Source organism: Sphingomonas sp. DC1600-2 (genome assembly GCF_049897605.1).
GTDB lineage: Bacteria > Pseudomonadota > Alphaproteobacteria > Sphingomonadales > Sphingomonadaceae > Sphingomonas.
Genome location: NZ_JAFCWO010000006.1, coordinates 1 through 56,839, shown reverse-complemented (window position 1 = coordinate 56,839; position 56,839 = coordinate 1). Strand labels below are relative to the sequence as shown.

Genomic DNA, 56,839 nt, shown 5'->3' with positions numbered 1-56,839 from the left:
ATCTGCGCATTGTGGGTGAACAGGAAGGCGGCAAAGGTCGCCAGCGCATCCTGATCCTTAGTATTGTACAAAGTCTGGCGCAGGCTTTCGACCGAGGCCGATGGATCGCGCCCCTGCGCCATGCCATCGCCGACGATGCCGAAGAACCAGCTCGGATCGCCGCGCACCAGCACATAGCCGACCACTGCCGCCGCCACCGTCAGCAGAAAGGCGACCAAAGTCTCGCGCCAGATCGAACGGATCGCGGCGGGCCAGGCATTGCGGAAGAAGCGCGCCAACTGGCTCAGCGCCGAACTCGGCACGCCGTAAAGCTGGAAATACGCACGGGTGCAGAGCTGTTCGAGATAGACGATCAGCGCGCGGTCGAGCGAAGTTTCGCGCGCCACCGCCAACGACGACAGCGCCGAGCGATACAGCAAGGGCAGCGCGAGCAAATCCTCATCCTGAAGCGCGCGCACCGAGCGACGCTCGATCCGCGAGATGAGAGACTCCAGCCGTTCCCAATCGGCCGCATGGGCGGCGCGGAAGCGGCTGGCATTGACCAGCACCGGTTGCGGCGGCGCGAACGCAGAAACAGCGGCGGGGGCGATGTCCGTCACAACAGGTTCCTCCGCTTCAAATCGACATAACCCGCGACGAGCCGCTCGCCGACGCGATCATGCTCGGCCTCGATCACATGCACCCCCAGATGCTGCAAGCGGGTGAGCACCAGCTTGCGGTCGCGCAACAGCGCCGCCGCCGTCACCGCGCGCGTCACATCGTCGGCAGTGACCGGAGCCGCATCGGCGATGCGCTCCAGCTCCTCGTCGCGCAGCACCACGACCAGCAGCAGATGCGTGCCGACGATCCGCGCCGCCGCGCGCACCATGAAATCGGCAGAGGTCAGATCGGTGAATTCGGTGAACAGCACGATCATCGAACGCCGCGTCAGCCGTGCCGCGAGCGTGGTCAGCGCGAAGGTGTAATTGGTTTCCTCGCCGCTATACTCGATCGCCGCCGCCAGCCGTTGCAAATTGGCAAAGGCGGGCATCCCCGACACCACCCCGCTGGCGATGCGGGGCCGCGAATCGAAGGCGTGCAGCGCGACGCGGTCGCCCAGCTTCAGCGCAACCCACGCGGTCAGCAACATCGCCGAGACCGCACGATCGATGCGCGGCAGTCCGGCGACCGGCTCGCACATTTGCCGCCCGGCATCGACCGCGAACACGATCTGGTTGTTGCGCTCGGTACGAAATTCCTTGGCGTGGAGCTTGGTCTGGCGCGCCGACTGCTTCCAGTCGATCGCGCGGCGGTCCATGCCGGCGCGAAACTCGACCAGCGCCTCGAAATCGGCCCCGTCGCCGCGCTCGACCTGGGCGATCAGGCCCTGCAGCGCGTGCCGCTGGAAAATCTGCGCGCCGCGATCATGCAGCGGGCGGATGTCGGGCAGGATCGGCAGGCTAGTGGCCGTCGCAATCACCCGCTGCTGCCACGCCAGCCCGAGCGGCCCGCGCCAGCGCAACCACAACTGCTCGAACCGCGCCGTCCCGCGCCGCACCGTTGCCAGCGGCAGGACCGCCGCGCCGCGACCGTCCCGAAGCGCGATCCACATCCGCCCGTCATTTTCAAGCGTCACCAGCGGCCCTGGCGCAAGCGCGACTTCGGCGCTGGCGGGCACGCGCGCCCCGTCGAGAGCGACGCTGACCACCGCCTCCACGGTCGCGCCGACCGAGGCGCTTGGCGGCACGCTGATCTTGGCGGTGCCCGCGCGCCGCCCGGCCAGCGCATCGACGGCGGTCATCACCAATATGGCGATCGGCCAGGCGAGCCCGACGAACCAGCGCCCGGGCATCGCCACCGCCAGCAGCAAGGCGACCGGCGCCCCCGCCGCCGCCGCCAGCACCGCCGTGCGCGTCGGGTAGATCACCGTGGCGCTTCGATTGTTTCGATGATGCTGGCGACGACATCTTCGATCGCGCGCCCGTCAATCTCGGCGGCGGGCGACAGGATCAGGCGGTGGCGCAGCAGCGCCGGGGCCAGCGCCTTCACGTCGTCGGGGATGACGAAATCACGCCCGTCGATCGCCGCGCGGGCGCGCGCCGCGCCCGCCAGCATCGCGCCCGCACGCGGGCTCGCGCCGCTTTGCAGATCGGCGACACCGCGCGTGCCGCGGATCAGCGCGGCGATATAATCGATCACCTCGTCGACCAGCCGCACCTGCCCGACTACCGCGATCGCATCGGCAATGGCGGCGGCATTGGCGACGGCCGCAACGCCCCATTCGGCAGGCTCCATCGCATGGCCGTGCGCGCCATGCGTGGCGATGATGCGGCGCTCCTCGGCGGCACTCGGATAATCGACGATCTGCTTGAACAGGAAGCGGTCGAGCTGCGCCTCCGGCAGTGGATAGACGCCCTGCTGTTCGATCGGGTTCTGGGTCGCCACCACCATGAAGCGTTCGCCAAGCGACAGGCTCTCGCCGTCGATCGTCACCGTGCGCTCCTGCATTGCCTCCAGCAACGCCGCTTGCGTCTTGGGCGGGGTGCGGTTGATTTCATCGGCCAGCAGCAGATCGGTGAAGATCGGCCCGCGCGTCAGCGTGAAGGTGCTGGTCTGGAAGTTGAACAGATTGGCACCGATAATGTCGCCCGGCATCAGATCGGGCGTGAACTGGATGCGCCCGAAATCGAGCCCGATGACGCGCGCAAAACTGCGCGCGAGTAGCGTCTTGGCGGTGCCCGGCGGTCCTTCGAGCAGGACATGCCCGCCCGCAAACAGCCCGACCAGCAGGACCTCGACGGTCTGTTCCTGCCCGACCACCGCCTTGCCGATCTCGCCGCGAATGGCCTGGGCCAGCGCCGCGACGTCCTCGACTGTCGTGATTGCACCCGTCACCGTGTCTTCTCCCATAACCATCGATGCAGCGCCTGCGCCGCCTGAAGCATATCGCGCGGGTCGCGCGCGGCACGCGCCTGCTCGGCCAGATCCGAAAAACGCGCGCGATCGGTAAGGCCATCGAGATGCGCATCGAGCGCGCCATCGCGCAGCCGCGCGGGCACCCCGAACACACCCACCGCGCGCTCGCGCACCAGATCGACATAGCGCGCGCCCAACGCACCTTGCCGCCGCGCCTTGCGGACCAAAGCGGCGGCATTGTCGATCAGCGCGGTCTTGCCGAACGCAATCGCGCGCTCGCGCCGCCGTGGCGCGCCGAACCGCGCGGTCGCCTGGATGCCGGCGAGCAGCACCGCCGCCGCGACCGCCAACGTCATCGCAAGGAAGGGCGGCTCGAACGCCAGCTTGAGCGGCGTCCGCGACCGGCCAAAGCCGTTCAGCGTCACGTCGAACAGCACCGATTTTGCGCCCGTCGCATTGAGAAAATCGAGCAACGCCAACGCCGACCGCGCCTGTTTCGGGTCCCGCATCGCAATGTTCGACAGCAAATCGGGGTCGGCCAGCACATAGAACGGATGCTCGCCAATCTGGCCGAGCACGATCCCGCCCTGATCGTCGGTAATCAACGGCTTGAGATCGGCCCCCGCCATCGTTTGTAACGGGCGTGGCGCGGCAAAGTGCACGTCGGCGGGCATCCAGGACAGCCCAACCAACGGCCGCCCACCGCTCGGATGCCGCGCAATCTTCAGGTCATTCTTGGGGGCGAGCACACCCTCGGGCTCGAACGTCGGCTGCAGCCCGCGATAGCGCACCCACCCCGAATGCTCGGTATCGGCGACGGTGCGCCATTTGGGCAGGATCACCAGCGTCGGCTTGAGCGCGCGCTGTTCGATCACCTTGCTCATGTCGGTTCGCCCGGTCTCGGGCGTCAGCACCACCAGATCCTCGGTATCGAGCGCGCGCACGTCGCGCACGATCTGCGCACCACGCCCGGTCGCCTGCGCCAGCTGCACGATCCCGCTAAACCCCGTGGCTGCATTCGACAGCGCGTGCGCCCCGCCATTGCGGCCCGAGCGCAGATCGGGCGCATAGGCCCCGAGCACCAGCATCCCAAGGAACAAGGCGATCCCCGCCGCCACGACGATGCCAACCGTGCGCACGGAGAACCCGCCCGAGGTCGCCCCTGCAGTGCCGATCGCGATGTCGCTCATCCGCGCCACGTCCGGGGCAACGCGAAATCGGCATAAGCCGCGCGCGCGCTCTGCCAGTCATCGGCGGCAACAGGGCGTCCCCCGAACAGGCTGCGCTCGACCAGGCGCGCAATCCCCGCAAACAGGCCGCGCGCCGATGGCGGAATCGCGTCGGACGCGCTGAGTTCGCGACTGGTCAGCGCCGGGCGCACCAATTGCGGGCGACGCCGGGCGATGTCGTCGATCGAGCGGAACAGCAAATGGTGCACCGCCTCGGCATAGCGCCCCGCCGCCGCCAGCGCATCGGCCTCGCGCAGCCATTCACGCACCGGTGCCGCCTCCGGCTCCCACCCGGCTTCACCTTCGGGCATGATCGCCGACGGACGGGCGCGGCGAAAGCGCGGCAAGCGCCATTCGCCGTAGCGGATGCGCTGATAGGCCGCCCACAACACCGCCGCGACGGCCACTGCCAACACCGCCCATAAGAAGATCTTGGCATAAGGCCAGTTGGGAAAGAGCCCGTCCAGCCACGCGAAAAAACGTCCAATCGGGGCAAGCACCTGCTGCAGCCATTTGCCAAACTGAATCAGCCACAAGGGCGGCGCGGGCGGCGGCGGCGCGGGGAGCAGCGTGAACTGAATCGTCGAATCGGCTTTGAGCGCCGCATGGGCCGCAGCGAAACGGTCGGTAGCGGTTGCCACCTGCTGCGATGTACCCCCGCTCACTGTCATTCCCCCGGCAGCATGGGTCGCTACCCCCCTCAAACTAAACCAACTCTTCCTTCGCGCAATCGGCAAATTGCGCTGGACGAAGCGGATCGCATCCGCCACCCTGACAACGGTCTAGGGTCGGGGGATACGCAGACATGGCGACTATCGCAGCAGCATCGGACCGTCGCATGTCGATTGGCCGGGTTTTCAACCGCGCTTTCGCAACAATCGGTGCCAATCCGCTGACAATGTTCGGCATTTCGTTCCTGTTCGGAGCGTTGCCGAGCGTTATCCTCAAGGCTCTCCTGCAAAGCCCACGGGCGACACAGACGCTGCCGTTCGACTCCACCACGCTCCTGCTGACGGCGGGCGTGGCGCTGTTGACACTGGCTTTCAACTTTCTGGCGCAAGGCGCGCTGGTCCGGGCGACGGTCGCCTATAGCGACGGGCAGCCCGTCGGCTTCGCCGAATCCGCGCTTGCCGGATTGCGCAAAATCCTGCCGCTCTTTGGGTTGGCGATCTTGCTCGGGCTGATCGTGATCTTCGGGTTGGCCTTGCTGATTGTGCCGGGCGTCATCCTTTACGTGATACTGTCGGTCGCCACCCCCGCCTTGGTCGAAGAAAATTCGGGCATTTTCGGCGCATTCGGACGCAGCGCGGCACTGACCAAGGGTGCGCGCTGGAACATCTTCGCGCTCGAGCTGGTCGTGCTGGTGATCTACTGGATCATTTCGGCGGTGGTCGGCGTGCTCTTCCTCGCGCTGATCGGCTTCCAAAACTTGGCCAATGCCGCGCAGGGCCAGGGCCTGTCGATCGGGCTTATTGCGGTCAGCGCGGTATCGTCCACGCTGGTGATCACGATCATCTCGACGATCCAGACCTCGCTCTATGTCGAACTGCGCAACTGGAAAGACGGCCCTGCCGCGGAAGCGCTGACCGATATCTTCGGCTAAGGCGCTTCAGCGCGCGTTCACCGTGAATCGGCTTAGCACGCGGCGTTGGCCGGTGGTTCCAATCCGGCCCTGATCTGGTCTAAGGGCCCCGCCATGAATCGCATCCTCTCCGCCCTGCACCCGCATCCTTTTTGGTCGCGGCTTGCGCTATTTCCGCTCGCCATGCTCGCGCTCGGCGCGGGCGCGCCCAGCGGCGTGCTGCATGTCGCGGTGGACAATGTCCGTGCCCGCACCGGGCGCGTGCATGTCGATCTGTGCACCCAGGCGCAGTTTCTGAAGGATTGCCCGACCTCGGCCGATGCCCCCGCCCGGATCGGGCAGACGACGGTGACGCTGACCGGCCTGAAGCCCGGCCGCTATGCCGCGCAGGTGTTTTACGACCAGAATGGCAATGGCAAGATCGACCGCGCGCTGTTCGGCATTCCCAAGGAAGGCGTCGGCTTTTCCAACGATGCCAAGATCCGCCTGGCCCCACCGAAATGGGAGGAAGCGGTGTTCGACTATGACGGGCAGGAACAGACGATCCGCCTGAAATTGCGCTATTTCACAGGCCCGGACGCGCCCAAGCAGTGATTGCGCACCGCATCCAGCAACTCGTCGCGCTTGGCGTCAAGCGGCCGTTCGCGGTGCTTGCGGTGTGCCTCGCGCTGGTCGCAGGCGCGGCGCTCTATGCCGCCAGCCATTTCGCGATGACGACCGACACCGCGGCGCTGATCTCCCCCAAGATCGCGTGGCGGCAGAATGAGAAAGCGGTCGAGACCGCCTTTCCGCAACTGTCCGACGTGCTGCTGGTAATCGTCGATGGCAAAACGCCCGAACTGGCCGAAGCCGCCACCGCGAAATTGTCCGCCGCGCTCGCCGAAGACACCCGCCATTTCCGCACGGTGCAGCGCCCCGATGGCGGCGCGTTCTTCGATCGCGAGGGGCTGCTGTTCGGCTCGACCGCGTCGGTAAAAGCGTCCACCAAGGCCTTGATCGACGCGCAGCCCTTGCTCGGTCCGCTCGCTGGCGATCCGTCGTTGCGCGGCATTGCCGGCGCGTTCTCGACGATGCTGACCGGCGTCACCAACGGCGATGTGCCGCTATCGCGGATCGACCGCCCGATGCGGACGATGGCGGCTGCGCTGGAAACTTCGGCGGTAGGCAAACCCGCTTATTTCTCGTGGCAGCAGCTCTTTGCCGAGCCCGGCGCGGGGGCCGCGCCGCCGCTGCGCCGCCTGATCCTCGCGCAGCCCAAGCTCGATTATGGCGCGCTCCAGCCCGGCGAGGACGCCGTTGCCGCGATCCAGGCGCAGGCGGCGAAGCTCGGTCTCGACCAGGCGCATGGGGTGACCGTGCGCACCACCGGCGAAGTGCCGCTGGCCGACGAGGAATTCGCCACGCTCGAGGAGAATATCGGCTTTGTCGGGCTGGTGATGGCCGCCGCGATGCTGGTGACTTTGTGGTTCGCCACCCGGTCGGTGAAGATCGTCGCAGGAATCGTGGTAACGATCGTCGCCGGGCTGGTGGTGACGACCGCGCTTGGCCTGCTCGCGGTCGGGGCACTCAACCTCATCTCCGTCGCCTTCATCCCGCTGTTCGTCGGATTGGGCGTCGATTTCGGCATCCAGATCGCGGTGCGCTTCAATGCCGAGCGGCTCGACGGGGCCGATACCGGCACCGCGCTGCAACGCGCAGCGGTGGCGCTCAGTGCGCCGCTTGCGCTGGCGGCGGGGGCGGTGTTCCTCGGCTTCGGCGCGTTTTTGCCGACCGACTATATCGGCATTGCCGAACTCGGCATCATTGCCGGGCTGGGCATGGTCGTCGCGCTGATCGCCAGCGTCACGCTGCTCCCGGCGATACTGATGTTGCTCAAGCCCGGCGCGCCCCGCCGCGAAGTGGGTTTTGCCGAAGCCGCCCCCATCGATCGCTGGCTGCATACCCACCGCAAGACGGTGTTGTGGGCGTTCGGACTGTCGATGGCGGGCAGCATCGCCTTGCTGCCCTTCGTCCAGTTCGATTTTAATCCGCTCCACTTGCGCGCCAAAGACGGCCCGGCGATGCGCGCGCTAAACGATCTGATGCGCGACCCGCTGCGCACCCCCAACACGATCAACCTGCTCGCGCCCAATGCCGACGCCGCCAAGGCCTTGGCCGAGAAGCTGAGCGCACTGCCCGAAGTGGCGGAGGCGGTGTCGGTCGACAGCTTCGTCCCTGCCGATCAGGAGACCAAGCTCGCTTTGGTGCAGGATGCGTCGCTCCTGCTCGACGCCACGATCAACCCGTTCGACGTGACGCCACCGCCAGACGATGCCGACTCTGCGGCGGCGCTGGCGCGCACCGCCGCCGAATTGCGCGCGGTCGCTGCCAGCCACCCTGGCCCCGCTGCGGAAAGTGCGCGTCGACTGGCCACCGCCTTTGCACGCCTGGCCGTCGGCACACCGCACGACCGCGCCCGCGCGACGACGTTGCTGGTGACTCCGCTGGATACGATGCTCAACCAGATCCGCGCCACACTGCAAGCCGAGGCGGTGACGCGCGCCACGCTGCCGCCGGAAATCGCCGGAAACTGGATCGCCAAGGATGGCCGCGCGCTGGTGCAGGTATTCCCGAAGGGCGACAGCAACAACAACGCCGTGCTGCGCCGCTTCACCAAGGCGGTGCGCACTGTCGCGCCGGATGCCAGCGGCTTGCCCGTGGCAACGCAGGAAGCGGCGGGAACCGTCGCCTGGGCATTCGTCGAGGCCGGGCTTCTCGCGCTCGCGCTCGTCAGCGGCCTGCTGTTCCTCGTGCTGCGCGACATCAAGGAGGTGGCCTTCACCCTCGCGCCCGTCGTGCTCTCGGGTTTCCTGACACTGGGCAGTTGCGTGCTGATCGGTCAGCCGATCAACTTCGCCAACATCATCGCCTTTCCCTTGCTGTTCGGGGTCGGCGTCGCCTTCCACATCTATTTCGTAATGGCGTGGCGCGGTGGCGCGACCGATTTGCTGCAATCCAGCCTCGCCCGCGCAGTGCTGTTCAGCGCGCTGGCAACGGGCAGCGCGTTCGGCAGCCTGTGGCTGTCGCACCATCCGGGCACGGCAAGCATGGGCAAGATCCTGATGATTTCGCTCGCCTGGACCCTGGTGTGCGCGTTGATCTTCGAACCGGCCCTGCTCGGGCCGCCGCGCCCGAAAAAGGGTTAGGGCGCGGGGCTTGGCTGTGCGGGAGCGCTGGGTGCCGCCGACTTTTCGTCGGAGGGCGGAGCCGGGTCGGCTGGGAGGTCGTCGGTAGCAGGCTTGGCCGACCCAGCGGATGCGGATGCAGCGGGCACCGCCTCCGTCGCGCCGGGATCGTTCAAGGGATCGTCGAGCGGGCTGCTCGTTTGCTTGGTGCCGTGGCGCAGTTCCGCGATGGTCGCCGCGCGGTCCTGCAAAAAGGCCGACCGCAAGGTCGCATAGGGGTCCACCGCCGCGCCCAACAGCGCCTTCAACTCCGCATCGGATTCTGCGCGCAAATCTATCCCGGTGAGCCCGGCTTGGGCCGCCTGATATTCGGCACGATCGAACGGCGTGCCGACGGTGAGGGGCAGCACGGATCCCTCGCCGACCCCGGCCCCGAAGTCGCGCAGCGTATTGGGGCCGACCAGCGGCAGGAAGATATAGGGCCCCGGCCCCACCCCATATCGACCCAGCGTGTTGCCGAAGCTGTTGTCATGATGCGGCAGGTTGAAATCGGACGTCTTGGCGACGTCCAGCAACCCGCCAATCCCGATGGTGGAATTGACCCCGAAACGGGCCAGCGTCCTGATCGCGCGTTTGGGCTTCAACTGCAGCAGGTCGTTGGCGAAAACGAGCGGCTCGCCGACGTTGGAAAAGACATGGCGGATGCCGGTGCGCACCACCTTGGGCACAATCTTTTTATACGCCATCGAGACCGGACGCAGGAAGATCCGGTCCAGAAACTGATGGATCGAGAACATCACACGATTGAAGCCTTCGAGCGAATCGCCCTTGGCATGGTGATGATGACGCACGGACGCCTGCCCGGCGGTGACGGGGGCAAGCGCCACGACGGGCGGCGTCGCCTGCCCCCCCGCCGCCACCGGCGCGGGTGCCGACTGCGGTGCAGCCGTGACGGGCGCGGCCAGCAGCGCGATCGCCACCGCCAGCGCGCTGGTCGTCGATCGAATCGTCACCCGGCTTAGCGCCCGCCTTTGGCGGCCAAGTCGTCGAGATGCGCGATCAGGGCCTTGGCACCGCCTTTGGCGAAAACACTCGCGAAATCGGCGCGCCGCGTCGCCAACTGGCTGATCGCATTCTTGTAATAGACATCCACGATCTTCCACTTGCCGCCGCTCTGTCGCAAGCGATAGCCGATCGGGACCGCGTCCCCCTTCGGCGCGGAAAGCGTCGTCCGTACCAGCTTGTCTGTTCCCCGCGTCTCGACGCGGGGGTCGATGCTGAAACTCTCACCGCCATAGGTGCTGAAGTTCGAGGCATATTGGGCAACCGTCATGCGGCGCATCGCCGAAACCAGCGTGGCCTGGTCGCCGGGGGCCACCTTTACCCAATCGGGCCCCACCGACAGCCGCGTGATCAGGCCGATGTCGAAGGTCTGGTCGACGACTGGGCCGATCCGCGCGATTCGGCCTTGCGTGCCGAGCGCGCTGCCGCCCTTCATGATCGTCAGCAATCCATCGTTCAGGGTCTGGACGGGGGCCCGCGCCGGATCGGTGGCTTGCGCGGCAAGCGGAACCGCGCTGCACAATGCCACCATCGGCACGACGTATCGCAGGGAGAAAATCATCGAAAGCTCCTATTGGGACATTTGGCGATGACCCAGGTAGTTGGTCTGGCCGTTATCACCGCAACGGCCCTAGCACAAACCGCTGTAGCGCCGATGAACGCTTTAGGCGCTATCGGGTGCCCGGCCGGGAAACCACCCACCCGAAGATATAGGTTTTCCTGCTTTCTTTATGCTGCGACGCCGCTAGAATAAGCGGCCGGGAGGCATACATGACGGATCCGTGTGCGTGCCCTCCGGCCCCGCGCCCGGTTTTCGGCATTTGAGCGGACGGAAGGACAGTTTTTGCAAGTAATTTTGGCCAACCCGCGCGGTTTCTGCGCAGGCGTCGTACGCGCGATCGAGATCGTCGAGCGCGCGATCGACCGCTACGGCGCGCCGGTCTACGTCCGCCACGAAATCGTCCATAACCGCCACGTCGTGGACACGCTGCGCGCAAAAGGCGCGGTGTTCGTTGAAGAACTGTCGGACGTGCCCGAGGGCGCGATGACGGTGTTCAGCGCGCACGGCGTCGCCCGTACCGTCGAGGAAGAGGCCAAGGCGCGCAAGCTGCCGGTGTTCGACGCGACGTGTCCGCTGGTGACCAAGGTGCATTTGCAGGGTCGGCGTTATGCCAAGGCCGGGCGGACGCTGGTGATGATCGGGCATGAAGGCCATGCCGAAGTGATCGGCACGCGCGGCCAAGTCGATGCGCCGGTCCATCTCGTCTCGACCGAGGCCGATGTCGCTGCGCTCGACATCCCCGAGGATGCCGAGATCGCCTATATAACCCAGACGACGCTGAGCGTGGACGACACCAAGAATGTGATCGCCGCGCTGGCGAAGCGCTTCACCAACCTGATCGGGCCCGACGTTTCCGAAATCTGCTACGCAACGCAGAACCGCCAGAGCGCGGTGCGCGATCTCTGCAAGGTGGCCGATCTGCTGCTGGTGGTGGGCTCCGAAAACAGCTCCAACTCCAGCCGTCTGCGCGATCTCGGGCAGGATGAGGGCTTGCCGAGCTATCTCGTCGCCGATGGCAGCGCGATCGATCCGGCGTGGTTCGCGGGCGTCGAGCGCGTTGGCCTCACTGCAGGCGCGTCCGCGCCGGACGAGCTGGTCGACAGCGTGATCGCGGCGCTGCGCAAACTTGGTCCGGTCGAGGTGACACAGCTGGCAGGCGTCGAGGAATCGCTCGAATTCGGTCTGCCGCGTGAGTTGCGCGACCCGCCTGCAACTTCCCAACAGCGCGTTTTGAGCGCATAGGAACCCCCATGAGCCTTCCCTTAGCCCCGCTTGCGCGCATCGGCGCCTACACCCTGAAAAACCACATCAAGGGCGGCAAATATCCGCTCGTGCTGATGCTGGAACCGCTGCTGCGCTGCAATCTGGCGTGCCCGGGCTGCGGCAAGATCGATTATCCCGATGCGATCCTCAACCAGCGCCTGTCCTATGACCAGTGCATGGACGCGATCGACGAATGCGGCGCGCCCGCCGTCTCGATCGCGGGCGGCGAGCCGTTGCTCCACCGCGACATGCCCAAGATCGTCCAGGGCTATATCGCCAAGAAGAAGTTCGTCATCCTGTGCACCAACGCGCTGCTGATGAAGAAGAAGATCGACGACTATAAGCCGTCGCCATACTTCACCTGGTCGATCCATCTCGATGGCGACAAGGGCATGCACGACCATGCGGTCGACCAGGCCGGCACCTATGAAGTCGCGATCGAAGCGATCGAAATGGCCAAGGCCAAGGGCTTCCGCGTGCAGGTCAACTGCACTGTGTTCGATGGGGCAGACCCGACCCGCCTGGCTGCGTTCTTCGACGAGATGCAGAAGCGTGGCGTCGAGATCACCATCTCGCCCGGCTATTCGTACGAGCGCGCCGCCGACCAGGAGCATTTCCTGACGCGCGAGCGCACCAAGAACTTCTTCCGTGATGTGTTCCGGAAAGGCGATGGCGGCAAGGCGTGGACCTTCACCAACTCGCCTTTGTTCCTCGATTTCCTCGCGGGCAACCAGACCTATGAATGCACGCCGTGGTCGATGCCGCTGCGCACCGTCTTCGGCTGGCAGAAGCCGTGCTATCTGGTCGGCGAAGGCTATGTCGACACCTTTGCCGAGCTGATGGAAGGCACCGACTGGGATCAATATGGCGTCGGCAAATATGAAAAGTGCTCGAACTGCATGGTGCATTGCGGGTTCGAGGGCACGGCGGCGAGCGACTCGATCCGCCATCCGCTGAAGATGTTCGCGATCGGCCGCAACGGCGTGCGCACCGAAGGTCCGATGGCCCCCGATATCGACCTGTCCAACGCCCGCAAGGCGAGCGACGTCCACTCGCTACACGTCGAGCGTGAACTCGCGAAGATCAAGGCCGCCGATCCCGAGGGCTTCAAGCGCACCCAGCGCGCGGCGTAGCGCACTGAACGCTGCCCCCGCCTCCCGCCCGGTGCGGATCAGCGCGGGGAGTTGCGCCGGGTTGCGCGCGAGCGAGGCAAGGATCGCGCCGAGCGCGACGCCGCCATCGGGCTTCATGCCGACCAGAGCGGCGGGGGGCAGCGCGTGATCGGCGCTGTCCGAGATCGTGCGCAGGATCGCGAACGGGAGGTTGTGGCGCGCGGCGACGCGGGCGGCGATGTGCGATTCCATGTCGACCGCGATCGCGCCAGTGTGCGCATGGAGCGCGGCTTTTTCGGTTGCGGAGGCGATGATCCGGTCCGCGCCGACCACGGTGCCGAGGTGAGCATTGGGGAGCGCTGCTGCCAGCCACTCGACCAATCCACCACCCCGGCGAAGGCCGGGGCCCAGTCGCGAAGGTGGCTGTGGCGACGGACAGCGCTCGATACGCTCTGACGCCGCAACTGGGCCCCGGCCTTCGCCGGGGTGGTGGGAGATATGGAGATCGCCGAGCACCACATCCCCTGCCCGCAAGGCTGGATCGAGCGCGCCCGCGACACCGCACGACAGCACCGCGGAAACGCCGCCCACCGCGGCTTCCAGTTCCCGCTCCAGCCGCGCCGCATCGCCGCCGCCCGCCACCACGACCAAGCCCGGCCGCGCGATGATCGCCGCTTCGCGCGTCAGCCCGCAGGCGACGAGGATCGTCACATCCCGAACGCCGGGCGCGGATCGTTCGAACGCTTCAAATTGCGATAGCGCGCCACCGCCCAGAGCGGGAAATAGGCCGGATAGCCGTGATAGCGCAGGTAGAAGACGCGCGGGAAACCGCCGCCGGTATATTTCTCCTGCCCCCACAGCCCGTCGGCGGCCTGGGTCGCGATCAGATGGCGGATGCCGCGTTCGACTGCGGGATGATCGACCTTGCCCGCCGCCATCAGCGCGAGCAGCGCCCAGCCGGTCTGCGAGGCGGTCGAGGGCGCGGGGGTATAGCCCTTGTAATCGAGCGCATAGCTCTCGCAATCCTCGCCCCAGCCACCATCGAGATTCTGGATGTGGATCAGCCAGTCGGCACCCTTGCGCACCATCGGATGCTTCGCATCGAGCCCGGCGGCGTTCAACGCGCACAGCACCGACCAGGTGCCGTAAATGTAATTCACCCCCCAGCGCCCGAACCAGCTGCCATCGGGCATCTGTTCCTTCTCCAGGAAGGCCAGCGCCGCCTTCATCCGGGGCGTGTCGGTCTCGCCCAATTGCGCCAGCATAGACACCACGCGCGCGGTGACGTCGCTGGTCGGCGGATCGAGCAACGCGCCATGATCGGCAAAGGGGATGTTGTTGAGGTAATGATAGCTGTTGTCGGCATCGAACGCGCCCCAGCCGCCATCCTTGCTTTGCAGCCCGACGGTCCATTCGACCCCGCGCGCGATGGCTTCTTCATACCCGTCTCCCCTCCCCTTCAGGGGAGGGGCTGGGGGTGGGACCGTGCCCACATCCCCTTGCGTCGAATGCGCGGAGCGGCCCCACCCCAACCCCTCCCCTGAAGGGGAGGGGCTAGCGACTAGGTCCTTGGCGCGGTCCATCGCCATCACCACCACGGCGGTATCGTCGAGATCGGGATAATGCGCGTTATTGTATTGGAACGCCCAGCCGCCGGGGCGGACATCGGGCTTTTCCTCGGCCCAGTCGCCCTTCACGTCGAGCACTTGCAGCGGCTTCAGCCACGCCAGCCCCGCCGCCGCGCGCGCCTCGGCCTCCTCGCCGCCAACCTCCAGCATCGCGTGCGAGGCGAGTGCCGTATCCCACACCGGCGAGACGCAGGGCTGGCAATAGGCCTCGTCGTCCTTGACCACGAGCAACTTCTCGACCGATTCGCGCGCCAGCGCCCGCGCAGGATGATCCTCCGGATAGCCCAGGCAATCGAACATCATCACGCTGTTGGCCATCGCCGGATAGATCGCGCCCAGCCCGTCCACGCCATTCAACCGCTCGGTCACGAAGGTGACGCAGGCGTCGATCGCGCGCTGGCGCGTGCCCTTGGGCCAGAGCGGCTCGACGCCCTTCAGCACGACGTCGAGGCCATTGAAGAAGGTCGTCCACGCCTGCTTGGTCCCCGCCGCCTTGCTGACCAGCTTGGCGCGCTTGGTCGTGTAAAGTTCGTCGACCAGCACGCCCGAGGGATTGCGCGCCACCGGCTTTTTGGCTGCCAGCACCAGCAGCGGCACGATCACCGTGCGCGCCCAATAGGACATTTTGGAGAGATGCACCGGGAACCAGCGCGGCAGCAGGATCAGCTCGACCGGCAGCGTCGGCACCGCGCTCCACGGCCCCGCGCCGAACAGCGCCAACTGGATGCGCGTGAAGACGTTGGCAGCCGCCGCCCCGCCCGCTTTGTGGATCGCCGTGCGCGCTTGCACCATGTGTGGCGCATCGATCGAATCGCCGATCATCTTGAGCGCGAAATAGGCCTTTACGCTGGCGCTCACATCGAAGGCACCGCCATGGAACAGGCCCCAGCCATGATGCGTCGGCGACTGTATGCGGCGCAGGTACACGCCGATCTTGCGCTCGATCTCCGCATCGCGCGGTTCGCCCAGATAGTGGCGGAGCAGCACATATTCGGCCGGAATGGTGGCATCGGCCTCCAGCTCGAACACCCAATGCCCGTCCGCATTCTGCAACCCGCCCAGCGCCGCCGCCGCCTTGCTCGCGGTAGCGTCGGCTTCGTCCAGGAGGGCGCTGCGGTCTATCGTATCGATGCTCATGCCCGCGCCTTAGCCGAGTCGGGCACCCCGCGCCAAGCGGGCAGCAGTCTCGCCCGATCGCAGTGCCCCTTCGATCGTCGCGGGCAGCCCGGTTTGCGTCCAGTCTCCCGCCAGAAACAGGTTGCGCCAGCGCGTGGCGGCGGGCGGACGCTTGGCGTCCTGTTCGGGCGTCGCGGCGAAAGTGGCGCGCTTTTCCTTGACGATCTGCCATGGTGGCAGCGTCGGCGGAAGACCGTGAATCGCGGCGATATCCGCCCAGAAGGTCGCGGCGAGGTCTGCGCGGTCGGTATCGACCAGATGGTCCGCCGCACTGACCGTTACCGAGATGCGATCCTCAAACGAGAAGATCCATTCCGCCGTGCCGCCAATGACGCCGATCATCGGCGCGACGCCCGCCGGCGGGGTGTAGGCAAAGTGCGCGTTGACGATCGCGCGGAAATCATCGGGCACGGTGAGGTCGGGCACCAGCGCCGCAGCAACCCACGGCGGCACCGCCAGGATAATGCTCTCGTCCGCTGCGACCGCCTCTTCGCCGCTCCCGAAATCGAGTGCGACGACGCGATCCTCGGCAAAGCGCAAGGCCCGCAGCCGCCGCCCGAGCGTCAGGGTGGTGCCCTGCCGCTCCAGCCACGACACCGCCGGATCGACGAACGCCGCCGCCAGCGTCGGCTCGGCGATGCGCGGCCGCATCGCGCGCCCGCCTTTGCCGAGCGTCTCGCGGATCACGGCGGCGGCGAGGCGCGCCGATCCGCTGGCGACCGCGGTGTTGAGCACGGCGAGCAGCACGGGCTCGATCAATTTGTCCCACACCGCACCACGCGGATCGATCCGGTCGCCCACCGTCTGCCCCGGCGCGCCAGTCAACAGCCCCGCCAGCCGCAGATAATCGCCCGCGCGCGTACCGGGCACCCGGCGGCCATCGCGGAAGATCCACCAGGGCAGTGGCCCATCATTGAAGCGCACCGCCCAGCGCGCACCGCTGCGCCGGTCGACGAAGGGGAAATCGGCGTGGAGCGGCCCGCTCAGCCGATCACTCGCGCCGATCGTCGCGAGATAGTCGGCCACCGCGCGATTGCCCGACAGCACCAGATGGTTGCCATTGTCGATCGTTCGCCCAAGCTGCGGATCGTGATAGCTGCGGCAACGCCCGCCGGCTTGCGCCGCGCCATCGACCAGCTCCGCGCGGTGCCCGGCGCGCGCGAGATCGACGGCGGCAGCAAGCCCCGCCATCCCGGCCCCGACGATCCGGACCCGACCGATAGAACCCTCGCGCTTCAACGGAACAGGCTGAGCCGCAACACGGTGAACAGCAATGCGGCCTTGTTGACCTTGATCCGCTCGCGCGGTGGTGCCCAGCCCATCGCCTCCATCCGCACCAGGATGGGCGCGTATACCGCCGCCATCAAGCGGGGTGCCAACAAATGCCCACGCGGCCGCTTAGCCAAAATCGCCTCGGCGGCCTTAAAATGCTCATGCGCGCGCGCTGCCAGCACGCGCGCTGCGGCATCCACGCGCACATCGCCGACGACGGAAAAAGGGTCGCCCAACGGGATACCCGCCGCCTGCAACGGCTCCAGCGGCAGATAGACGCGTCCGATCGCGGCATCTTCATCGACGTCGCGCAGGATGTTGGTGAATTGCAGCGCCAGACCCAGATGGTGCGCCAGCGCGATGCCGGTCTCCTCCTCCATGCCAAAGATCTTGACCGACAACCGCCCGACTGCCGATGCGACGCGGTCGCAATACAGGTCGAGCGTGGCCATGCTCGGCCAGCGGATATCCTCGGCGACATCCATCGCCATGCCGTCGATCACCGCCAGGAAATCGGCCTTGTCGAGCGCGAAGCGGCGCACCGCCTCCGCCACCAGCGCCGCTTGCCCCGCATCGCCACCGGCATAGAGCGATTCGATATCGGCGCGCCACGCCTCCAGCGCCGCCGCACGCACCGGGCGATCGCCAATCTCGTCATCGGCAATGTCGTCGACCGCGCGGCAAAAGGCATAGACGGCGTACATCGCCTCGCGCTGCGCCTTCGGCAGCACGCGCATCCCGGCATAGAACGAACTGCGCGAGACTTGCGCCTGAAGTTGGGCGGGTGTCGCCTTGGGATTCATGAGCGTCCCTTAACCACTTGCCGTGCCGCCGCCAACGTTGCGAGCCCAAGCGCCTCGGGCGCGCGGTGATGGACCCGCTCGGACAGCGGATCGCGGACTTTCAAACGCGCGGTCAGGCTGGCGGCGAGGCGGTGGATGATCGCCACCTCTATTCCCAACCGACGATCGCGAATCGCGGCGGCAAAGCCTGCCGACTGCGCGAGCAATACCCCAGATCGCGCGGCCAGATCGCGGATCACCGCGCGCAATGCCGGGGTCGCGGTCGTCGCACCCAAATCCTCCACCGTTGCGCCATGGGCTGCCATCACGTCCGCAGGAAGATACACCCGTCCGATCGCGCGGTAATCCTTGCCGCAATCCTGCGTGTGGTTGATGACTTGCAGCGCGGCGCACAACGCATCCGACGCCGCCCAGGTCGCGTGGTCCTCGCCATGCACGTCCAGCACATAGCGGCCGACCGGCATCGCCGAGTAGCGGCAGTAGTCGAGCAACGCCGCCCAATTGGCATAGCGATCGACCGTGCAATCGCGCTCGAACGCCACCAGCAGGTCGAGCGCGTGCTGCGGGCTCAGCCCATGCGATTCCATCGTTGCGCGCAATGCGACCGAATGCGCATCGCTATCCTCGGTGCCGAGAATCGTCGCGCGCATCGCGGCGAGGAGTGTCAGCTTCTCGTCGGCGGAGGCGGCGGCATTGTCGGCCACATCATCGGCGGCGCGCGCGAAATGATAGAAGGCCATCACCGGGGCGCGATGCTCGGGCTTCAGCAGCACCGAGGCGACCGGAAAATTCTCATCCTTATGCCCCTTGCCCGAGGCAAGCGCGGTGGCGGTGGTTGCGGTGCTCATGCCGACAGATCCGCCTGGACGCGGCCCTTCCACAGGCCCCCGCGCCCGCGCTTATGCTGCCACGCCGACAGCACGGTGCAGCCCGCATAAAAGGTTGCGATCAACGGCAAGGCAGGTCCCCAAAGTGGCGAGCGACGGTAGAATTGCAGCATCGGCTGGAACAGCAGCGCCATGATAGCCCAGGCCGCCAGCGCTGCATAATGCGCCGCGCCGCGCGCGAAAATCGCCAGCACGGGCGGCGCGAGATAGGTCAGTGCGAGGCCGAGCGTGGTGCCCGCCAGCAGCAACGGCGAATAGCGGAGCTGGGCGTAGGCAGAGCGCGAAATCATCGCAGCGACCGAGGCCCAGGTGTCGTAGCGCCGGATGCTGACCGCGCGATCGGTCAGGCCGAGCCACACCGCCCCCTGCTGCTTCATCAAGGCCCCGAACGCGCAATCGTCGATCAAGGCGGATCGCACCGCCGCAATCCCGCCTGCCGCCGCCAGCGCGCGGCGCTGCACCAGCATCACCCCGCCCGCAGCGGCACCGAGGCCACGCCCGCGCCGGTTCACCGTGGCGAAGGGGTAGAGCATCTGGAAAAACCACACGAACGCCGGGATCAGCGCACGCTCGGCCAGGCTCTCGCAGCGCAATCGCGCCATCAACGAGACCAGCACGCGGTCATCCGCCACCGCGCGCGTGACCAGGCTGCGCACGCTGTCCGGCGCGTGGGCGATGTCGGCGTCGGTCAGCAGCAGATAGTCGGGCGCGTCGCCCGCAGCGGCGATGCCTTGCGAGACGGCCCACAATTTCCCCGTCCAGCCCGCTGCGAGCGGCGCGCCGGTGACGACCTGCAACCGCTCCGACCCGACCGTGCGGGCGATCTCTGCGGTACCGTCGCTGCTCGAATCGTCGACGAGGATGATGCGGAAGTCGCCGGGATAATCCTGCGCGGCGAGACTGGCGATCGACTCGGCGATCACCTCGGCTTCGTCACGCGCGGGCACGACGGCGACGACGGAGGGCCATTCTGTTCCTCCCCTCCCTGGAAGGGAGGGGTTGGGGGTGGGTTGGCCCCTTGAGAGCGCGACGCCTGCCTTAGACGAACCCACCCCCGCCCCCTCCCTTCCAGGGAGGGGAGGAACACGATCATCCCGCTCCCGCGTCAGCCAGAAGCCGTCGCGACCGAGCGCCAGCCCGATCCAGATCAGCAGGGATAACGTGGCAATCCCGAGCGCGATCACGCGAGCATCCCCGCTTGCCGGAACCACGCGACCGCATCCTCCAGCGCCGCACGATAGGGCCGCGCGCGATAACCGAGTTCAGCCTCCGCCTTCGCACTCGAATAATACATGTCGTGTGCGGCCATGCGCAGCGCATCCAGCGTCAGGAACGGCTCCTTGCCCGTCACCCGCGCGATCTGTTCATTCACCCAGGCCAGCGGGAAAAGCGGCGCTCTCGGGATTTGCACCGTCGGGGCCTTGCGCCCGACGATCGCCGCGACGTCCGCCAGCATCTGGCGCAGCGAGACGTCCTGCCCGCCCAGCACATAACGCTCGCCGATCCGCCCGCGCGTCATCGCCGCGATATGGCCCTCGGCCACGTCATCGACATGGACGAGGTTGAGCCCGCTCTCGACGAACGCGGGCATTCGGCCCGAGGCGGCCTCGACGATAATTCGCCCGGTCGGCGTCGGCCGCGCATCGCGCGGGCCGATCGGGGTCGAGGGATTGACGATCACCGCAGGCAACCCTTGCTGCGCGACCATCGCCTCGACCAGTCGCTCGGCCACCACCTTGCTGCGCTTATAGGCACCGACCGCCTGTTCGGGCGTCGCCGGGCGCGTTTCGTCGGAAGGTTTGCCGTGGTCGGGCCGCAGCGTCGCCACGCTGCTGGTATAGACGATTCGCTCGACCCCGGCGGCCAGCGCCGCTTCCATCACCGTGCGCGTGCTGGCGAGATTGTTGCGGACAATCTCCTCGGGGTCGGGGGCCCAGATCCGGTAGTCGGCAGCGACGTGATAGAGGTGCGCCACACCCGCCATCGCCCGCGCCATCGCAGCGGCATCGCGCGCGTCGCCCTCGACCAGTTCGCCCGGAAAATCGGTGAGATTGGTGCGCGCGCTGCTCGCCCGCGCCAACCCGCGCACGTGCGCGCCGTCTGCCGCCAGCCGCCGCGCGACGGCCGAGCCGACAAATCCGGAGACGCCGGTAACAAGTATGATGGGTCGATCGGTCAAGCAGCCTCCAGTGGCGGTGGCTTTAGTGCGAAGGCGCGCAAGAGCAAATACCACGGGCCACCGCACACGCAGAAAGGGCCGATCCGGCGCAAACATGACAGCTTTTTCATATCGGTGTGCCTATACCGGTCACCCGCGCGGCGTTACGAGGGAGGCATCGTGACCCACATTCTGCAGAATATCGGTACGGCGCTAGGCTGGCTGGCGATCGTGCTGGCGATGTTCGGCATCGTCTATTCGCTGGCCGCAGCGTTCGTATTCCGGCGCTTTTTCGCCGCCGCCAGATCGGCCCCTGCCCGCACCGAAGCCGTCACCCTGCTCAAGCCGCTCTACGGGGCCGAACCCCGCCTGCTGGACAATCTCGCCACCTTCCTGACCCAGGACCATGCCGGACCGCTGCAATTGGTGTGCGGTGTGCAGCGCGCAGACGATCCGGCGATCGCTGTGGTCGAGGCGCTGAAAGCCGCCTATCCGCACGCCGATATCGATCTGGTCATTGACCCGACGATGCACGGTGCCAGCGGCAAGCTGTCCAACCTCATCAACATGGACCGCGCCGCGCGCCATCCCATCGTGATTCTGAGCGACAGCGACATCGCGGTCGCGCCCGACTATATCGCGCAACTGCTCGCCACGCTCGACGATCCTGCGGTGGGCGCGGTGACCTGCATTTATTCGGGGCGCGGCGATGCCGGTTTCTGGTCGCGCATGGTCGCCGCCGGCGTGACGTATCAATTCATGCTGGGGGTCGCCTTCGGGGTGTCGAATCGGCTGGCCGCGCCGTGCATGGGATCGACCATCGCGCTCACGCGCGAGACGCTCGACCGGATCGGCGGCTTCGAACGCTTCGCCGACGTGCTGGCCGACGATTATGCCATCGGCGAGGGCGTGCGGGCGCTGGGCCTGCGTGTGGCGGTGCCGCCGATTCTGGTCACGCACGCCTGCGACGAAACCAGCCTGACGCAACTGTGGCGACATGAACTGCGCTGGGGAGCAACGGTGCGCGACGTCGCTTTCGGTCCCTATGTCGGCATCGTCATCGGCCTGCCCTTCCCCACCGCGCTCTTGGCTGCGCTTTATGCGCCACAGTTCGGGCTTTCGCTCGCACTTGCAGCAGTAATTGCGCGGTTGGTGGTTGTGCGCAACGTCGATGCGGCAGTAGGGGGGCGGATCGCACCGCTGTGGATGGCGCTGCTGCACGATGTCCTTGCCTTTGCGGTGTATATCGCGAGCTTCTTCGTGCGGTCGGTTGATTGGCGCGGTGCAACACTTAAAATGAAGACGGACGGCCGCATTGTTTCGGCCTCCACGGAGCAACGAGCATGATGCGGACCCTTTTCCTCCAGGCACCCTCTTTCGATGGGTATGACGGCGGTGCCGGGGCGCGCTACCAGATGAAGCGCGAGGTCAAATCCTTCTGGTATCCGACGTGGATCGCCCAGCCGGCGGCGATGATCGAGGGATCGAAGCTGATCGACGCGCCCGCGCATGATCAGTCGTGGGACGATATCGCGCACGAGTTCGACGACCGCGATCTGGTCATTCTCCACACCTCGACGCCGAGCTTCAACCAGGACATCCGCACCGCGCGGCTGATCAAGGAGCGCAACCCGAAGATCATCGTCGCCTTTGTCGGTGCCAAGGTGATGATCGAGGACAAGGCCAGCCTGGAGGCGTGCGAGGCGATCGACCTCGTCTGCCGCGAGGAATATGATTTCACCTGCGTCGAACTGGCCGAGGGCCGCCCCTTTGCCGAAATCGACGGCATCACGTGGCGCGCGCCCGACGGCACGATCGTGCGCAACAAGGACCGCGCGCAGATCGAGGACATGGACGTCCTCCCGATGGTCTCGCCCATCTACAAGCGCGATCTCGACACGTCGAAATATTTTGGCGGCTATCAGCGCCACCCCTACGTCAGCTTCTACACCGGGCGCGGCTGCAAGAGCCGGTGCACCTTCTGCCTGTGGCCGCAAACGATCAGCGGGCATCGCTATCGCCACCGCAGCGTCCCCAAGGTCATCGAGGAAGTGAAATATATCCTCGCGGAAATGCCCGAGGTGAACGAGATCTTCTTCGACGACGATACGCTCGCCGATGCGCACGATTTCGTCGTCGAGCTGTCGGGCGAGCTGCGCAAGCTCGGCTTCGGCACGCCGGGTTTCCGCGTCACCTGGGGCTGCAACGCCAAGGCGAACGTGCCGCAGCCGGTGCTGAAGGCGATGAAGGAAGGCGGCTGCCGCGTGCTGCTGGTTGGCTATGAAAGCGGCAACCAGCAGATTTTGCACAACATCAAGAAGGGCCTGCGCACCGATGTCGCGCGGCAGTTCACCAAGGATGCGCACGCGCTCGGCCTGACCATCCACGGCACCTTCATCCTCGGCCTGCCCGGCGAGACGCTGGAGACGATCGAGGAAACGATCAACTACGCCAAGGAAATCAACCCGCACACGATCCAGGTGTCGCTGGCGGCACCGTATCCGGGCACCTTCCTGTACAAGCAGGCGACCGAAAATGGCTGGTTCGACAGCTCGCATGACCTGCTGACCGATGGCGGCAACCAGATCGCGCAGCTCAGCTATCCGCATCTGTCCTCGGCGGTGATCTTCGACAAGGTCGAGGAGTTCTACAAGCGCTTCTATTTCCGCCCGTCGAAGATCTGGGAAATCGTCCGCGAGATGCTGACCGACTGGGACATGATGAAGCGCCGCCTGCGCGAAGGCGTCGAGTTCTTCGACTTCCTGCGTCGCCGCAAGGAAGCTGCATAAGGCACGGCCATGACCACGCTTGCCGGAATGACCGTGAATGAGCGGATCGCCGCGACCGGTCGCGAAGAAGCCTGGGATGCGGCCGTGCGGGCCGGCGACCGCGACGCGATGATCGCGCTGCTGCGCCGAGTCGCCGTCGCCAGCCCCGGCAATGTTGCGGACGCGGTGTTGGCCGACCCCGAATTTTACGGGTTTCCCCGGCGGTGAAGACCGCGATCATCACCGCCGATGATTTCGGCGTGTCGGTCGAGGTCAATCGCGCGGTCGAACAAGCGCACCGCGAGGGCGTGCTGACCGTCACCAGCCTGATGGTGACCGGCGATGCCGCCGCCGATGCGGTGGAGCGCGCGCACGCGACGCCGACGCTTGGCGTCGGGCTGCACGTCGCGCTGGCCGAAACCCCGCCCGCGCTTCCACCGTCGCAAATCCCGGATCTGGTCGACGAGCGCGGGCAGTTCCGCATCGAATCGCTCCCGGTCGCGTTGGCGCTGCTGGCCAGGGCATCGGTGCGCCGCCAGTTGGAGGCCGAGATCGAGGCGCAGTTCGCGCTGTTCGAGGACACCGGACTGCCGCTCGACCATGTCAATTCGCACAAGCACATGCATCTGCACCCGGTGATCGGGGCGACGCTGCTGAAGGTCGGGCTGCGCCACGGGATGAAGGCGCTGCGCGCGCCGATCGAGGAGCGCGCATCGCTGGCAGCGTTCGAGCCAGTGACTGGGCTCGACATCGCCAAGCCATTCGCGCGCCATATCCAGCGCTCGGGCCGTGCTGCCGGGATGAAGGTGCCCGACCGCACCTTTGGCCTCGCCTGGTCGGGCGCGATGCACGCGGCGCGGTTGCGCGGCATATTGGAGAACCTGCCAGAGGGCGTGAACGAGATCTATCTGCATCCGGCCACCGGAACCTACCCCTTGGCCGCGCCAAGCTATCAATATGAAGCGGAATTGGCCGCGTTGCTGGATCCGCAAGCCCGTTCGATCGTTACGCGTAACGATATCAGATTGGCGCGCTTCGCCGATCTCTAGCGGGAGAAAGGCCCCATGAATTTCATCTCCAAATCGCTTGCCCCCGCATCCCCCGCGCCCGGTACGCCCGTCCCGCTTGGCAGCACCGCCCACAAAATCCTGTTCTGCCGCACGATGCTCGACACGCACGATCCCTATCGCCCTGCGTTGATCGACTGGCCGGTGCTGGACGACGAGACCCGCAACCGGATCGTGTCGCTGCCGATCTGGGACATCGCCGTCGCGACCGAAGGCCGCGCGGGCATGAACGTCAAAACCTATGGCGAGCAGATCAGCGATCCGCTGCTGCGCGACGCGATCGACATGAACGCTTTCGAGGAAAGCCGCCACAAGATCGTGCTGGCCGACATGGTCACCTTTTACGGCATCGAGCTCCAGCCCGAGGAAGAGTATAAACGCCCGCGCGACCCAGAATTCGCGTTCATGCGCACCGGTTTTTCCGAGTGCATCGACAGTTTCTTCGGCTTTGGCCTGTTCAAGATCGCCAAGGATTCGGGTTTCTTCCCGCCCGAACTGGTCGACACGTTCGAACCCGTGATGCGCGAGGAAGGACGGCACATCCTGTTCTTCGTCAATTGGGTGGCGTGGTGGCGGCGCAACATGCCGTGGTGGCGACGCCCCTATTTCGAGCTGAAGGTGTGGACGGTGTGGCTGTTCCTCATCTGGGAACGGATCGACATGGCCAAGGGCATGGGCGAGAACAACACCAAGGCGCAGGAAAACAACTTTACGCTCAACGGCTCCAAGGAACTGGGCGTGGAAATCGAATTTCCCGAACTCGCCGCGATTTGCCTGTCCGAAAACGACCGGCGGCTGTCCGTCTATGACCAGCGGCTAATCCGTCCGAAATTCGTTCCGGGCGCGATCCGTCTGGTATTGCGCCTGATGGGCAAGAAGGCGCTGGCCGCGCGCTGATCGTGCGCCTTCGCGATGGATCGGGGCTTGATCGATTCACGCGAAGGCGCGAAGGCGCGAAGATGGTCGGACCCGCAAGCGCGCAGCGCCCCAGATCCAACGTGAGCGAAGGCGATCGCCTTGCGATGAGCGCGCGCTCTTTGCGCCTTCGCGCCATCGCATGCCCAAATCCGCTGCGGTTCCTTAGCCGAACGCCGATCGCAGTGGCGAAATCATGAACCGCTCCGCCCGGATCGGGCTGCTCGTTGCAACCGTCGTCGGGCTTATCGTCGCTGCAGGCGCAGTCGGCACGGTCGGGCTTGTGCAAGTCGCCGAGGCGATGGCGTCGATCGGCTGGATCGGCATGGCAAGCTTCGTGCTATGGTCGGGCGGCGTGCTCGCCTTGCTCGGCATGGCATGGGTCGCCGTCGCGCCAAGTGAATCCGCTGACCGCTTGTGGCTGTTCGTGTGGGCGCGCACCACGCGCGAAGCCGCGACCGATATTTTGCCCTTTTCGCAACTCGGTGGCCTGGTCGTGGGCGCACGGACGCTGGCCGCATTCGGCGTGCCGCAGCCGGTGATCTACGCCTCGATGATCGCCGATTTGACGACCGAGATGGCCGCGCAGTTGATCTTCACGCTGTTCGGGGTGGGGGTGTTGCTGCTGGTGCTGACGCATGCTGCCGTCCAGCAGGGCTTCGTTCCGCTGGCCCTGGGGGGCGTCGGCGCGATGGTCGCGCTGATGCTGCTGTTCGTGTTCGCACAGCGACCGATGCTGAAGCTCGCCGGGACGCTCGGCGCGCGTTTGCTGCCGGGCTCGGTCGCGGCGATGGCGGCGGTGCGCGAGCAGCTCGACGCGATTTACCGCGAGCCGCGCCGCGTCATCGCGGCGTTCCTGTTCAACCTCGCCGCCTGGCTGGCGAGTGCCGCCGGTGCCTGGATCGCCTTGTGGTTCATGGGCAGCCACGTGCCGTTATGGGCAGTGCTGATGATCGAGGCGCTGATCTTCACGCTGCGCAGCGTCGCCTTCGCCATTCCCGGCGCGATCGGGGTGCAGGAGGCGGCCTATGTGCTGATCGGCCCGCTGGTCGGCCTGCCACCCGCGACCGCGCTGGCGCTGTCGCTGCTCAAGCGCGCCCGCGACGTCGTCATTGCCGTGCCCGCCTTGCTGGTCTGGCAAATCGGAGAATATCGCCGCGTCGTCAGTTGAGCTTTGCGCGGCGTCAATTGCCCAAGCCAGTGCGCCGCCGTATAGCGTAGGATATAGTCCAGTGAAGGTGATCCGATCATGCAACCGATGACCCTGCTGCTGGCCCTCCCCCTGTTGATCGCCGCAGCGCCCGATGCGCCGGTTCCCTGCCCGACCCCGGCCGCGCCGCTGCCCGCCAGCCTCGTCGCGTGGCAGACCGGCCTCAGCCTCGCCGCCGCCACCGACGCGCCCACGCTGGCGCATACCAAAGTAACGATCGGCAAGCGCGTGGAGGTGATGCTCGCCCCGACCGACACCGTTCGTTACCGGCTCGCGCCGGGCAAGCCACCCGCACCCGGCAGCATGGGCGGGTTGCTCGGTGTTACGGTGCGGCGCGCAGGAACCTACCGCGTCGCGCTCGGCACGGGCGCGTGGATCGACTTGGTGCGGGCGCGGACCTCGCTCACCTCGGTCGCGCACGAGCATGGGCCGGCGTGCAGCGGCATCCGCAAGATCGTCGACTTCAAGCTTCGTCCGGGTCGCTACGTGCTGCAAATCTCGGGCAGCAAGGAAGCCGCGACGCCGGTGCTGGTTACGGCGCTTCCCTGACCGGCGGCAGCGGCTCGGCGCGCAGCATCGCGTCTAACTCGGCCATCGGCGCAGTATCGGCGCTGGCTGCGAGATTCGCCTCGAGCGTGCGATAGGCGGTTAACACCGCGCGGCCCATTTTGGTGAGGGTGGCCCCGCGCGACTGTCCACCGCCCGCCACCGTCTCGACCAATTTCTCGGTCCAGCAGCGATTCATGCTGTCGACCAGCAGCCAGGAACGGCGATAGCTCATCCCCATCGCGCGGCCGCCCCCCGAGATCGATCCCTCGCGGTCGATCGCTTCGAGAAGGTCGGCCTTGCCCGGCCCCATCGCCAACTCATCGCCGCAATAGATCTGCGCCTTGATTTTGAGCTGGCCGATCCGCATCCCCGCCTCCGTTGCAGGGCCATGCCCTAGCATGGTGGCAATGCCGCGCAAACGTCGCTACGTCGCAGGCATGGCGAAGGTGCACCCGTTCCACTCGATCCACACCCACGGGCTGATCCGCGTCGGGGCGTGTACTCCGACCGCGAGCGTTGGCGACACGATCGCCAATGCCGAGGCGACGATCGCACTGGCCAAGGACGGCCACAAACAGGGCGCGGACTTGCTGGTCTTCCCAGAGCTCAGCCTCACTTCCTACGCAATCGACGATCTGCATTTGCAGACCGCGCAGCATCACGCGACCGAGGCGGCGCTGGCGGCGGTGGTGGCGGCGACCGCCAAGCTGCGCCCGGTGCTGGTGGTCGGCGCAGCGCTGCCGCGCAACGGGCGGCTGTACAATTGCGCGGTGGTGATCGCGCGCGGCCGCATTCTGGGCGTGGTGCCCAAGGTGTTCCTGCCCAATTACCGCGAATATTATGAGAAGCGCTGGTTCGCCTCGGGTGCCGGGATCACCGCGCCGTGCCACATCACGGTCGCGGGGCAGACCGCACCGTTCGGCACCGATCTGCTGTTCGCGGCGAGCGACCTCGAGCATTTCGTCTTCCATGCCGAGATTTGCGAGGATTTTTGGGCCCCCACCCCGCCTTCGACGATGGGCGCGCTGGCAGGGGCGTTGATCTGCTGCAACCTGTCCGCCTCCAACATCGTCGTCGGCAAGGCGCGTGAGCGCGCATTGCTGTGCGCCGCGCAATCGGCGCGCGCGGTGTGCGCTTATGTCTTTTCCGCCGCCGGGCCGGGGGAAAGCACCACCGATCTCGCGTGGGACGGCCAGGCGATCGTGCATGAGCTGGGCGAGCTGCTCGCCGAATCGAGCCGGTTCGGGCGTGCGCCGGGCCTGTTGCTCGCCGATGTCGATGCCGAGCGAATCGAGCAGGAGCGGATGCGCGTCGGCACCTTCAACGATGCCGCGCGGCTGGCCGACGACCCCGAAAAGCGCTTCCGCCGCGTGATCTTCGAACACAAGCCCGACTTTGGCGATATGGGGCTGCTGCGCGACACGCGCCGCTTCCCGTTCGTGCCCAACACGCCCGAGAAGCTCGACGCCGATTGCTATGAGGCGTTCAACATCCAGGTCGAGGGCGTGCTCAAGCGCTTCCAGGCAGCGCATGCCGAGCGACTCGTCATCGGCGTGTCGGGCGGGCTCGATTCGACGCATGCGCTGATCGTCGCGGCCAAGGCGATGGACCGGCTGGGCCTGCCGCGCGACCGTATCCTCGCCTTCACCATGCCGGGCTTTGCCACCAGCGACTACACCAAGGGCAACGCCTGGGCGCTGATGCGCGCGCTCGGCGTGGATGGCGACGAGATCGACATCCGCCCCGCCGCCCGCCAGATGCTCGCCGATATGGGCCATCCGTTTGCGGATGGGCAGCCCATTTATGACGTGACGTTCGAGAATGTGCAGGCGGGGCTGCGCACCGATTATCTGTTCCGCCTGGCCAATCAGCGCGGCGGGCTGGTGGTCGGCACCGGCGACCTGTCAGAGCTGGCGCTCGGCTGGTGTACGTACGGCGTCGGCGACCAGATGAGCCATTATGCGGTCAATGCCGGCGTTCCCAAGACGCTGATCCAGTTCCTGATTCGCTGGTGCATCCGCGATCGGCAATATGATCCAGAGACCGACCAGATCCTGGAAGCGATTCTCGCGACCGAAATCTCGCCCGAGCTGGTGCCCGCAGGTGCCGATGGCGCAATCCAGAGCACCGAGGCGCGAATCGGCCCGTATGCGCTGAACGATTTCTTCCTGCATTATGTCGTGCGCCACGGCATGGCACCGTCCAAGATCGCCTTCCTCGCGCTGCACGCCTGGCGCGATGCGAGCGCAGGGCGCTGGCCGCGCGACGTGCCGCTATCGGCGCGAGTCGCGTATGATTTGCCGACGATTGCGAGCTGGCTGGAGAAGTTTCTGGTGCGCTTCTTCGCGACGAGCCAGTTCAAGCGCTCGGCGATCCCCAATGGGCCGAAGGTTTCGAGCGGCGGCGCGCTGAGCCCCCGCGGCGACTGGCGTGCGCCCTCGGACGGCACGGCGCGGGTGTGGCTGGAGGAACTGGCGCGCGGGCTGCCGCAGTAGCGCTCGCTGGCAGAGAAATTTAGGGAGGCAGTCCGCCGGTGATCGGGATTGCCTATTGTAGAGCAACCCACCCCCAACCCCTCCCTTCCAGGGAGGGGAGGAATGGCGCAGCGGACGTTTTGGCTCCCCTCCCTGGAAGGGAGGGGCTGGGGGTGGGTCGGCCCGTAATCGGGTGGACCTGCCAATTGCACAGCGCCCCCAGAGAAAAACGCGCCGAAAGCGCCTTACTTGCGGCTCTTGCGCGCCGCGTAGCGGGCGTCTCGCGCCGCTTTCTTGTCGATTTCGGCCTGGATTGCGGCCTGTTTGGCCTCTTCGATCGCGCGTTCGGCGGCTTCGGCCTTGGCGATCTTTTCGAGCCGCGCCTGTTCGATCGCAGCCTTCTTCTCTTCGCGCTTCTTCGCCTCGGCGGCTTCCTTCGCTTCGCGCGCGGCGGCGCGCGCGGCGACGACAGCCGGATCGACGGGCGGCTTGGCCTTGAGCTTCTCAAGCGCGCGCTGTTTCGCGTCAGCCGAGAGCGCTGCGCGATCCTTGAACGAAGGTTCCTTATACGATGCCATGCGGGCCCTTTAGCGGGAGTCAGTCAGGAAGGAAATGGCGGAGAGGGTGGGATTCGAACCCACGGTGAGCTTGCACCCACGCCGCATTTCGAGTGCGGTACATTCGACCACTCTGCCACCTCTCCGCGAGGTCATAAGATGCCGTCTGATGGGAAATCCAAAAAGCGGCACCGGTCGGTGAGCGGGGGCCTCTAACGCAGTGATCGGGCGGAGGCAAGCGTTTGCGCACCAGCAAAAGCACAGCAATCGCTTGTGCCTTGCGCAAGAGCGCCTAAATTACAGTCATGCCCCGTACCACCATCTCGGCCCTGCCGTTCGACAGCGCGATCACTCTCCCTCCCATTGCGCACGCCCGCTTCGCCATCGGCGACGTTGTGCGCCACCGCATGTTCGATTTTCGTGGCGTGGTGTTCGATATCGATCCGATCTTCGCGAACAGCGACGAATGGTATGACGCGATTCCGGAGAAGTTGCGCCCGCGCAAGGACCAGCCTTTCTATCACCTGCTCGCCGAAAACATGGAGTCGAGCTACGTCGCTTATGTCAGCCAGCAGAATCTGGTGCCCGATGACAGCGACGAGCCCGTCGATCACCCCGCCATCTCCGGCCTGTTCGGCGATTATGAGGACGGCAAATACCCGCTGCGGCGCGAACATCGCCACTGATCGCGGCCACCGCGTGATGACATAGAAAGGGGGCCGCACAGGCCCCCTTTCCGTTTGTTCGAATGGAATGTTCGCTCAGAACTTGAACGAGACCTTCGCGTAATAATAACCGCCGTTGATGCCGTAGGGGGCGCTGAGCGGTGCATCGATGACGTTACCGCCTGTGACCAGGGTCGTATTGGTCGTGCCCGGCACCAGCGCCACCGTCGGCGGACGCTTGTTGAACAGGTTGTTCGCCCCCGCGGTCAGGTCGATGCCCCCCGGCAGCTTATAGGTCGCCTCCAGATCGGCGATGAACGCGGTCGGCACCTTCTGCAGATAATAGGTGCCGCCATCGGGGCTGGCATAGGTCGATGTCTCGCCATACAGCGTACCACGCGCCGTTGCCGAGACCGCACCAAGCGACCAGAACGCCGAGGCGATCGCCTTGAACTTGGGCGAGGCCGTTTCGAGGTTGGCGCGCGCGCTGGCATCGAACAGCGGGATACCGCCAAGCGACGCCGGAGCCACACCGAGCTTGGTGATCTTGGTCTCGTTATAATTGCCCGACAGGCTCCAGCTGACCGTGCCCCAGCTTCCGAAGTCCGAGGGCACGTTTGCCGTCAGTTCGATCCCGCGGGTGCGCGTGCTCGCCCCGTTGGTGAAGATGTTGATGCCGGTCTGCGTCACCGTCGGATCGAGCACGTTGCCATTGGCGACGATCGCTTGCGTGACGATCGCAAAGTTGGTCGCCCCGCCGCTGCCGAAGATCGATCCGGTGCCAAGAATACGGTCGCGAATCTTCACTTGATAGGCATCGAGCGTGACCGTCAGCTTGCCCGCACGAAATACGCCGCCCGCGCTGAAGTTGGTCGATTTCTCGGGCTTCAGATTCTGGAAGCCGATCAGCTTGGCCGCTGCCGAATTGGCCGGCAGCTGCACGAACGCAGAGGTCGGCGAGACGTTGGTGGCCGAATAATAGGATTCGGCCAGGGTCGGCGCGCGGAAGCCGGTCGAAACGGTGCCGCGCAGGGCAAAGGCGTGCGAGAAATCGTACCGCCCGGTTCCCTTGAAGATCACCTGGCTGCCGAAATCCGAATAATGCTCATAGCGCACCGCGCCATCGAGCTTCAGCGCCGCGACCGGGGATGCGGCGACATCCAGATACAGCGATTCGTTCTCGCGGCTATGCGTGCCCGCGTCGGACGGACGGAAGCCCGGATAGGACTGCCCGCCCTCCTTGTAGATCGAGCCCGGATCGCCCGAACCGATCGAATATTGGTTCTTGCGGTACTCGCCGCCGAACGCGACGTTCAGCGGCACCGCCATGCCCAGATCGAATTCGGTCGAGAAATCGGCATTGGCGGTGAATTCGGACGAGGTGAACGAGCCGTCATAGAAATCGCGCGGCGTGAAATGGGTGTCGATGAACAGCGAGCGGTTCGCCGAATCGAGTGTGTAGATGAGGTTCTTGTCCTTGCCGTACGTCGTGCTGAGGTCGAACTTCACCGCGCCGACCGCACCCTTCACGCCGCCGGTAAAGGCGTAATCGTCCTCGCGTATGCCTTCACGCGGGTTGAAGCCTTGCGGGAAGGGAACCAGCTCGCCTGCCGTGGTGAGGCTGCCACCGACCCCGAGCACGGGGGAGGCAATCACGCGATCGGGAACGCGCAGATTCTCGTACGCGCTGGCGATCCGCTTGCTGAACGAGCCGAAGCTGTAGGCGGTGACGTCCCCGAAATCATAAGCGGTGTTATATTGGACATTGGTCAGCCAGGACTTGGCATCGCCGTTGATGCGATTGACGTACGGGAAGCCCGGAATGTTTTTGTAGAGCGCTTGCTGTGCTGCGGAGAGTGCCGGGCTCGTTGCCGTGGTCAGCAATGTGCCGCTCGCATCGGTCACACGCCGATCAAGCCCGCCCACTTGCGTGAAATCGTGGAAACGGTGGAACAGTGTTACGTTGATGAAGCCATCCTCGCCGATCTTGGTCGCCAGATGCACGGTGCCGGCATAGGTCGTTCCACCCACGTCGTAATTCTTGCCTGCGGTGGCATAGCCCGATCCCCCCTCGGCATCGTCTTTCAGGATGATGTTGATCACGCCCGCAATCGCGTCCGATCCATATTGCGCGGCGGCCCCATCTTCGAGCACTTCAATGCGCGAAATCGAACTGGGCGAAATCAGGTCGAGATCGGCAGTCGCCGCCCCCTGATAAGGGCCGCCAAGCACGGCAAGGTTTGCAGTGCCGTGGCGGCGTTTGCCGTTGATCAGCACCAGCGTGTGGTTGGGGCTGAGCCCGCGCAACCGCGCCGACAGCGTCAAATTGGCGGTGTCGCCGCCAAAGGCCTGCGCCGTGAAGGACGGCACCAATTGCGTCAGCACCTGGTTGAGGTTGGGTTGGCCGACTCGCGACAATTCATCCGAGCTTAGCACCTTGATCGGCGTGGCGCTCTCGGCCGCAGTCGTGCCCGTGCGCCGAGTGCCGGTGACGATAATGTCGGATTGCTCGGGTGCGCTCGTATCGGGCGCGGGATCAGCCGGAGCCGGGGCCGCCGACATCGCAACGCTGCTATCGGGTTTGGTGTCAGCAAAAGCGGGCATTGCGGCCACGCTGGCGACGGCCAGCGCGAAGAGCGAAATCGAAGATTTGTACATGGCTGTGAGATCCCCCAAAAAAACAGGTGACCTTCAGTCCATCCGCCCCCAATATTTTATGTTCTTTCGAATACGCACCTCATTTGCGTCGCCACCGAGTGACGGACACAGTTCCCCCTGCCGCACAGCACGGCATTGAAATAACCCTGCAGATAATTTGACACGACCATCTTAGTCGAATGCAGCACGCCGCATTCGGTATCTATGTATGTGGAATCCTTGTGATGCTGAACGCTCTAACGCGACATTTTATTGCCGGAATCGAGTTCGCCTCATCTGTTCCGAATCGGATGACGCCATAGACCGTTTGGCAATGCAACATAAAGTTCACGCAGAGCGGATAGTTCATCCAATATTAGGACGGTTCCGGACCAACTATTGCGTTTGAGCAACAACTTTACGACGCATACGGCGCGCCTCGGCGGTTGACAGCGCGGCCTGTGTCGCATAGTCCGCGCTTCTTTCCCGCGCTCGGCTCGCCGTGCGTGGGGCACAGGTATTTTTGAAAGTGATGAGGCCCATGTTCGCAATCGTGCGCACGGGCGGCAAACAGTATCGTGTTGCCGCCGGAGACAAGATCGTCGTCGAGAAGCTCGAGGGCGAGGCCGGGGCGTCGATCACGCTCGGCGATATCCTGCTGGCGGGCGAAGGCTCGGAGCTGAAGTCGGTCGAAGGCCTCACGGTTTCGGCAGAGATCATCGCGCAGGCGAAGGCCGACAAGGTCATCGTCTTCAAGAAGCGTCGTCGCCACAACTATCGCCGCAAGAACGGCCATCGTCAGCAGCACACGATTCTGCGCATCACCGCGATCGGTGGCGAATCCGCCGCCCCGGCCGCTCAGGCGTAAGGAGTAATTCGAGATGGCACATAAGAAAGCAGGCGGTTCCTCGCGTAACGGTCGTGATTCGGCCGGTCGTCGCCTTGGCGTGAAGAAGTTCGGTGGCGAAGCCGTCATTCCGGGCAACATTCTCGTGCGTCAGCGCGGCACCAAGTTTTACCCGGGCACCAATGTCGGTATCGGCAAGGATCACACCCTGTTCGCACTCACCGAAGGTCGCGTGACCTTCCACAAAGGCAAGCTCGGTCGCCAATTCTGCTCGGTAGAAATGCTGGCGCTTGCCGCTGAATAACATCGGGTGACCGTCCGGGTTGCCCACCAGGGCGACCCGGGTAGTTCAGACTACCGAAAAAGGGAGACGGGTCGCCCCGGTCTCCCTTTTTTCATGCTCCCTCCCCACCCATTGTCGCTTGATCGTCATGAGAGACGGGCAAGCGACGGCGACGAGGAGAGTAAAAATGTTCGCTCGGACTCCGAGACTGACGCTACGGCCTGGCTGGCCGGAAGACGCCCCCGCGCTCACGCAGGCGATCGCGCATTACGATGTCGCCTGCATGCTCTCGCGGCTGCCTTGGCCCTATACGCAGGCCGATGCCGAAGCATGGCTTTCGCGCCAGCCCGACGCGGATGAGGTAAACTGCGTTATCCTTGCCCACGACGGTGCCTATCCCGAACTGGTCGGCGGAATCTCGGTAATCTTCCGCGACGGCGACCATGAGATTGGCTATTGGTTGACCCCAAACGCACGCGGTCGCGGCTATGCGACCGAGGCTGGTCACGCGATGCTCGGCATTGCGCGCTATGCAATGGGGCTCAAGCGTCTGCGCGCGAGCCACTTCCTCGACAATCCCGCATCGGGCAACGTGCTTGCCAAGCTGGGTTTCCGCCGGACCGGCGAGAAGCTGCTTCACAGCGTCGCACGCGGAGCCGAAGCACCATGCGCAACGCTGGAATTGGCGCTGGAGGCTGGGACCGCTGCGGATTTTAGGATGGCGGCCTGATCGCACGTAGCGTGCTGCGGTCGGGCTGCAGACTTGGATCAATCACACCACCCCGGCGAAGGCCGGGGCCCAGTCGTGATGGTGGATGTAACGCGCACAGCGCCCGCCACCGCAACGCCGGCAACCTGGGCCCCTGCCTTCGCCGGCGAAGTCGATACTATATCGGAAATCGACCTCGCGGTCCGTTCAATAATCCGGGGCGTAGCCGCCATAATCGGAGAATTTGGTGATGTTGGGCTCGAACTTCAGCGTCACTTTGCCGGTCGAGCCGTGGCGCTGCTTGGCGACGATTAGCTCCGCCAGGCCGTCGACGCGCGACAGATGCTCGGACCATTTCGCATGCTTGTCCTGCACGTCGGCGGGGCTGCCTGCGGTTGGGATCTCGGGCTGGGTCATGTTGAGGTAATAGTCCTCGCGATACACGAACATGACCATGTCGGCGTCCTGCTCGATCGAGCCCGATTCGCGCAGATCCGACAACATCGGCCGTTTGTCCTCGCGCTGCTCGACCGCGCGGCTGAGCTGCGACAGCGCCATCACCGGCACGTTCAGATCCTTGGCGATGTTCTTGAGGCCCCGGCTGATCTCGGAGATTTCCTGCACACGCCCGTCGCCCGAACTCTTGGCGGTGCCCGACAGCAACTGCAAATAATCGACCACGATGAAGCCAAGCTGGTTGTTGAGCTTGCGCTGCAACCGCCGCGCACGCGTGTGCAGCGCGCCGATCGAAAGCCCGGCGCTATCGTCGATGAACAAGGGCAGCGTCTCCAGGCTCGCCGCCGCCGCCGCCAGCTTGTGAAACTCCTCGCGCTTGATCTTACCCGAACGCAGCACTTCGGAATTGATGCCCGATTGCTCCGCCAGAATACGCCCGGCAAGCTGATCGGCGGACATTTCCAGGCTGAAAAACGCGACCTTGGCCCCGAGCGAGCGTTCGGGGTCGATCCCGTCGGCCATGTCGCGCATCCAGCGTTGCGCGGCATTATAGGCGATGTTGGTGGCAAGCGAGGTCTTGCCCATGCCCGGACGCCCGGCGAGAATCATCAAGTCGGAGCGGTGCATACCACCGATCTTGGCGTTGAGGCTTTCAAGCCCGGTGGTGATGCCCGAAATATGCCCGCCCGAATTGAGCGCCACTTCGGCCATCTTGATGGTGATGGTGGAGGCCTGGACGAAGGTCTTGATCTGATTGTCGCTGCCGCCATCCGCCGCAACCTTGTACAGTTCTTCCTCGGCTGCTTCGATCTGCGCGCGTGGGTTGACCTCTTCCGAGGTGTCCATCGCGCGCTCGACGAGGCCCCGCCCGACCGTCACCAGCGTACGCAGCATCGCCAGATCGTAGATCTGCTTGGCAAATTCGCGCGCGCCGAGCAGTCCGGCACCCGACCCGGTCAATTGTGCCAGATAGGCGGGGCCGCCCAGCTCGCGCATCCCGACATCCTGTTCGAACATCGGGCGCAGCGTGACGGGACTCGCCAGCATGTCATTGCCGCGCAGCGTGCGAATCGCGGAAAAGATGCGGCCATGCAGCGGCTCGAAGAAATGCTCGGGCTGGAGCCGGTCGATCAGATCGTCCGCCAGGCGGTTGTCGATCATCATCGCGCCGAGCATCGCGGCTTCGGCCTCGACATTTTGCGGCAGGGTTACGGTTTCGGGTTCGGTCGGGGATACGAATGCGGTGGCCATGCCCCCTTGTCCCACCCCAGCCGCCGCCACTCAAGGGGCAGGCGCGATTAAAGCCGGGGATAACCGCTCAGCGCGCGCCCGTCGCCATCCGGCGCAGCACCGCCAGCGTGTCCTCCAACGTCTCCTGCGGCGGCGGCGCAGCGACGGGCGGGCGTTGTCCCACCACCCGCTCCAGCCGGTCGAGCAAGGCGTGAATCGTATCGGATGGATCGGCCCGTGCGGGCGCGACCGGCGGCACCGGCGTTTCCACCACGGGCTGCGGGGTCGATCGCACCATCGGCGTCAGCGGAAAGGTTTCGAAGCGTTCACCGGGATCAAACGTCTGCGGGCGTTCGGCGGGAAGGATGGTAACCGATTCCTCCCGCGTCGGGGTCGAGGACCCGCCAAGCGGGGTTTCAGGCACCGCGACCCGACCATAAGCGGCCAGTGGTTCTTCAAGATCGACCGGCAATGGTCGTTCGACCGGAGGCTCCACCGCCGCCGGTGCCGTGACGGGGACGGCGGGCGCGCGCACATCGAGAAACGGCGTGCCGAGATCGGTATTGGCGAACAACGGGCGGCGCGCCGGCGCATCGGGATGCGCATCGGCGCGGCGCAACACCGGCGCGCTGCCGCGCTCCCCGCGCGAGCGCTGGATCACCATAGTGCGCGCGCCGAAAACGAGGAACAGGGCGAACCATGCTATCAGGCCGATGCCGCCGCCGCACAGCAGCACCAACACCAACCGCGCGGTAAGCCCAAGCGGCGGCTCGGCTGCGGACAGGACCGAGGCGATCCCGCTATCCACGACCATCGATTCGAGCAGATCGGTCGGCACCAGCGCGAACATCGCGGCGGTCATCACCCCGATAACACCAGCCACCGCTGGCGCGACGGGGAGAATCAGAGGTTGGGAACGGGAGAACACGGCCATGACGCAGACGATGCCACCGCACCGGTAAGTTTCTGGTAAACAGGGCCATAACGCGCAACATTAACGGCCCAGTTGCGCTCCGCCTCGACAAAGGCGCGGCCGCGTTCGCGCCGCCCTTCCCAGCCGTCGCGATCCGCGAGCAGCGCCGACAGCGCCTGCGCCATCGCCACCGGGTCGTCGGGCGGGAACAGCGTGCCGGTATCGTTGTGGCGAATCAGCTCGCGATGCCCGCCAACGTCCGACGCGGCGACCAACCGACGCTGCGCCATCGCCTCCAGCGGTTTGAGCGGCGTGACCAGATCGGTCAGCCGCATCCGCTTGCGCGGATAGGCCAGCACGTCGATCAGGCTGTAATAGCGATCGACCTCGGTATGCGGCACCCGCCCGATGAAATGGATCTGCGTCGCCACCGGCGAGGCTGCAGCCTGCGCGCGCAAGGCGTCCTCCATCGGGCCGCCGCCGACCAGCACCAGATGCGCCTTGGGCCGCGCCGCAACCAGCGTCGGCATCGCCGCGATCAGATCGTCGAGGCCCTCATAATCATAGAAGCTGCCGATGAAGCCGATCACTTCGGCATCGCGCAACCCGAGCGACTCGGCCAACGCCGAATCATAGGCCAACGGATCACCGAACACCGCCATGTCGACGCCATTGGGCGACACCAGCAGCTTGGCCGGATCGATGCCGCGCGCGACCAGATCGCCGCGCAGCCCCTCGCAAATCACCGCGACCGCGTCGGCGCGCCGCACCGCCCAGGTTTCGAGCGCACGCGTCGCGCGGTAGCGCAGCGATCCTTCGCGCCCGGTGCCATTGCCAACCGCGGCATCCTCCCAAAAGGCGCGAATCTCATACACGAGAGGCAGCTTGCGCGTGCGTGCCACCCGCAGCGCGGCGACCGCATCCAGCACCGGCGAATGCGCGTGCAGAATGTCGGGCTTAAATTCCGCAACCACCTCATCGATGCGACGGGCAAAGGCACGGATTTCGCGCATCTCGCCAAATGGGCTGATCGTCTCGGGAACGGGCGGGGTGCGGAAAAAATCGATGCCATCGACGGTTTCCGCCGCCGCGTCGCGCGCGCCGTTGCGTGGGCCGGTGACGGCGGCCACGTGCCAGCCGTGCCGCATCTGGCTCTTCAGGATCGCCCGCGTGCGAAAGGTGTAGCCGCTTTGCAACGGCAGGCCGTGGTCCAGGATGTGGAGGATGCGCATGCGCGGTCCATAGCGCGGCACTGCTTAACGGAGCCTCAACCCGCACGCTCTACACCGCGCCTGTGGAAAGTCAGGCCGCACCATGATCGACAATCTCGCGCTCGCGATCAGCCATGGCTTGATCGCGCTGGCGGTGTGGCGGCTGCTGCGCCGACCCGATCTCGACCGCGAAGACGTCGCTACGCAGCGCCCGATCCAAAAGGGCCGCCCGCGTGCGTGACCTGTTCTTCGTCGCCTTTCTCGGCGCGTTCTTCGCGGCGGGCTTTCGCCGCCCGTTCCTGTTCGTGCTGGCCTATGTCTATATCGACATCGTCAGCCCGCAACGGCTGACCTATTATCTGCTCAACGCGGTGCCGATCTCGTTGATCGCGGTGGTGTTGTCGGTCGGCGGCTGGATGTTGGCCGACGACAAAGCCGAAACGCGCATCGCGCCGCGCCAGGTGCTGATCGTGCTGCTGCTGGCCTATTGCTATGCCACGACGCTGAACGCCGATTTCCCGGTCGAGGCGCTCGATAAATGGGGGTGGGTGTGGAAGGCACTCGCCTTCGCCGCCTTCCTGCCCTTCACGCTGCGCACCAAGCTGCGGATCGAGGCGTTGCTGCTGGTGATGGTGGCGTCGGCCTCCTCGATCATCATCGTCGGCGGTGCCAAGACCATTGCCAGCGGCGGGGGCGGCTATGGCACGCTCAACCTGATGGTCTCCAACAATTCGGGGCTGTACGAAGGCTCGACCATCTCGACCGTCGCGGTGGCGATCATTCCGCTGATCCTGTGGTTCACGCGCCACGGCACGATCTTCCCGCCCGACTGGAAGGTGAAGGGCTTTTGCTACGCGCTCGTGTTTTCGTGCCTGTTGATCCCGGTCGGCACTTCGACGCGCACCGGCCTTTTGTGCATCGGTCTGGTCGCCTTGCTGATGCTGCGCGATGCCAAGCGCAAGCTGCTCTATCTCGGGTTGTTGGGCGCAATGGGCGTGCTGGCGGTGCCGTTCCTACCCTCCTCCTTCACCAACCGCATGAGCACGATCAAAACCTATAAGGGCGACGAATCCGCCTCGACCCGGCTCGCCGTGTGGGGCTGGACGTGGGAGTATGCCAAGGAGCATCCACTCGGCGGCGGCTTCGAAATGTACCGCCAGAACAAGATCCGCTACGACACCGAAAAGGTCGAGGGCGACGCCAGCAACGCCACCGTCGACCGCAAATTGACCGTCGACCAGGCGCGTGCCTTCCACAGCGCCTATTTCGAGATGCTCGGCGAACAGGGCTTTCCGGGGCTCGCCATCTGGGTGCTGATCAATCTGACCGGCATCATCCGCATGGAGGTGCTGCGGCATCGCTACCGCAAGCAGGCCGATTACGCCTGGGTCACCCCGCTCGCTGGCGCCTTGCAATCGGCGCATATCGTCTATCTGCTCGGGGCAGCGTTCATCGCGATCGCGTTCCAGCCCTTCGTCTACATGCTGATCGGCGCGCAGATCGGGCTCGACACCTATCTCGCGCGCAAACGCCGCGCGGCGGCGTGGCGGCCGATCCGCAAACCTCGGCCGGAGGCGGTGGTGGCATGACCGCGCGGCATGAACTGCGCGCGCTGACCGGCATGCGCGGCATCGCCGCGTGGCTGGTAGTGCTCTATCACATCCGCCTGTCGGTGGCGGGGCTGCCGCACAGCGTGGTCGCGGTGCTCGCCAAGGGCTATCTCGCGGTCGATTTCTTCTTCCTGCTCTCGGGCTTCGTCATCTGGCTGAGCTGGAGCGAGCGCTTGCGGCGCGGCGGGATCGGCGCGGTGCCGGGTTTCCTGTGGCGACGGCTCGCGCGGATCTGGCCGCTGCACCTGTTCATGCTCGGCTGCGCAGTCGCGCTGGCGCTACTGTTGCTGGCCCTCGGCAAGCACGATGCCGTGCATCAACCCTTTGCCGATCTGCCGCTGCATATCCTGCTGCTGCAAAATTGGGGCTTTACCGATCATCTGGCGTGGAACGACCCGAGCTGGTCGATCAGCACCGAATGGGCGGCGTATCTGTTGTTTCCGCTGCTGGCATTCAGCCTCGACTGGCACCGCGTGCCGAGCTGGGCGGTGCTCGCCACGATCGCGGCGCTGCTGATGCTGCTGCACGGCGCGATGGCGGGCGCGCCGACGCTCGGCACCGATATCTGGACCTTCGGATTGCGCCGCTGCCTGATCGAGTTCGCTGTCGGCTCTGCGATCTGCGCGCTGTGGCTGCGGTGGCGCGACGCCCCCGCCCTGCCCGCCGCGCTGGCGACGATGCTCGGCGTGGCCGGAGTCGCTGCGGCGGCTTTGGGTGCGCCCGAAACACTGACCGTGCCCGGCGCGTTCGCCGCTTTCCTGCTCGCGCTGGCGCTGACCGCCGACCGGCGCGGCAACCCGCTCGAAACCCCGGCGCTGCACTATTTGGGAGAGATCAGCTACGCGACCTATCTCGGCCACTTCCTGCTGTTCGGGCTGTTCAAGCTGGCCTTCGTCGAAGATGCCCATGCCATTCCGCCGGTGCTGATCGCGCTGTATCTCACGCTGGTGCTCGGCAGTTCGGTGGCTCTCCACCATCTGGTGGAGCGCCCCGCACAGGATTGGATGAACCGCCTGCCCGCCCGCTGGCAGCGAACGGGCGCACGCGTTCAGGCCTCTTCCAGCTCTTCCTGAAGCGCCTCAAGAATGGCCGCGTTGAAGGCCGGGATGTCATCAGGGTTGCGGCTGGTGATGAACGGCCCGTCGCGGACCACCGCCTCATCCACCACATCGGCACCGGCATTGGCGAGATCGGTGCGTACCGACGGCCAGCTCGTCATGCGCACGCCGTCCACGACATCGGCCTCGATCAGCAGCCACGGCGCGTGGCAGATCGCCGCGATCAGCTTGTCGTCATCGGCAAATTCCTCGATGATTTCGATCGCACGATCATTCATCCGCAGCGTGTCCGGATTGGCGACGCCGCCCGGGAGCAACAACGCGGTGTAATCCTCGGTATCCACATCATCGAGCAAGAGGTCGGGCACGATCGTGTCGCCCTTCACATCATGCTGCATGCCCTGGATCGGATCGGTCTTGATCGAGGCGAGCGTCACCTTGACGCCGGCATCGAGCAGTGCCTGGCGCGGCTTGAACAATTCGTCCTGTTCGAAACCATCGGTCGCCAGAATCAGGACGTGCGTATCGGAAAGGTCGGTCATGGGGAATCTCCGCATCGGGGGTTCGCGCCGCTCAACCCGCGAGCGCACCTCCCCGTTCCGGAACGATGCGACGATCCGTGCATTGAAATAGGCGATGACCGCCGAAACGCTTTGCCAAATCACCTATTGCGACGACAGCGAACCCGGCATTTCGCGGAAGAAAATGCGCCATGGCTGGGGCTATTTCGACGTGAACGGCAAGCGCATTACCGATCGCGCCGAAATCGACCGGCTAAATGCGATCGGCCTGCCCCCCGCCTATCGCGATGCCTGGTTCTGCCCCACCCCCGGCGGCCACATCCAGGCGGTCGGCTGGGATGAAAAGGGTCGCAAGCAATATCGCTATCACACGGCCTTCCGCGAAACGCAGGAGGCCGCGAAATATGATCTGTGCGCCCCCTTCGGTCGCGCCTTGCCGAAGCTCCGCGCGCGCGTCGCCGCTGACCTCGCCAAGCGCGGCATCGGCAAGGATACCGCCGTCGCGGCGGTGGTGCGGTTGCTCGATCTCGGCAAGGTCCGCATCGGCAATGAAGGCTATGTGAAAGCCAATAAGAGCTTCGGCGCGACCACGCTGCGCAAACGCCATGCCGCGCTGAAAGGCCGCGCGCTGAAACTGCAGTTCAAGGCGAAGTCGGGCAAATTGCGCGTGCTGACGATCACCGACGGTTCGCTCACGCGCTTCGTGCGCAAATGCCAGGATTTGCCGGGGCAACATCTGTTCCGCTGGGTGGATGAAGCGGGGCAAACCCATCCCGTCACCTCATCCGACGTCAACGCCTATATCCGCGCCGCCATGGGGCAGGATTTCACCGCAAAGCATTTCCGCACCTGGTCGGCGAGCGTGCTGGCGTTCGAGGCATTGGCCGAGGCGCGCGCCGATATCAGCCTGAAGACGATGCTGCTGCCGGTGAGCGAGACCCTTGGCAACACGCCTGCCATCGCGCGCAAATCCTATGTCCACCCAGCTTTGCTGGCGCTCGCCAAGGACGGGCAGACGGCGTTTCGCGCTGGCCTGCGCCTGCCGCGCCGCACACAATATCTCTCGCGCGTCGAACGCGGCTTGATCGGCCTGCTCGAAAGCGCCACGCAACCGGCGACCGCCCAAGCCGCCTGAAGGTTCCGATGACCACGAACAACACCACCGCCATCCTGCCGCCCATTCGGGTGGGCGACCTGGACGATCAAGCCCGCGGCTTCATCGGCATCCTCTATCACTGGGTCCACACGCACTGGCTGCAGATCCTGATCGTGCTGGCGGTGGCGAGCGTGATCGTGATGGCGCTGCATTTCGTGCGGCGGCTCGCGCGGAAATATTGCATGCGCGATTCCGGCCCGCGCGGCTGGTTCGGCGTCGCAGCACGCGCGACGTTGCAGACCGGCAATGTCTTCATGGTGATGGCCGCCGCCAAGATCGTCACCGCCGACACTTTCGCGGGGACGCCGCGCGAGGTGCTTTCACTCATCAACGTGCTGTGGGTGATCGTCGCGGTGTTCCAGATGGCGATCTGGGCGCGCGAAATCATCCTCGGCACGATCGAGCACCGCACCGGTGGCGACCATTATGCGGGTGAAGCCATCGGCAGCGCGATGAACATTATCCGCTTGCTGGTCAGCTTTGCGGTCTTCGCGATCGCGGCGATCGTCGTGCTCGACAATCTCGGGGTCAACGTCACCGGCCTCATCGCAGGCCTTGGCGTCGGCGGCATCGCGATCGGTCTGGCGGCACAGGGCATCTTTGCCGATCTGTTCGCGGCGCTTGCGATCCTGCTCGATCGCCCGTTCCGGCGTGGCGACGCGATCAGCTATGACAAATCGGCGGGCACGGTCGAGGCGATCGGGCTCAAATCGACGCGCATCCGCGGCGTCACCGGCGAGGAACGCATCGTCGCCAACAAGCAATTGCTCGAAAAGGAAATCATCAACAACACCCAGCGCGAATACCGCCGCGTGGTGTTCACGCTCGGGCTGGTGCAATGGACCCCGGTCGAAACGATGGAGGCGCTGCCATCGATGATCAAGGACGTGGTCGAGGCAGGCGGGATGAAGTTTGTACGCGCCGGTTTCATCACCTTCGGCGCGCAAAGCTATGATTTCGACGTCGAGTTTGATTCCCCCACCGCCGCCTTTCAGGAGTTTTACGACGCGCGCCACGCGGTTGGCCTTGCGATCATCCGTTGCCTGAACGACGCCGGCATCCAGCTTGCCTACCCGACCCAGACCAGCTTCACCGCCGCGCCCGACGGACGGATGGTGCTGCCGTATCCAACGGACGATGCAACACCGGCCCCGGCCAAATCGGCCTCGAAGGCGGTAAACGGTCGTACGGGCACCGGTGCCGCGCCAAGCGATTCCGCCGTCGATGGCGACGTCGGCACCGGCTGAACCGCTATAGCGAGCCCTCGTCGCCCTCCAGCGTATCGCGCTTGCGCCCGAAGATCTTCCCGAAGAAGCGAGAAATCGCCGCGCCCGCCACCGCAAGCCCACCCAGGATCACTTTCCAGAAGCCGAACACGATCGCGAGCAGGCCCAGCTTCTTGGCGACGACCACGCCCGCGCCCGCCGCGACCAGCCCGGCCAGACCAAATTCGGCGGTCTTGTCGACCGACTTGTCATAATCGGCATAGGTCGCCCCGGGCGTGAACGCCGCCGCCTTGCCGAAATCGGTCGCCGCCGCGCGCACATCGGGCAAATGCTTCATGTCGGACAACATGTTGAGGCTCAGCACACCCTTCCGCCCGAGCAAGCGCACATCGTAATTCAGCGCATCGACCGGCGAATCCGAAAATTTAATGTCGCGCGCCCAGATCAGCGAATGCGCCGCCGGATCGTAAGACGGCTGCTGCGCCCAACCGACCAGGTGGATCGTCGGATAACCGCCCTTCGTGCGCTCGGCATTGGCATCGGCTTCGCCCGCGCGAATGCTCTCGACGACCTTGTCATAATCCTCGGTCTTGGCGTCCTTATCGGGGACATAGCCCGTGTCTTCATAGGTGACGATCGCGCCCCAGACATTGTCGTAGATCGTGCGCCCTTTTTCAAACACGATACCCAGCACGCCGTCGCCCGAGGATGGCGGGTTGCCCCACACCTTGGTCAGGATCGTCTTGGCCTCATCGGCGGGGACGAAATAATAGCGCTCGCCCAGATGCAGCACGGCGTGCGCAGCGGGAATGGCAACATCGCCGCTTTGCTTGTGCAGCCCCTTTTCGAATGCGATCGCCTCGGGCGACAATTTCTGCGCCGCGCTGTCCTTCTGCGCATCCGCTGCGGTGGCCAGCACCAGTCCCAGGCCGAGCGCGCACGCGCTGGCCACAGCCTTGAATGTCATCTGCTAACCCCCCGGTCGGCGCGAGAATCGCGCCGACCGACAAGGCCGTTAAATCCCGCCCTCGTCAAGGCTCAGCAGCGTCGCATTGCCGCCCGCGCTGGTCGTGTCGACCGACACCCCGCGCTCGACCACGAAGCGGTGGAGATAGTTGGGGCCGCCCGCTTTGGGACCGGTGCCCGACAGCCCTTCCCCACCAAACGGCTGCGACCCGACCACCGCGCCGATCATCGACCGGTTGACGTAGAGATTGCCGACTTCGGCCAGCGCTTCGGTTTCCTCGGCCGCGCGGGCGATGCGGCTGTGCAGCCCCATCGTCAGGCCATAGCCCTTGGCATTCACGCTACGGATCGTCTCGGCGAGCTTGCCCGACGGCCAGGTGACGACATGCAGGATCGGTCCGAACCATTCAGCGGTCAGGTCCTCGATCCGCGACAGCCGGATCAGCGTCGGCGGCACGAACAGCCCCTCGGCAGGCGCGTCCAGCGTCTTCAGCACGGTGGCACCAGCACGATACGCCATGAGCTTGTCATAGGCAGCCTGGTCGATCACCGGGCCGACATCGGTCGCGGGATCGCCGGGATCGCCGAGCCGCAACGTGTCCATCGCGCCCTTCAGCATTGCGATCGTCGTCTCGGCAATTTCCTCCTGCAGCAGCAACAGCCTGAGCGCGGAGCAACGCTGCCCGGCCGAGCGGAAGGCCGAGGTGACAACGTCCGCCACGACCTGTTCGGGCAGCGCAGTGGAATCGACGATCATCGCGTTGATCCCGCCAGTCTCGGCGATCAGCGGCACGATCGGGCGCGTGTCATCCTCCAGCAGCGAGCGCGCGATTTTCCGCGCGGTGGCGGTGGAGCCGGTAAAGGCGACCCCCGCGATACGCGGATCGGCCGTCAGCGCGGCACCGACCTCGGGCCCACCCGGCAGCAGGATCAGCGCATCGGTCGGCACGCCCGCCTGATGCGCCAGCGCCACGGCGCGCGCGGCGATGCGCGGCGTCTGCGGCGCGGGCTTGGCGACCACGGTGTTGCCCGTCACCAGCGCCGCGACGGTCTGCCCGAGGAAAATCGCCAGCGGGAAGTTCCACGGCGCAATCGTCGCCCACACCCCGCGTCCGGCATAGCGCAGCACATTGCGCTCGCCCGTTGGCCCGGGCAGTTCGACCGGCTGCAACCCATCGCGCGCTTGTTGTGCATAATAGCGACAGAAATCGACCGCTTCGCGCACCTCGCCAAGCGCATCAGGAATGGTCTTGAACGCCTCGGACACGCAAATCGCCATCAATTCGTCGCGATGCGCCTCCAACAGATCGGCCAGCCGCTCCACGATCGCGCAGCGATCCTCAATCGACCGCCCAGCCCATGCGGGGAAGGCCGCGGCGGCAGTACCAACGGCCTTTTTCGCCTCTTCCTTCCTGCCTTTGTGGCTTTGTGCGAGATCATCTTTTTGCTCGCACAAAGCCACAAAGCCACGAAGAGAAGACACCGTCTCGCCCAAGGTCGTACGATCCGCGAGGTCGACCCCGGCGGAATTCTTGCGCTCCGCGCCGAACAGGTCGACCGGCAGCGGGATGCTCGGGTGCCGCGCACCGCCGACGGCAGCGATCTTCGCCACCGGGTCGGCCAGGATCTCGGCCTCGGTCAACCGCTCATCCGCCAATTGATGTACGAAGGACGAATTCGCGCCATTCTCCAGCAAGCGCCGCACCAGATAGGCCAGCAGATCGCGATGCCCGCCAACCGGCGCATAGACGCGGCAGTGATAGCCCTGCTCGCGCACCAGCCGCTCATACAGCCCGTCGCCCATGCCGTGCAGCCGCTGGAACTCAAAGTCGCGCGAATTGCCCGCCCATTCCATGATCGTCGCCACCGTCAGCGCATTGTGGCTGGCAAAGGCCGGGCGGATGTTGGGCGCGTCCAACATGTCGCGCGCCACCGCCAGATACGACACGTCGGTCGCCGCCTTGCGCGTGAACAGCGGATAATCGGACAGCCCCTCGACTTGCGCGCGCTTGATCTCGCTGTCCCAATAGGCGCCCTTCACCAGCCGCACGTTCATGATGCGGTCGAGCGCGCACGCCCACGCCACCACCGGCCGCGCGCGCTTGCCATAAGCCTGCACCGCCATGCCGAAGCCGTCCCAGCCCTTCAGGCTCGGCAGCGCGGCGACCTTGCCGATGATGTCGAGGCTCATCTCCAGCCGCTCGCTCTCCTCGGCATCGACCGTCAGCGCGATGCCCTTGCCCGCCGCCTGCACGGCCAGCGCCTCGAGCATTTCGGTCAGCGCGGGCACGCACTCACCCCAGCGCGCGACTTCATAGCGCGGGTGCAGCGCCGACAGCTTGACCGAGATCGAATGCCCCGCCGCCGGATCGCGCCCGACCGCATCGACCGCATCGGTATAAGCGCGGAAATAGCGCTGCGCATCGTCATGCGTCCGTGCCGCCTCGCCCAGCATGTCGAAGCTCGCGGTGAAGCCCTTATGCTCGGGCTTCTTCATCCGCTTCATCGCTTCGTCGATGGTGCGGCCCATCACGAAAATCTCGCCCATCATCCGCATCGCAGCGCCCACCGCCTGGCGCACGAACGGCTCGCCCGCGCGGGCGATCAGGCGGCGCAACGCACTTTGCGCCTGCCCCTCCCCCACCAGAGCGCGGCCGACCACCAGCCCCCAGGTCGCCGAATTGACCAAAGTCGAGTTGGATTTGCCGGTGTGCGCGCGCCAATCGGCGTCGCCAAGCTTGTCGGCGATCAGCAGATCGGCGGTCTCGGGGTCGGGGACGCGCAGGAACGCCTCGGCCAGCGACAGCAGCGCGACGCCCTCGGACGAATTGAGCCGATATTCCTGCAGGAACTGGTTGACCCAGCCCTTCCCTTGCGCCGCGCGCAGGTCGGCGAGCAGCCCCAAAGCATGGCCCATCACCCGTTCGCGCGACTCGGGGGTGAGCGCGGCACGGTCCAACAGGGGCTTTAGAACATCGGGTTCGCTCGCGCGGTGGAGATTGCCCATGGATTTACGGGCGGTGGACGCTACGTCAAAGGTCATGTTCCGGTTTCCGGTCGGTGTGAGGCTTGCGCGCAGGCACGGCGGATGCCATTTGCTTGGCCGCGCCTATGCGACGAAATCAGCTTCAGGGGAATGCCGTGACGACCGTTACAGTCCAGGAAATGGCAGGCCGGATCGGCACCGAACAGGTGTCCGACTGGGTCGAGGTCAGCCAGGAAATGATCGACAAGTTCGCCGATGCGACTGGCGACCACCAGTTCATCCACGTCAACCCGGCAATGGCGGCGATGACCCCGTTCGGCGGCACCATCGCGCACGGCTTCCTCACGCTGTCGCTGATGCCGCTACTGTCGTCCAAGATCATCGACGGCGTCGAGATCGAAGGCGTCAAGATGGGCGTCAATTACGGGGGCAACAAGGTCCGCTTCCTGCAGCCCGTCCGCTCGGGCAAGCGCGTGCGCGGTCGTTTCAAGCTCTTGAGCTTCGACGAAAAGCGCCCCGGCCAGTGGCAGCAGACCAACGAATTCACGGTCGAGATCGAAGGCGAGGACAAGCCCGCAATGATCGCCGAATGGATCAGCCAGATTTTCGTTTGATGTAACCCATTTCCCCTCCCGCTCGCGGGAGGGGTTAGGGGAGGGCAATTCCTACGCTCTCCCCACGCCCTCCCCCAGCCCCTCCCGCAAGCGGGAGGGGAGGAAGAAGCAGAAGGAAGAAACCCCATGCGTTCCGCCGTCATCGTTTCCACCGCCCGCACCCCCATTGGCCGCGCTTATCGCGGTGCCTTCAACAACACCCCCGCGCCCACGCTCGCGGCGCATTCGATCCGCGCTGCGGTCGAGCGCGCCGGCATCGAGGGTGGTCTGGTCGATGACGTCGTGTTCGGCGCGGCGCTCCAGCAGGGCCATCAGGGCGGCAACATCGCGCGCAACGCGTTGCTGCGCGCGGGGCTCCCGGTCAGCGTCCCCGGCATGTCGGTCGATCGCCAGTGCGCCAGTGGCCTGATGGCGATCGCCACCGCCGCCAAGCAGATCATCACCGATAACATGGACATCACCATCGGCGGCGGCGTGGAGAGCATCAGCCTCGTCCAGACCCCGCAAATGCGCGTCGCCGCAGACCCTGAGCTGATCGCGATGCACAAGGATGTCTATATGACGATGCTCGGCACCGCCGAGACCGTCGCCAAGCGCTACAATATCAGCCGCGACGTGTGCGACGAATATGCGCTCCAGTCGCAGCAGCGCACCGCCGCCGCGCAGGCGGCCGGCTATTTCGATGCCGAGATCATCCCCGTCACCGCCAACATGGCGATCACCAACAAGGAGACCAAGGAGGTCACCTATAAGGAAGTGACGCTGACCAAGGACGAGGGCAACCGCCCCGAGACCACGCTGGAGGGCCTGAAGGCGCTGCAGCCGGTGATGGGCCCGGGCATGAACGTGACGGCCGGCAACGCCTCGCAGCTTTCGGACGGCTCCTCCGCCTCGGTGCTGATGGAGGAAAAGGTCGCCGAGAAGCGCGGGCTGCAACCGCTCGGCCGCTATGTCGGCATGGCCGTGGCGGGCACCGAGCCCGACGAAATGGGCATCGGCCCGGTCTTCGCCATCCCCAAGCTGCTCGAACGCTTCAACCTGAAGATGGACGATATCGGCCTGTGGGAGCTGAACGAAGCGTTTGCGGTGCAAGTGCTGTATTGCCGCGACAAGCTCGGCATCCCCAACGACCTGCTCAACGTCAGCGGCGGCGCGATCTCGATCGGCCACCCTTACGGCATGACCGGCGCGCGCGGCACCGGCCACGCGCTGATCGAAGGCAAGCGCCGTGGTGCGAAGTACGTCGTGGTGACGATGTGCATCGGCGGCGGCCAGGGGGCTGCGGGGTTGTTCGAGGTGATGTAATTACCGCGCTTCGGCGGGGTTAGGAGAGGCGGCGTCGGGCAACCGGCGCCGCCTTTTTTTGTGGGGCGGGTGTCTTGCGGCCACTTCCCGCCGTTCGCGATCGGCAAAGCGACCTCCGCGACCGAACCACCGCAAACGGCCAGCGTCAGTCATTCCTCCCTAAATGCTTACTTCGGCACTGGCTTTGCGCAGTCGCCCTGCCGCTGCCCCTTAATAGACCAGTGACGTTCGTTTCTGACCGGAGGACCACCGGGTCTTGGTCCTTCGGGCTCTTGGACATCAACAAAATCCAAGCGCAAGCGCGTGTTGGAATAGTTCCCCGTCACGGTCAGACGGTTTTGGGCTCGCGTCGGTGCCTCGGGTGGGATCTGGGATGCGTTACGGTCACTTGATCTGGGTGGCCCCAGACCGTGGTCATTCGCGTCCTGCTCGACAGCGATCCTACCCGTGTCCGTGCTGGGTGCCATCATCGTAGTACCGAAACAGGATTGGGTAGCGCTGAGTTTTCCGCTCCCAAGGCGGACTTGAAGACGGGAGCAATGCGCCGTTGCTGACGGAGTCTGCCCTTCGCCAACAAGAATACGCATCAGCGGCTCGACGTCTGTCGCCGCGAGGCACATGTGCCACGTCTTATCAGAACCGGTCGGACGAAGGTCTTCTGGATTGAATGCGGTGCCATAGGTGTAAGAACGCGACAGGGTCAGAGTCCAATCGCCGCCTTTCAATACTGCCCGCTTCCCTTCTACTACAATATCATTTCCGAGGGGATGCGGCTGCTGTTGTTGCAACCGCTGGGCATAAGCGTTCACGGCGACGCCGAGTGAGCACAACCCAAGGAAGATGGCGGTTCTGTTCATCTCCTCAAGTGACCTTACGCGCCCCTCACCCGTGCGTCTTCATCCACTCCTCGACCACCGGGGCCACCTTCGTGCGCCATTTGGAGCCGTTGAAGATGCCGTAATGCCCGGCACCCTCAGCCATGTAATAGCGCTTCTTGTCTTCGGGCAGGCTGGTCGAAATCTTCAGCGCGGCCTTGGTCTGGCCGAGACCTGAAATATCGTCCTTCTCGCCCTCGATCGCCAGGATCGCGATGTCGGTGATCGCGGCGGGATCGACCACGCGGCCACGGTGGGTCATCGTGCCCTTGGGCAGCGAATGGTCTTGGAACACCACGTCGATCGTCTGCAGGTAGAATTCGGCGGTCATGTCGCAGACCGAGCGATATTCCTCGTAGAAATCCTTGGTCGCCTCGGCTTCCAGATCCTCGCCCTGCACCAGATGTTTGAACATCTCATAATGCGACATCATGTGGTTGCCGAGGTTCATCGACATGAAGCCGGCAAGCTGCAGGAAGCCCGGATAAACGCGCCGCCCCGCGCCCGGATAGGTGCCGGGGATCGTCGCGATCACATTCTGGCTGAACCAGCTGTGCGGCCGCTCGGTCGCCAGCGTGTTGACCGCAGTCGGCGCTTCGCGCGTGTCGATCGGGCCGCCCATCATCGTCAGCGTCTTGGGGCGCGCCGGGTTGTTGTCGGCGCTCATCACGCAGGCGGCGGCGTAGCAGGGCACTGAGGGCTGGCACACGGCCAGCATATGCGTGCCGCCCTGCCCCTCATTGCTGCCGATCGTTTCCAAGAATTCGATCAGATAATCGACATAATCGTCGAGGTCGAACTTGCCGTCGGACAGCGGCACCAGCTTCGCGTCGCGCCAATCGGTGATGTAAACGTCCGCCACCGGCAGCATCCGCTCGACCGTACCGCGCAGCAGCGTGGCGTAATGGCCCGACATCGGCGCGACGATCAGCAGCTTGGGGCCGCCCTCGACGCCCTTGCGCTTGAAATGCAGCAACTGCCCGAAGGGTTTGCGAAGCGCGATCTCTTCGTGGATCTCGACCGTCTTGCCGTCGATCGTGGTGAAATCCAGCCCGAAGGCGGGCTTGCCGCGTGGAGCCGCGGCATGCGCGAACACCTCCAGCGCGGAGCTGAGGATCTGCCCCCCGCCGAAATAGGAAAAGGGGTTGGCGGGGTTGCTGAGCACCCCTGCGCTGAAGTCGGCCATCGCGCTGGCACCGGCCAACAACGATTTCTGCATTTCATAAGCGTTGTACAACATACCGGACTTTCTAGCAGACAAATCTTATCTTAGCATCAAAGCTTATGCCGCACCGCCGCATTCGGCAATCCTCGCTTTCAATTGAACGTTTCGCGGGCGGTCAGGATCCACGTTGAGGGCAAGCCCGGTCCCTGCTAGGCGCAACGGCTATGGCAGACCCCCAAAACGCTTCCCCCAGCGAACCCGCCCAACGCAAGCTTAGCAGTCTGGCCATGGTGTGGCGCTATGCCCGCCATTATCCGGTGCAATTGGGGATCGCGCTCGGCGCGTTGCTCGTCACCTCGGCGACGACGATCTATATTCCCTGGACGTTCAAGTCGGTGATCGATCGCGGCTTCTCGCATGGCAGCGACATGGCGCATGTCGACCGCACTTTTTATCTGCTGTTCGCGGTGGTGCTGGTGCTGGGGATCGCCACGGCGATCCGCTTCTATTTCGTGTCATGGCTGGGCGAACGCACCGTCGCCGACGTGCGCATTGCGGTGCAGAACAATCTGCTCAACCTGACGCCGCGCTGGTTCGAGGAGAACCGCCCGTCCGAAATCGCCTCGCGCCTCACCGCCGATACCGGCCAGATCGAAATGGCGGTCGGCACCACCGTGTCGGTCGCGCTGCGCAATGTCATCACCGGGATTGGCGGAATCGTTTCGCTGTTCGTGCTCGCGCCCAAACTGGCCGGCATGATCCTGATCGGCATTCCGCTGACGCTGGTGCCGATCATCGTGCTCGGCCGCCGCCTGCGCACGCATTCGCGCACCAGCCAGGACCGCATCGCCGACATCGGCGCGATGGCGGTCGAGGTGTTTTCGGCAATGAAGATCGTTCAGGCGTTCGGGCAGGAACGGCGCGAGGCGGCGCGCTTCGCCGATGCCGTGACGCGCAGCTTCACCGCCGCCAAGCGCCGCATCTTCCTGCGCGCGCTGCTCACCGCCTTGTTCATCACGCTGATCTTCGGCGCGATCACGCTGTTGTTGTGGAGCACCGTCGCCGATGTCGCAGCGGGGCGGCTGTCGGCGGGGTCGCTGACCGCATTTCTGGCGACATCGGTGCTCGTCAGCGGTGCGTTCGGGTCGCTAAGCGAAGTCTATGGCGATTTGCTGCGCGCCTCGGGCGCGGCCGAGCGGCTGGCCGAATTGCTCGGTGAAAAGCCCGAAATCGCCGCCCCGGCCAAGCCGATCACGCTGCCGCAGCCGCCGCGCGGGACGATCGAGTTCGACCATGTCGAATTCCGCTACCCGACGCGGCCCGATGTGGCGGCGCTGCACGATTTCTCGCTGTCGGTCGCGCCGGGCGAAACCGTTGCCATCGTCGGCCCTTCGGGCGCGGGCAAGACCACGTTGTTCCAGTTGATCCAGCGTTTCTACGATCCTTCGACCGGCGCGGTGAAGATCGACGGCGTCGATTTGCGCACCGCCGACCCCGCCGAAGTGCGCGCGCGCATCGCGATGGTGCCGCAGGAGACGGTGATCTTCGGCGCCTCGGCGCGCGACAATCTGCGCTACGGCCGCTGGGACGCGCGCGACGACGAACTCTGGGCCGCCGCCGAAGCGGCCAATGCCGCCGAATTCCTGCGCAAATTGCCCGAGGGGCTCGACACCTTCCTCGGCGAGGGCGGCGCGCGGTTGTCGGGCGGGCAGCGCCAGCGCGTCGCAATCGCGCGCGCGCTGCTGCGCAACGCCCCGATCCTGCTGCTCGACGAAGCCACCAGCGCGCTCGACGCCGAGAGCGAACGCCTGGTCCAGGAAGCGCTCGAACGGCTGATGGCGGAGCGCACCACGCTCGTCATCGCGCACCGCCTCGCCACCGTCCGCGCGGCCGAACGCATCATCGTGATGAGCGACGGCCGCATCGTCGAACAAGGCTCACACGGCACGCTGGTTGAACAAAACGGCCTCTACGCCCGCCTCGCCAGCCTGCAATTCAGCGAAGCCGCCTGAACCGTGCGCTTCCCCTTCCGCTTGCGGGAGGGGTTGGGGGAGGGCATGATCCAGCCAAACCGCACGGAGCGACCGGCCCCTGCCCGACCGCTCCCGTCAGGCGGGAGGGGAGAGACATGCGCGATTTCGACATCATCGTTTTCGGGGCGACGGGCTTTACCGGCCGCCTGGTCGCCGAATATCTCGCGCACAGCGGCGCGCCGCGCTGGGCGATGGCGGGGCGCTCCGCCACCAAGCTGGCCGAAGTGCGCGATCTGATCGGCGCGCCCGCCGACACGCCGCTCCTCACCGCCGATTCCGAAAACCCCGCCAGCCTGCGTGGCTTGTGCGAACGCACCCAGGTCGTGCTCACCACCGTCGGCCCATACCAGCTTTATGGCAGCGATCTCGTGGCCGCCTGCGCCGAAACCGGCACCGCTTATGTCGACCTCTGCGGCGAACCCGCCTGGATGCGCCACATGATCGACGCGCACCACGCCACCGCGCAGCGCAGCGGCGCGCGCATCGTCTTTTCCTGCGGCTTCGATTCGATCCCGTTCGATCTCGGCGTGCTGACGCTGCAGGAGGCCGCCCGCGCCAAATTCGGCGCGCCCGTGCCGCGCGTGAAGGGCCGTGTGCGCAAAATGCAGGGCGGCTTTTCCGGCGGCACCGCGGCCAGCCTGAAGGCGACGCTCGCCGCCGCCGCCAAGAACCCCTCGATCCTCGGCCTGCTCACCAACCCGTTCGCGCTCACGCCGGGCTTTACCGGCCCGCATCAGCCGACCGGCCTGATCCCCGAATATGACCGCACGATCGAGGCGTGGGTCGCGCCCTTCATCATGGCGCCGATCAACACCAAGAACGTCCACCGCACCAACTTCCTGTTGGGCGAACGCTTCGGGGCCGACTTCGTCTATGACGAGATGATGGTCGCCCCCGGCCTTGGCGACATGGGCAAGGCTGCCGCCGAAGCGATCGCGCGGATCAACCCGCTTTCGAGTGACAAGGGCCCCAAGCCCGGCGAAGGCCCGTCCAAGGAAGAGCGCGACGCCGGTTTCTACGACCTGCTGTTCATCGGCGAGGGGCCGAAGGGCGAGCGCATCGATTGCGTCGTCACCGGCGACAAGGACCCGGGCTACGGATCAACCAGCAAGATGATCGCCGAAACCGCGCGCTGCCTGGTCGAGGATGTGGCGGGAGACGGTGGCATCTGGACGCCCGGCGCGCTCATGGGGCAAGTGCTGGCGGATCGGCTGCAGGCGAAAGCGGGGCTGACCTTCCGCTGCGGGTGAAGGCGCTCCACTCCCCTCACCGTTCGCCCTGAGCCCGTCGAAGGGCCCCTCTCCCCAAATGCCACGCCTGCGGTGAGAGGGAGCTTCGACAAGCTCAGCCCGAACGGAGGAAGGTTTACCCCCGCGCCTGCACAAAAGCGGGAACCGGCCCGATATCCTTGCCCGCCGCGCGCGCGACGGCGGCCGCCTGGTTGATGAAGTCCCACACCCGCTTGCTGAACCCGGCGTCGGCCTTGCCCTCCCACGCGCCCATATCGGCATAGAGCCGCGCCGAGCCTTCCCACATCGCCGGGGTGGCAACGCGGCTGAACGGTTCGAGCAAGGTGAACCACTCGCGCACGAACGCCAGCGCCGCATCGCTGGCCGGGTCGAGCGGCAAGGCCGCCTCGATCCGGTCGCTCAGCGCCCGCCACTGCGCCAGATAATCGGGGGTCGAGACTTGCGGAGCCGCCCCCATGTGCGCGTGCCACTCGGCCTGTTCTTCGGGCGTGTAATAGCGGTCGATCACGTCCTTCCACGCTTTTGCCTGATCGTTCATAACTGTATCTCCATCGCGGATCAGCGAGCAAAGTGTCGCGGCATCGAGCGGCTCGCCTCGGTTGATGCGGGACAATGCGGAATCGATCAGGGTGATGGCGTCGCCAATCTCCTGCGCCTGGACGGCCAGCCGCTTGGACTTGCTTCAGAAAAGTGGAGAGTTTTCCTGAGGTGAAAGGCAAACTCGATGACGAAGCAACGACGGTTTACAAAGGAATTCGAGGACGAGGCGGTCCGGCTGGTGGCGACCAGT

The 56,839-nt window shown here is 65.5% G+C and carries 51 protein-coding genes and 1 tRNA gene (1 of these 52 cut by a window edge); 26 read left to right on the top strand and 26 right to left on the bottom strand.

Annotated elements, in window-relative coordinates:
• The 5 genes in view from ACP7BL_RS12605 to ACP7BL_RS12585 are tightly spaced (each overlapping or abutting the next) and all read right to left on the bottom strand, a layout consistent with a single transcriptional unit that may run on beyond the window.
• Positions 1–599, bottom strand: partial view of a stage II sporulation protein M gene (locus ACP7BL_RS12605; protein ID WP_137902647.1) — the 5' portion only. Its footprint begins 448 nt before the window's first position; the window shows 599 of its 1,047 coding nt (coding positions 1–599); its start codon is at positions 597–599; the stop codon falls past the left edge of the window.
• Complete coding sequence (locus tag ACP7BL_RS12600; RefSeq protein WP_426258482.1) at positions 596–1,906, bottom strand: DUF58 domain-containing protein; 1,311 nt, start codon at positions 1,904–1,906, stop codon at positions 596–598. The genes ACP7BL_RS12605 and ACP7BL_RS12600 overlap by 4 nt, the downstream gene beginning before the upstream one ends.
• Positions 1,903–2,889 (bottom strand): AAA family ATPase, encoded by a 987-nt coding sequence (locus ACP7BL_RS12595; protein ID WP_426258543.1) that lies wholly within the window; start codon positions 2,887–2,889, stop codon positions 1,903–1,905. The genes ACP7BL_RS12600 and ACP7BL_RS12595 overlap by 4 nt, the downstream gene beginning before the upstream one ends.
• Positions 2,871–4,085 (bottom strand): hypothetical protein, encoded by a 1,215-nt coding sequence (locus ACP7BL_RS12590; RefSeq protein WP_426258481.1) that lies wholly within the window; start codon positions 4,083–4,085, stop codon positions 2,871–2,873. The genes ACP7BL_RS12595 and ACP7BL_RS12590 overlap by 19 nt, the downstream gene beginning before the upstream one ends.
• Positions 4,082–4,795, bottom strand: a complete 714-nt coding sequence (locus ACP7BL_RS12585; protein WP_171010497.1) for a DUF4129 domain-containing protein — start codon at positions 4,793–4,795, stop codon at positions 4,082–4,084. The genes ACP7BL_RS12590 and ACP7BL_RS12585 overlap by 4 nt, the downstream gene beginning before the upstream one ends.
• A 134-nt stretch (positions 4,796–4,929) precedes the next feature.
• Between ACP7BL_RS12585 and ACP7BL_RS12580 the strand changes: the two genes are divergently transcribed.
• From ACP7BL_RS12580 to ACP7BL_RS12570, 3 genes are all read left to right on the top strand, one after another.
• Entirely contained in the window at positions 4,930–5,727 is a 798-nt protein-coding gene (locus tag ACP7BL_RS12580) for a hypothetical protein (protein ID WP_426258480.1), read from the top strand.
• A 93-nt stretch (positions 5,728–5,820) separates the two neighbouring features.
• Positions 5,821–6,300, top strand: coding sequence for a DUF2141 domain-containing protein (locus ACP7BL_RS12575; RefSeq protein ID WP_126848738.1), 480 nt, complete (start codon positions 5,821–5,823; stop codon positions 6,298–6,300).
• Positions 6,297–8,891, top strand: a complete 2,595-nt coding sequence (locus tag ACP7BL_RS12570; protein ID WP_299106434.1) for an MMPL family transporter — start codon at positions 6,297–6,299, stop codon at positions 8,889–8,891. Before ACP7BL_RS12575 ends, ACP7BL_RS12570 begins: the two co-directional genes overlap by 4 nt.
• Here ACP7BL_RS12570 and ACP7BL_RS12565 read toward each other — a convergent pair.
• Positions 8,888–9,883, bottom strand: a complete 996-nt coding sequence (locus ACP7BL_RS12565) for an MlaA family lipoprotein (protein ID WP_299106431.1) — start codon at positions 9,881–9,883, stop codon at positions 8,888–8,890. The two genes, ACP7BL_RS12570 and ACP7BL_RS12565, sit on opposite strands and share 4 nt — an antisense overlap.
• A 5-nt stretch (positions 9,884–9,888) precedes the next feature.
• On the bottom strand, positions 9,889–10,494 hold the full coding sequence (locus tag ACP7BL_RS12560) for an ABC transporter substrate-binding protein (protein ID WP_033965811.1): 606 nt from the start codon (positions 10,492–10,494) through the stop codon (positions 9,889–9,891).
• Between the two features lie 282 nt (positions 10,495–10,776).
• Between ACP7BL_RS12560 and ispH the strand changes: the two genes are divergently transcribed.
• Entirely contained in the window at positions 10,777–11,736 is a 960-nt protein-coding gene (gene ispH, locus ACP7BL_RS12555; protein WP_033965810.1) for a 4-hydroxy-3-methylbut-2-enyl diphosphate reductase, read from the top strand.
• An 8-nt stretch (positions 11,737–11,744) separates the two neighbouring features.
• Complete coding sequence (gene hpnH, locus ACP7BL_RS12550; RefSeq protein ID WP_033965809.1) at positions 11,745–12,890, top strand: adenosyl-hopene transferase HpnH; 1,146 nt, start codon at positions 11,745–11,747, stop codon at positions 12,888–12,890.
• Here hpnH and ACP7BL_RS12545 read toward each other — a convergent pair.
• Genes ACP7BL_RS12545 through hpnA form a run of 7 tightly spaced genes read right to left on the bottom strand, consistent with a single transcriptional unit; the run spans position 12,813 to position 20,814 of the window.
• On the bottom strand, positions 12,813–13,580 hold the full coding sequence (locus ACP7BL_RS12545) for a phosphorylase (RefSeq protein ID WP_426258479.1): 768 nt from the start codon (positions 13,578–13,580) through the stop codon (positions 12,813–12,815). The two genes, hpnH and ACP7BL_RS12545, sit on opposite strands and share 78 nt — an antisense overlap.
• Complete coding sequence (locus tag ACP7BL_RS12540) at positions 13,577–15,634, bottom strand: squalene--hopene cyclase (RefSeq protein WP_426258478.1); 2,058 nt, start codon at positions 15,632–15,634, stop codon at positions 13,577–13,579. The genes ACP7BL_RS12545 and ACP7BL_RS12540 overlap by 4 nt, the downstream gene beginning before the upstream one ends.
• 9 nt (positions 15,635–15,643) lie before the next feature.
• Positions 15,644–16,864, bottom strand: a complete 1,221-nt coding sequence (gene hpnE / locus ACP7BL_RS12535) for a hydroxysqualene dehydroxylase HpnE (RefSeq protein ID WP_249340826.1) — start codon at positions 16,862–16,864, stop codon at positions 15,644–15,646.
• Positions 16,865–16,908: 44 nt separating this feature from the next.
• Positions 16,909–17,748, bottom strand: a complete 840-nt coding sequence (hpnD, locus tag ACP7BL_RS12530; RefSeq protein WP_426258477.1) for a presqualene diphosphate synthase HpnD — start codon at positions 17,746–17,748, stop codon at positions 16,909–16,911.
• Positions 17,745–18,596: a squalene synthase HpnC gene (hpnC, locus tag ACP7BL_RS12525; protein ID WP_126848744.1), complete on the bottom strand. Its 852-nt coding sequence runs from the start codon at positions 18,594–18,596 to the stop codon at positions 17,745–17,747. The genes hpnD and hpnC overlap by 4 nt, the downstream gene beginning before the upstream one ends.
• Positions 18,593–19,819, bottom strand: a complete 1,227-nt coding sequence (locus ACP7BL_RS12520) for a glycosyltransferase (protein ID WP_426258476.1) — start codon at positions 19,817–19,819, stop codon at positions 18,593–18,595. The genes hpnC and ACP7BL_RS12520 overlap by 4 nt, the downstream gene beginning before the upstream one ends.
• Positions 19,816–20,814 carry a hopanoid-associated sugar epimerase gene (hpnA, locus tag ACP7BL_RS12515; protein WP_426258475.1) on the bottom strand — a complete coding sequence of 333 codons (999 nt, stop codon included), beginning with the start codon at positions 20,812–20,814 and terminating at the stop codon, positions 19,816–19,818. The genes ACP7BL_RS12520 and hpnA overlap by 4 nt, the downstream gene beginning before the upstream one ends.
• 159 nt (positions 20,815–20,973) lie before the next feature.
• Here hpnA and hpnI point away from each other — a divergent pair, with 159 nt between their 5' ends.
• The 7 genes from hpnI to ACP7BL_RS12480 all read left to right on the top strand — a co-directional run bounded on the left by hpnI (position 20,974) and on the right by ACP7BL_RS12480 (position 27,302).
• Positions 20,974–22,140, top strand: a complete 1,167-nt coding sequence (gene hpnI / locus ACP7BL_RS12510; protein ID WP_426258474.1) for a bacteriohopanetetrol glucosamine biosynthesis glycosyltransferase HpnI — start codon at positions 20,974–20,976, stop codon at positions 22,138–22,140.
• Positions 22,137–23,582: a hopanoid biosynthesis associated radical SAM protein HpnJ gene (gene hpnJ, locus ACP7BL_RS12505; protein WP_426258473.1), complete on the top strand. Its 1,446-nt coding sequence runs from the start codon at positions 22,137–22,139 to the stop codon at positions 23,580–23,582. The genes hpnI and hpnJ overlap by 4 nt, the downstream gene beginning before the upstream one ends.
• 9 nt (positions 23,583–23,591) lie before the next feature.
• Complete coding sequence (locus tag ACP7BL_RS12500) at positions 23,592–23,789, top strand: hypothetical protein (protein ID WP_033966010.1); 198 nt, start codon at positions 23,592–23,594, stop codon at positions 23,787–23,789.
• Entirely contained in the window at positions 23,786–24,610 is an 825-nt protein-coding gene (hpnK, locus tag ACP7BL_RS12495; RefSeq protein WP_137902656.1) for a hopanoid biosynthesis-associated protein HpnK, read from the top strand. The genes ACP7BL_RS12500 and hpnK overlap by 4 nt, the downstream gene beginning before the upstream one ends.
• A 15-nt stretch (positions 24,611–24,625) precedes the next feature.
• Positions 24,626–25,525, top strand: a complete 900-nt coding sequence (locus ACP7BL_RS12490) for a ferritin-like domain-containing protein (RefSeq protein WP_033966009.1) — start codon at positions 24,626–24,628, stop codon at positions 25,523–25,525.
• A 214-nt stretch (positions 25,526–25,739) separates the two neighbouring features.
• Positions 25,740–26,714 (top strand): lysylphosphatidylglycerol synthase domain-containing protein, encoded by a 975-nt coding sequence (locus ACP7BL_RS12485; RefSeq protein WP_426258472.1) that lies wholly within the window; start codon positions 25,740–25,742, stop codon positions 26,712–26,714.
• Between the two features lie 78 nt (positions 26,715–26,792).
• Complete coding sequence (locus ACP7BL_RS12480; protein WP_137902657.1) at positions 26,793–27,302, top strand: hypothetical protein; 510 nt, start codon at positions 26,793–26,795, stop codon at positions 27,300–27,302.
• Here ACP7BL_RS12480 and ACP7BL_RS12475 read toward each other — a convergent pair.
• Positions 27,286–27,669 carry a winged helix-turn-helix domain-containing protein gene (locus tag ACP7BL_RS12475; protein WP_126848753.1) on the bottom strand — a complete coding sequence of 128 codons (384 nt, stop codon included), beginning with the start codon at positions 27,667–27,669 and terminating at the stop codon, positions 27,286–27,288. The two genes, ACP7BL_RS12480 and ACP7BL_RS12475, sit on opposite strands and share 17 nt — an antisense overlap.
• Positions 27,670–27,739: 70 nt before the next feature.
• Between ACP7BL_RS12475 and ACP7BL_RS12470 the strand changes: the two genes are divergently transcribed.
• The gene (locus ACP7BL_RS12470; protein WP_426258542.1) at positions 27,740–29,797 is read left to right on the top strand and encodes an NAD(+) synthase; all 2,058 of its coding nucleotides are present in this window, start codon (positions 27,740–27,742) and stop codon (positions 29,795–29,797) included.
• Between the two features lie 224 nt (positions 29,798–30,021).
• Here the strand turns inward: ACP7BL_RS12470 and ACP7BL_RS12465 are convergent, their stop codons facing one another.
• Together ACP7BL_RS12465 and ACP7BL_RS12460 are read right to left on the bottom strand one after the other, a co-directional pair.
• Positions 30,022–30,354 (bottom strand): DUF6481 family protein, encoded by a 333-nt coding sequence (locus ACP7BL_RS12465; protein WP_010407771.1) that lies wholly within the window; start codon positions 30,352–30,354, stop codon positions 30,022–30,024.
• A 35-nt stretch (positions 30,355–30,389) separates the two neighbouring features.
• Positions 30,390–30,479 (bottom strand) — tRNA-Ser (locus tag ACP7BL_RS12460).
• A gap of 159 nt (positions 30,480–30,638) precedes the next feature.
• On the opposite strand from ACP7BL_RS12460, the gene hspQ reads away from it, so the two are divergent.
• Positions 30,639–31,019: a heat shock protein HspQ gene (hspQ, locus tag ACP7BL_RS12455; RefSeq protein ID WP_033966003.1), complete on the top strand. Its 381-nt coding sequence runs from the start codon at positions 30,639–30,641 to the stop codon at positions 31,017–31,019.
• 75 nt (positions 31,020–31,094) lie between these two features.
• On the opposite strand, the gene ACP7BL_RS12450 is transcribed toward hspQ, so the two are convergent.
• On the bottom strand, positions 31,095–33,656 hold the full coding sequence (locus ACP7BL_RS12450; RefSeq protein WP_426258471.1) for a TonB-dependent receptor plug domain-containing protein: 2,562 nt from the start codon (positions 33,654–33,656) through the stop codon (positions 31,095–31,097).
• A gap of 520 nt (positions 33,657–34,176) precedes the next feature.
• Between ACP7BL_RS12450 and rplU the strand changes: the two genes are divergently transcribed.
• The 3 genes from rplU to ACP7BL_RS12435 all read left to right on the top strand — a co-directional run bounded on the left by rplU (position 34,177) and on the right by ACP7BL_RS12435 (position 35,495).
• Positions 34,177–34,503, top strand: coding sequence for a 50S ribosomal protein L21 (gene rplU / locus ACP7BL_RS12445; RefSeq protein ID WP_033966002.1), 327 nt, complete (start codon positions 34,177–34,179; stop codon positions 34,501–34,503).
• A 13-nt stretch (positions 34,504–34,516) separates the two neighbouring features.
• Positions 34,517–34,786: a 50S ribosomal protein L27 gene (gene rpmA, locus ACP7BL_RS12440; RefSeq protein ID WP_010407762.1), complete on the top strand. Its 270-nt coding sequence runs from the start codon at positions 34,517–34,519 to the stop codon at positions 34,784–34,786.
• A 166-nt stretch (positions 34,787–34,952) separates the two neighbouring features.
• On the top strand, positions 34,953–35,495 hold the full coding sequence (locus ACP7BL_RS12435; protein WP_137902659.1) for a GNAT family N-acetyltransferase: 543 nt from the start codon (positions 34,953–34,955) through the stop codon (positions 35,493–35,495).
• Between the two features lie 186 nt (positions 35,496–35,681).
• Here the strand turns inward: ACP7BL_RS12435 and ACP7BL_RS12430 are convergent, their stop codons facing one another.
• The 3 genes from ACP7BL_RS12430 to ACP7BL_RS12420 all read right to left on the bottom strand — a co-directional run bounded on the left by ACP7BL_RS12430 (position 35,682) and on the right by ACP7BL_RS12420 (position 39,305).
• Positions 35,682–37,181: a replicative DNA helicase gene (locus tag ACP7BL_RS12430; protein ID WP_426258470.1), complete on the bottom strand. Its 1,500-nt coding sequence runs from the start codon at positions 37,179–37,181 to the stop codon at positions 35,682–35,684.
• A gap of 67 nt (positions 37,182–37,248) precedes the next feature.
• Entirely contained in the window at positions 37,249–38,043 is a 795-nt protein-coding gene (locus tag ACP7BL_RS12425; protein ID WP_260591601.1) for a hypothetical protein, read from the bottom strand.
• Positions 38,044–38,063: 20 nt separating this feature from the next.
• Positions 38,064–39,305, bottom strand: a complete 1,242-nt coding sequence (locus ACP7BL_RS12420; RefSeq protein WP_426258469.1) for a TIGR04063 family PEP-CTERM/XrtA system glycosyltransferase — start codon at positions 39,303–39,305, stop codon at positions 38,064–38,066.
• 82 nt (positions 39,306–39,387) lie between these two features.
• Between ACP7BL_RS12420 and ACP7BL_RS12415 the strand changes: the two genes are divergently transcribed.
• From ACP7BL_RS12415 to ACP7BL_RS12405, 3 genes are read left to right on the top strand one after another with little or no spacing between them, the layout of a single operon-like run.
• A complete protein-coding gene (locus tag ACP7BL_RS12415; RefSeq protein WP_341203541.1) occupies positions 39,388–39,525 on the top strand; it encodes a hypothetical protein in 138 nt (45 codons plus the stop codon).
• Complete coding sequence (locus ACP7BL_RS12410; RefSeq protein WP_426258468.1) at positions 39,518–40,873, top strand: putative O-glycosylation ligase, exosortase A system-associated; 1,356 nt, start codon at positions 39,518–39,520, stop codon at positions 40,871–40,873. Before ACP7BL_RS12415 ends, ACP7BL_RS12410 begins: the two co-directional genes overlap by 8 nt.
• Positions 40,870–41,967: an acyltransferase family protein gene (locus ACP7BL_RS12405; RefSeq protein ID WP_426258467.1), complete on the top strand. Its 1,098-nt coding sequence runs from the start codon at positions 40,870–40,872 to the stop codon at positions 41,965–41,967. Before ACP7BL_RS12410 ends, ACP7BL_RS12405 begins: the two co-directional genes overlap by 4 nt.
• Here the strand turns inward: ACP7BL_RS12405 and ACP7BL_RS12400 are convergent.
• Positions 41,943–42,494, bottom strand: coding sequence for a type 1 glutamine amidotransferase domain-containing protein (locus ACP7BL_RS12400; RefSeq protein WP_426258466.1), 552 nt, complete (start codon positions 42,492–42,494; stop codon positions 41,943–41,945). The two genes, ACP7BL_RS12405 and ACP7BL_RS12400, sit on opposite strands and share 25 nt — an antisense overlap.
• 94 nt (positions 42,495–42,588) lie before the next feature.
• Here ACP7BL_RS12400 and ACP7BL_RS12395 point away from each other — a divergent pair, with 94 nt between their 5' ends.
• Together ACP7BL_RS12395 and ACP7BL_RS12390 are read left to right on the top strand one after the other, a co-directional pair.
• Complete coding sequence (locus ACP7BL_RS12395; RefSeq protein ID WP_426258465.1) at positions 42,589–43,608, top strand: DNA topoisomerase IB; 1,020 nt, start codon at positions 42,589–42,591, stop codon at positions 43,606–43,608.
• 8 nt (positions 43,609–43,616) lie between these two features.
• Positions 43,617–44,876, top strand: coding sequence for a mechanosensitive ion channel family protein (locus tag ACP7BL_RS12390; protein WP_426258464.1), 1,260 nt, complete (start codon positions 43,617–43,619; stop codon positions 44,874–44,876).
• Between the two features lie 4 nt (positions 44,877–44,880).
• On the opposite strand, the gene ACP7BL_RS12385 is transcribed toward ACP7BL_RS12390, so the two are convergent.
• Together ACP7BL_RS12385 and putA are read right to left on the bottom strand one after the other, a co-directional pair.
• Complete coding sequence (locus tag ACP7BL_RS12385) at positions 44,881–45,822, bottom strand: DUF2167 domain-containing protein (RefSeq protein WP_426258463.1); 942 nt, start codon at positions 45,820–45,822, stop codon at positions 44,881–44,883.
• A gap of 48 nt (positions 45,823–45,870) precedes the next feature.
• The gene (gene putA / locus ACP7BL_RS12380) at positions 45,871–48,864 is read right to left on the bottom strand and encodes a bifunctional proline dehydrogenase/L-glutamate gamma-semialdehyde dehydrogenase PutA (RefSeq protein WP_426258462.1); all 2,994 of its coding nucleotides are present in this window, start codon (positions 48,862–48,864) and stop codon (positions 45,871–45,873) included.
• Positions 48,865–48,986: 122 nt separating this feature from the next.
• Here putA and ACP7BL_RS12375 point away from each other — a divergent pair, with 122 nt between their 5' ends.
• Both ACP7BL_RS12375 and ACP7BL_RS12370 read left to right on the top strand, forming a co-directional pair.
• Positions 48,987–49,421: a MaoC family dehydratase gene (locus ACP7BL_RS12375; RefSeq protein WP_171010471.1), complete on the top strand. Its 435-nt coding sequence runs from the start codon at positions 48,987–48,989 to the stop codon at positions 49,419–49,421.
• 126 nt (positions 49,422–49,547) lie between these two features.
• Positions 49,548–50,726 (top strand): acetyl-CoA C-acyltransferase, encoded by a 1,179-nt coding sequence (locus ACP7BL_RS12370; RefSeq protein ID WP_426258461.1) that lies wholly within the window; start codon positions 49,548–49,550, stop codon positions 50,724–50,726.
• An 882-nt stretch (positions 50,727–51,608) separates the two neighbouring features.
• On the opposite strand, the gene ACP7BL_RS12365 is transcribed toward ACP7BL_RS12370, so the two are convergent.
• On the bottom strand, positions 51,609–52,841 hold the full coding sequence (locus ACP7BL_RS12365) for a polyhydroxyalkanoate depolymerase (RefSeq protein ID WP_426258460.1): 1,233 nt from the start codon (positions 52,839–52,841) through the stop codon (positions 51,609–51,611).
• 149 nt (positions 52,842–52,990) lie between these two features.
• On the opposite strand from ACP7BL_RS12365, the gene ACP7BL_RS12360 reads away from it, so the two are divergent.
• Both ACP7BL_RS12360 and ACP7BL_RS12355 read left to right on the top strand, forming a co-directional pair.
• On the top strand, positions 52,991–54,778 hold the full coding sequence (locus ACP7BL_RS12360; protein ID WP_426258459.1) for an ABC transporter transmembrane domain-containing protein: 1,788 nt from the start codon (positions 52,991–52,993) through the stop codon (positions 54,776–54,778).
• A 116-nt stretch (positions 54,779–54,894) separates the two neighbouring features.
• Positions 54,895–56,049: a saccharopine dehydrogenase family protein gene (locus tag ACP7BL_RS12355; protein WP_426258458.1), complete on the top strand. Its 1,155-nt coding sequence runs from the start codon at positions 54,895–54,897 to the stop codon at positions 56,047–56,049.
• A gap of 115 nt (positions 56,050–56,164) precedes the next feature.
• On the opposite strand, the gene ACP7BL_RS12350 is transcribed toward ACP7BL_RS12355, so the two are convergent.
• A complete protein-coding gene (locus ACP7BL_RS12350; RefSeq protein ID WP_426258457.1) occupies positions 56,165–56,587 on the bottom strand; it encodes a TipAS antibiotic-recognition domain-containing protein in 423 nt (140 codons plus the stop codon).
• Between the last annotated feature and the right edge of the window lie 252 nt (positions 56,588–56,839).

Coding starts and splice junctions, on each gene's coding strand:
- ACP7BL_RS12595 (WP_426258543.1), bottom strand. CDS start 2,889: ATGGGAGAAGACACGGTGACGGGTGCAATCACGACAGTCGAGGACGTC.
- ACP7BL_RS12590 (WP_426258481.1), bottom strand. CDS start 4,085: ATGAGCGACATCGCGATCGGCACTGCAGGGGCGACCTCGGGCGGGTTC.
- ACP7BL_RS12585 (WP_171010497.1), bottom strand. CDS start 4,795: ATGACAGTGAGCGGGGGTACATCGCAGCAGGTGGCAACCGCTACCGAC.
- ACP7BL_RS12580 (WP_426258480.1), top strand. CDS start 4,930: ATGGCGACTATCGCAGCAGCATCGGACCGTCGCATGTCGATTGGCCGG.
- ACP7BL_RS12575 (WP_126848738.1), top strand. CDS start 5,821: ATGAATCGCATCCTCTCCGCCCTGCACCCGCATCCTTTTTGGTCGCGG.
- ACP7BL_RS12560 (WP_033965811.1), bottom strand. CDS start 10,494: ATGATTTTCTCCCTGCGATACGTCGTGCCGATGGTGGCATTGTGCAGC.
- hpnH (WP_033965809.1), top strand. CDS start 11,745: ATGAGCCTTCCCTTAGCCCCGCTTGCGCGCATCGGCGCCTACACCCTG.
- ACP7BL_RS12540 (WP_426258478.1), bottom strand. CDS start 15,634: ATGAGCATCGATACGATAGACCGCAGCGCCCTCCTGGACGAAGCCGAC.
- hpnE (WP_249340826.1), bottom strand. CDS start 16,864: ATGGCGGGGCTTGCTGCCGCCGTCGATCTCGCGCGCGCCGGGCACCGC.
- hpnD (WP_426258477.1), bottom strand. CDS start 17,748: ATGAATCCCAAGGCGACACCCGCCCAACTTCAGGCGCAAGTCTCGCGC.
- hpnC (WP_126848744.1), bottom strand. CDS start 18,596: ATGAGCACCGCAACCACCGCCACCGCGCTTGCCTCGGGCAAGGGGCAT.
- hpnJ (WP_426258473.1), top strand. CDS start 22,137: ATGATGCGGACCCTTTTCCTCCAGGCACCCTCTTTCGATGGGTATGAC.
- ACP7BL_RS12500 (WP_033966010.1), top strand. CDS start 23,592: ATGACCACGCTTGCCGGAATGACCGTGAATGAGCGGATCGCCGCGACC.
- ACP7BL_RS12490 (WP_033966009.1), top strand. CDS start 24,626: ATGAATTTCATCTCCAAATCGCTTGCCCCCGCATCCCCCGCGCCCGGT.
- ACP7BL_RS12485 (WP_426258472.1), top strand. CDS start 25,740: ATGAACCGCTCCGCCCGGATCGGGCTGCTCGTTGCAACCGTCGTCGGG.
- ACP7BL_RS12480 (WP_137902657.1), top strand. CDS start 26,793: ATGCAACCGATGACCCTGCTGCTGGCCCTCCCCCTGTTGATCGCCGCA.
- ACP7BL_RS12475 (WP_126848753.1), bottom strand. CDS start 27,669: ATGCGGATCGGCCAGCTCAAAATCAAGGCGCAGATCTATTGCGGCGAT.
- ACP7BL_RS12470 (WP_426258542.1), top strand. CDS start 27,740: ATGGCGAAGGTGCACCCGTTCCACTCGATCCACACCCACGGGCTGATC.
- ACP7BL_RS12465 (WP_010407771.1), bottom strand. CDS start 30,354: ATGGCATCGTATAAGGAACCTTCGTTCAAGGATCGCGCAGCGCTCTCG.
- hspQ (WP_033966003.1), top strand. CDS start 30,639: ATGCCCCGTACCACCATCTCGGCCCTGCCGTTCGACAGCGCGATCACT.
- ACP7BL_RS12450 (WP_426258471.1), bottom strand. CDS start 33,656: ATGTACAAATCTTCGATTTCGCTCTTCGCGCTGGCCGTCGCCAGCGTG.
- rplU (WP_033966002.1), top strand. CDS start 34,177: ATGTTCGCAATCGTGCGCACGGGCGGCAAACAGTATCGTGTTGCCGCC.
- rpmA (WP_010407762.1), top strand. CDS start 34,517: ATGGCACATAAGAAAGCAGGCGGTTCCTCGCGTAACGGTCGTGATTCG.
- ACP7BL_RS12435 (WP_137902659.1), top strand. CDS start 34,953: ATGTTCGCTCGGACTCCGAGACTGACGCTACGGCCTGGCTGGCCGGAA.
- ACP7BL_RS12430 (WP_426258470.1), bottom strand. CDS start 37,181: ATGGCCACCGCATTCGTATCCCCGACCGAACCCGAAACCGTAACCCTG.
- ACP7BL_RS12420 (WP_426258469.1), bottom strand. CDS start 39,305: ATGCGCATCCTCCACATCCTGGACCACGGCCTGCCGTTGCAAAGCGGC.
- ACP7BL_RS12415 (WP_341203541.1), top strand. CDS start 39,388: ATGATCGACAATCTCGCGCTCGCGATCAGCCATGGCTTGATCGCGCTG.
- ACP7BL_RS12405 (WP_426258467.1), top strand. CDS start 40,870: ATGACCGCGCGGCATGAACTGCGCGCGCTGACCGGCATGCGCGGCATC.
- ACP7BL_RS12400 (WP_426258466.1), bottom strand. CDS start 42,494: ATGACCGACCTTTCCGATACGCACGTCCTGATTCTGGCGACCGATGGT.
- ACP7BL_RS12395 (WP_426258465.1), top strand. CDS start 42,589: ATGACCGCCGAAACGCTTTGCCAAATCACCTATTGCGACGACAGCGAA.
- ACP7BL_RS12390 (WP_426258464.1), top strand. CDS start 43,617: ATGACCACGAACAACACCACCGCCATCCTGCCGCCCATTCGGGTGGGC.
- ACP7BL_RS12385 (WP_426258463.1), bottom strand. CDS start 45,822: ATGACATTCAAGGCTGTGGCCAGCGCGTGCGCGCTCGGCCTGGGACTG.
- putA (WP_426258462.1), bottom strand. CDS start 48,864: ATGACCTTTGACGTAGCGTCCACCGCCCGTAAATCCATGGGCAATCTC.
- ACP7BL_RS12375 (WP_171010471.1), top strand. CDS start 48,987: ATGGCAGGCCGGATCGGCACCGAACAGGTGTCCGACTGGGTCGAGGTC.
- ACP7BL_RS12370 (WP_426258461.1), top strand. CDS start 49,548: ATGCGTTCCGCCGTCATCGTTTCCACCGCCCGCACCCCCATTGGCCGC.
- ACP7BL_RS12365 (WP_426258460.1), bottom strand. CDS start 52,841: ATGTTGTACAACGCTTATGAAATGCAGAAATCGTTGTTGGCCGGTGCC.
- ACP7BL_RS12360 (WP_426258459.1), top strand. CDS start 52,991: ATGGCAGACCCCCAAAACGCTTCCCCCAGCGAACCCGCCCAACGCAAG.
- ACP7BL_RS12355 (WP_426258458.1), top strand. CDS start 54,895: ATGCGCGATTTCGACATCATCGTTTTCGGGGCGACGGGCTTTACCGGC.
- ACP7BL_RS12350 (WP_426258457.1), bottom strand. CDS start 56,587: ATGAACGATCAGGCAAAAGCGTGGAAGGACGTGATCGACCGCTATTAC.